Origin of the sequence: Alteromonas portus, assembly GCF_005117025.1 — a bacterium.
GTDB classification, from domain to species: Bacteria; Pseudomonadota; Gammaproteobacteria; order Enterobacterales; family Alteromonadaceae; genus Alteromonas; species Alteromonas portus.
In genome coordinates this window covers 1-57671 of record NZ_SWCO01000010.1, presented here as the reverse complement: position 1 = coordinate 57671, position 57671 = coordinate 1, and the positions used below count along the sequence as shown (strand labels likewise).

The 57671-nt window shown below is 41.2% G+C and carries 39 protein-coding genes and 1 pseudogene (1 of these 40 running past the window's edge); 34 read left to right on the top strand and 6 right to left on the bottom strand.

Annotated features, from left to right (window positions below; translation table 11 throughout):
• Nucleotides 1-2569, top strand: the 3' portion of a protein-coding gene (locus E5672_RS16980) for a VWA domain-containing protein (protein WP_136783328.1). The gene continues 1820 nt to the left of window position 1, outside the view; the window shows 2569 of its 4389 coding nt (coding positions 1821-4389); its start codon lies off the left edge, out of view; the stop codon is at nt 2567-2569.
• A gap of 201 nt (nt 2570-2770) precedes the next feature.
• Here E5672_RS16980 and E5672_RS16975 read toward each other — a convergent pair whose 3' ends face one another.
• Nucleotides 2771-4867 carry a tetratricopeptide repeat protein gene (locus E5672_RS16975; protein WP_136783326.1) on the bottom strand — a complete coding sequence of 699 codons (2097 nt, stop codon included), beginning with the start codon at nt 4865-4867 and terminating at the stop codon, nt 2771-2773.
• Nucleotides 4868-5125: 258 nt separating this feature from the next.
• On the opposite strand from E5672_RS16975, the gene E5672_RS16970 reads away from it, so the two are divergent.
• Together E5672_RS16970 and E5672_RS20155 are read left to right on the top strand one after the other, a co-directional pair.
• Nucleotides 5126-9727, top strand: coding sequence for an FG-GAP repeat domain-containing protein (locus E5672_RS16970; protein WP_136783325.1), 4602 nt, complete (start codon nt 5126-5128; stop codon nt 9725-9727).
• A 601-nt stretch (nt 9728-10328) separates the two neighbouring features.
• Nucleotides 10329-10491: pseudogene (locus E5672_RS20155) on the top strand (LbetaH domain-containing protein); the annotation flags it as partial.
• 202 nt (nt 10492-10693) lie between these two features.
• Here the strand turns inward: E5672_RS20155 and E5672_RS16960 are convergent.
• Nucleotides 10694-11875, bottom strand: coding sequence for a hypothetical protein (locus E5672_RS16960; RefSeq protein ID WP_136783321.1), 1182 nt, complete (start codon nt 11873-11875; stop codon nt 10694-10696).
• A gap of 103 nt (nt 11876-11978) precedes the next feature.
• Here E5672_RS16960 and E5672_RS16955 point away from each other — a divergent pair, with 103 nt between their 5' ends.
• From E5672_RS16955 to E5672_RS16890, 14 genes are all read left to right on the top strand, one after another.
• Nucleotides 11979-12458, top strand: coding sequence for a hypothetical protein (locus E5672_RS16955; RefSeq protein ID WP_136783320.1), 480 nt, complete (start codon nt 11979-11981; stop codon nt 12456-12458).
• Between the two features lie 114 nt (nt 12459-12572).
• A complete protein-coding gene (locus E5672_RS16950) occupies nt 12573-13442 on the top strand; it encodes a WcbI family polysaccharide biosynthesis putative acetyltransferase (protein ID WP_136783318.1) in 870 nt (289 codons plus the stop codon).
• The gene (locus E5672_RS16945; protein WP_136783316.1) at nt 13432-14976 is read left to right on the top strand and encodes a glycosyltransferase family 32 protein; all 1545 of its coding nucleotides are present in this window, start codon (nt 13432-13434) and stop codon (nt 14974-14976) included. The genes E5672_RS16950 and E5672_RS16945 overlap by 11 nt, the downstream gene beginning before the upstream one ends.
• 49 nt (nt 14977-15025) lie before the next feature.
• On the top strand, nt 15026-17530 hold the full coding sequence (locus E5672_RS16940; protein WP_136783315.1) for a coiled-coil domain-containing protein: 2505 nt from the start codon (nt 15026-15028) through the stop codon (nt 17528-17530).
• Between the two features lie 19 nt (nt 17531-17549).
• Nucleotides 17550-18947 (top strand): hypothetical protein, encoded by a 1398-nt coding sequence (locus tag E5672_RS16935; RefSeq protein ID WP_136783313.1) that lies wholly within the window; start codon nt 17550-17552, stop codon nt 18945-18947.
• The gene (locus E5672_RS16930) at nt 18940-19887 is read left to right on the top strand and encodes a sulfotransferase (protein ID WP_161569410.1); all 948 of its coding nucleotides are present in this window, start codon (nt 18940-18942) and stop codon (nt 19885-19887) included. Before E5672_RS16935 ends, E5672_RS16930 begins: the two co-directional genes overlap by 8 nt.
• Before the next feature lie 26 nt (nt 19888-19913).
• Nucleotides 19914-22211: a glycosyltransferase gene (locus E5672_RS16925; RefSeq protein ID WP_136783311.1), complete on the top strand. Its 2298-nt coding sequence runs from the start codon at nt 19914-19916 to the stop codon at nt 22209-22211.
• Nucleotides 22212-23342: a polysaccharide pyruvyl transferase family protein gene (locus E5672_RS16920; RefSeq protein WP_136783309.1), complete on the top strand. Its 1131-nt coding sequence runs from the start codon at nt 22212-22214 to the stop codon at nt 23340-23342.
• 48 nt (nt 23343-23390) lie between these two features.
• On the top strand, nt 23391-24083 hold the full coding sequence (locus E5672_RS16915; protein WP_136783308.1) for a sulfotransferase domain-containing protein: 693 nt from the start codon (nt 23391-23393) through the stop codon (nt 24081-24083).
• Between the two features lie 12 nt (nt 24084-24095).
• Entirely contained in the window at nt 24096-25211 is a 1116-nt protein-coding gene (gene gmd, locus E5672_RS16910) for a GDP-mannose 4,6-dehydratase (protein ID WP_136783306.1), read from the top strand.
• A gap of 158 nt (nt 25212-25369) precedes the next feature.
• Nucleotides 25370-26839, top strand: coding sequence for a glycosyltransferase family 25 protein (locus tag E5672_RS16905; RefSeq protein ID WP_136783304.1), 1470 nt, complete (start codon nt 25370-25372; stop codon nt 26837-26839).
• Between the two features lie 220 nt (nt 26840-27059).
• The gene (locus E5672_RS16900; protein WP_136783303.1) at nt 27060-27818 is read left to right on the top strand and encodes a DUF1796 family putative cysteine peptidase; all 759 of its coding nucleotides are present in this window, start codon (nt 27060-27062) and stop codon (nt 27816-27818) included.
• A 16-nt stretch (nt 27819-27834) separates the two neighbouring features.
• Entirely contained in the window at nt 27835-28563 is a 729-nt protein-coding gene (locus E5672_RS16895; protein ID WP_161569409.1) for a sulfotransferase family 2 domain-containing protein, read from the top strand.
• Nucleotides 28564-29188: 625 nt separating this feature from the next.
• On the top strand, nt 29189-30118 hold the full coding sequence (locus E5672_RS16890) for a hypothetical protein (protein WP_136783299.1): 930 nt from the start codon (nt 29189-29191) through the stop codon (nt 30116-30118).
• 278 nt (nt 30119-30396) lie between these two features.
• On the opposite strand, the gene E5672_RS16885 is transcribed toward E5672_RS16890, so the two are convergent.
• Together E5672_RS16885 and E5672_RS16880 are read right to left on the bottom strand one after the other, a co-directional pair.
• Complete coding sequence (locus E5672_RS16885; RefSeq protein ID WP_136783298.1) at nt 30397-30864, bottom strand: hypothetical protein; 468 nt, start codon at nt 30862-30864, stop codon at nt 30397-30399.
• A 74-nt stretch (nt 30865-30938) separates the two neighbouring features.
• Complete coding sequence (locus E5672_RS16880) at nt 30939-32678, bottom strand: patatin-like phospholipase family protein (protein WP_136783296.1); 1740 nt, start codon at nt 32676-32678, stop codon at nt 30939-30941.
• Between the two features lie 286 nt (nt 32679-32964).
• On the opposite strand from E5672_RS16880, the gene E5672_RS16875 reads away from it, so the two are divergent.
• The 14 genes from E5672_RS16875 (at nt 32965) to E5672_RS16810 (ending at nt 50835) form a co-directional block, all read left to right on the top strand.
• Nucleotides 32965-37362, top strand: coding sequence for a S8 family serine peptidase (locus E5672_RS16875; protein WP_161569408.1), 4398 nt, complete (start codon nt 32965-32967; stop codon nt 37360-37362).
• A gap of 235 nt (nt 37363-37597) precedes the next feature.
• Complete coding sequence (locus E5672_RS16870) at nt 37598-38137, top strand: hypothetical protein (RefSeq protein WP_136783293.1); 540 nt, start codon at nt 37598-37600, stop codon at nt 38135-38137.
• Between the two features lie 35 nt (nt 38138-38172).
• Entirely contained in the window at nt 38173-39132 is a 960-nt protein-coding gene (gene fcl / locus E5672_RS16865; RefSeq protein ID WP_136783292.1) for a GDP-L-fucose synthase, read from the top strand.
• 3 nt (nt 39133-39135) lie between these two features.
• Nucleotides 39136-39624: a GDP-mannose mannosyl hydrolase gene (locus E5672_RS16860; protein ID WP_136783291.1), complete on the top strand. Its 489-nt coding sequence runs from the start codon at nt 39136-39138 to the stop codon at nt 39622-39624.
• The gene (locus E5672_RS16855) at nt 39625-40071 is read left to right on the top strand and encodes a hypothetical protein (RefSeq protein ID WP_136783289.1); all 447 of its coding nucleotides are present in this window, start codon (nt 39625-39627) and stop codon (nt 40069-40071) included.
• A gap of 2 nt (nt 40072-40073) precedes the next feature.
• Nucleotides 40074-41279, top strand: coding sequence for a glycosyltransferase family 4 protein (locus tag E5672_RS16850; protein ID WP_136783288.1), 1206 nt, complete (start codon nt 40074-40076; stop codon nt 41277-41279).
• A 167-nt stretch (nt 41280-41446) separates the two neighbouring features.
• Nucleotides 41447-42187, top strand: coding sequence for a sulfotransferase family 2 domain-containing protein (locus tag E5672_RS16845; protein WP_136783287.1), 741 nt, complete (start codon nt 41447-41449; stop codon nt 42185-42187).
• A gap of 9 nt (nt 42188-42196) precedes the next feature.
• Nucleotides 42197-43084 carry a glucose-1-phosphate thymidylyltransferase RfbA gene (gene rfbA / locus E5672_RS16840; protein ID WP_136783286.1) on the top strand — a complete coding sequence of 296 codons (888 nt, stop codon included), beginning with the start codon at nt 42197-42199 and terminating at the stop codon, nt 43082-43084.
• Between the two features lie 75 nt (nt 43085-43159).
• Nucleotides 43160-43705, top strand: coding sequence for a dTDP-4-dehydrorhamnose 3,5-epimerase (gene rfbC / locus E5672_RS16835; RefSeq protein WP_136783284.1), 546 nt, complete (start codon nt 43160-43162; stop codon nt 43703-43705).
• 57 nt (nt 43706-43762) lie between these two features.
• Nucleotides 43763-44632: a dTDP-4-dehydrorhamnose reductase gene (gene rfbD / locus E5672_RS16830; RefSeq protein WP_136783282.1), complete on the top strand. Its 870-nt coding sequence runs from the start codon at nt 43763-43765 to the stop codon at nt 44630-44632.
• 37 nt (nt 44633-44669) lie between these two features.
• Nucleotides 44670-45752 carry a dTDP-glucose 4,6-dehydratase gene (gene rfbB, locus E5672_RS16825; RefSeq protein WP_136783281.1) on the top strand — a complete coding sequence of 361 codons (1083 nt, stop codon included), beginning with the start codon at nt 44670-44672 and terminating at the stop codon, nt 45750-45752.
• A 298-nt stretch (nt 45753-46050) separates the two neighbouring features.
• On the top strand, nt 46051-47238 hold the full coding sequence (locus tag E5672_RS16820; protein WP_136783279.1) for a nucleotide sugar dehydrogenase: 1188 nt from the start codon (nt 46051-46053) through the stop codon (nt 47236-47238).
• 212 nt (nt 47239-47450) lie between these two features.
• Nucleotides 47451-49802, top strand: a complete 2352-nt coding sequence (locus E5672_RS16815) for an Ig-like domain-containing protein (RefSeq protein WP_136783278.1) — start codon at nt 47451-47453, stop codon at nt 49800-49802.
• Nucleotides 49803-50160: 358 nt separating this feature from the next.
• Entirely contained in the window at nt 50161-50835 is a 675-nt protein-coding gene (locus E5672_RS16810) for a YkgJ family cysteine cluster protein (protein ID WP_136783277.1), read from the top strand.
• A 46-nt stretch (nt 50836-50881) separates the two neighbouring features.
• On the opposite strand, the gene E5672_RS16805 is transcribed toward E5672_RS16810, so the two are convergent.
• Nucleotides 50882-51772, bottom strand: a complete 891-nt coding sequence (locus E5672_RS16805) for a LysR family transcriptional regulator (RefSeq protein ID WP_136783275.1) — start codon at nt 51770-51772, stop codon at nt 50882-50884.
• Between the two features lie 199 nt (nt 51773-51971).
• On the opposite strand from E5672_RS16805, the gene E5672_RS16800 reads away from it, so the two are divergent.
• From E5672_RS16800 to E5672_RS16790, 3 genes are read left to right on the top strand one after another with little or no spacing between them, the layout of a single operon-like run.
• Complete coding sequence (locus E5672_RS16800) at nt 51972-53744, top strand: ABC transporter transmembrane domain-containing protein (protein WP_240692273.1); 1773 nt, start codon at nt 51972-51974, stop codon at nt 53742-53744.
• The gene (locus tag E5672_RS16795) at nt 53745-54797 is read left to right on the top strand and encodes an HlyD family secretion protein (RefSeq protein WP_136783274.1); all 1053 of its coding nucleotides are present in this window, start codon (nt 53745-53747) and stop codon (nt 54795-54797) included. It abuts the gene before it with no gap.
• Nucleotides 54797-56245, top strand: coding sequence for a TolC family protein (locus tag E5672_RS16790; RefSeq protein WP_240692272.1), 1449 nt, complete (start codon nt 54797-54799; stop codon nt 56243-56245). Before E5672_RS16795 ends, E5672_RS16790 begins: the two co-directional genes overlap by 1 nt.
• Before the next feature lie 216 nt (nt 56246-56461).
• On the opposite strand, the gene E5672_RS16785 is transcribed toward E5672_RS16790, so the two are convergent.
• Nucleotides 56462-57271 carry a hypothetical protein gene (locus E5672_RS16785; protein ID WP_136783273.1) on the bottom strand — a complete coding sequence of 270 codons (810 nt, stop codon included), beginning with the start codon at nt 57269-57271 and terminating at the stop codon, nt 56462-56464.
• Between the last annotated feature and the right edge of the window lie 400 nt (nt 57272-57671).

Sequence of the window (57671 nt, the reverse complement as noted above, 5' to 3'; positions counted from 1 at the left end):
TCAATCAATAGTTACAAGCATTCAAAGTCAGTATGTAGTCACATTTACGGATCCTACAAATGGAGGTTCAGATCACGACATTGAAGTTCAAGTTACTGATGACAATCAATTCGGTTCAGTGTCTTCTACTTATAACAGTTGCCGCGATTACAATACGGGCATTAACCAGATAGTGGAATATCAATGCCCGCTACTTGAAGCGGTGGTGAGTGTTTACGATCAAAATGGTGTGCCGTTAGATGGATTGGGTATAAATAGTTTCGACTTGTACCTCGATGGTACCGCCTCTCCAATTAGTAGTGTCACTCAAGTACAGTCAGCCAATTCAAAAACAACGTTTGCTATATTAATGGACTACAGTGGTTCAATGTCTTCCGATGACATTACTAGTATGCAAACTGCAGCAAAACTTATTGTCGATAACAAAGCGGCTATTGATGAAGGCATGATTGTTAAGTTTTCTGATAACCCAGACGTAATTCAAGCGTTAACATCTGATGCTTCGCTACTTTCTGCGGCTATTGATTCTACATATAGTAATAGTGGTTATACCGCGATGTATGACGCAATTGATGTAGCTCTTAACGAGATAGCGAGTACGTCGGGTAGAAAAGCAATTATTGTGCTTACCGATGGAGACGATACCGTGAGTAGCGCCACCCTCGATTCCGTAATAGCAAACTCGAATCAAAACGACATACCTGTATTTACAATAGGTTTAGGTCAAGCAGATGCTACCGTACTACAAGAATTGGCAAACAGAACTTATGGTATTTACTACTACGCGCCAGATAATTCAGAGTTGGCAAACATTTACGCAACCTTATCTGACGTTTTACAAAGTCAGTACCTAATAACGTTCGCGGATATCTTTGCTGACCAAATGCAACATACTGCGGTTATAAATACTGTTGTTCAAGGTAGACCTATCGCAAGTTCGCAACGCAGCTTTTTAAGCTGCGCTCCACCAACATCTAGCGCACTAGATTTTGAGTCTGGTGACACATCACTAAGCCCCTTTGTTCTTACAGGTAACGAAAATTGGGAAGTAAGCGACATAGCGCCTATAGACGGCTTATATAGTATGAGAGTGCCAGATGCACTAATAGACGGGCAATCCGCAACAGCAGAGTTAACGCTTGAAACTGCTGCTGGTGATTTAAGCTTTGATATGAAAGTTGATTCAGAATCTGGTTATGACTTCTTAAAATTCTACATAGACGATGTATTACAAGGTCAGTGGTCTGGTGTAAGCGCAATTGAAACCGTTGTGTTTCCAATTTCTGACGGCACTCACACCTTTAAGTGGGATTTTTCAAAGGATAGTTCGGTTTCTCATGGTCTAGATTCAGCCTGGGTGGATAACATAGTTATTCCAGGTGTAGACAATGGTAGTGGGGCTGACAGCGATGGTGATGGTGTTATAGATAGCGTTGATGCGTTTCCAAACGACAGATTCGAATGGGTTGATACTGACGGCGACGGCATTGGTAATAATAGCGACCCAGATGATGACAACGATGGCTGGCTAGACACGGTTGATGCGTTCCCTCAAAACCCTGCAGAGTGGCTTGATACTGATGGTGATGGTATTGGCAATAATGCCGATGACGACGATGATGGTGATGGTATTGTCGACCTTGCCGACCCTACGCCACTTGGCTATGCAGCAATAAACGATGTAAACGGTGATGGAAAGTCTGATCTACTATGGCGAAGCTTTGCGAAAGGTTGGAACTTCCTATGGGCGATGGATGGTACCCAGTTGTCTTCAGCTACTCCTATTAACGTCGTGCAAGAATATACGTGGGCAATGGCTGGCCAGGGGGACTACGATGGCGATGGTAAATCAGATATATTTTGGCGAAATAGTGACACAGGTAAAAACTTTATTTACCTGATGGACGGCGCAAGTATAAAAGAGCGCTACGCTTTAAATTATGTGACTGCCGGAATCTGGGAGTTAGCTGGTAGTGGTGACTTCAATGGCGATGGTACAGGTGATGTATTGTGGCGCAATACAAGCCGAGGCGATACATGGTTTTACATGATGAATAACGGTTATATTGGTATTAGTCAACCGTCTCTCTGGGTAACTGATCTTAATTATAAGATTGCTGCAACTGGTGACCTAGACGGCGACGGAGATGATGATGTTATATGGCGTCACAGCACAACAGGCGTAAACTACATCTGGTTAATGGAAAATGGTATCATTGCTAATCAATATACGCTTAATACAGTGAATACTAATTGGGATATTGCTGGCACTGGTGACTTAAATGGAGACGGTATCGACGACATCGTTATGAGAAACCAAGTAGATGGTCGAAACTGGGTTTACTTCATGCATGCTGGTTTAGTAAGTACAAGTACTCTCATCAATGAAGTGGCAGACCTGAATTGGCAAATTGCTAACATCGGCGACTATGACGGCGATGGAAAAGTGGACTTTCTCTGGAGAAATGAAGTGACTTCAAGAAATATCATCCATCTGATGGACGGTATTACTATAAAAGATCGCGGAGTCTTGAGGCCAACCGACAACAACTGGCAAGTGGCCAAGTAAATTAAAAAGAGAGCGTTTGCTCTCTTTTTTCTTTTAGTAGGCTTGTTTTTGTGGTGAAAACAAAGCCTACTTATCTGAATAACTATTAATTTCACTATTTAACTGTAAATCATAAAGTGCTCACGTTTTGAGTATAAAGTTAGCGAAGAGCAATTTAGATAGGTTTGTATAAAGTGTTCTTCAATCACATAGCTTATTAGTTCAACCTAAAATATCTTCCACACCGGGATACTTAGCTAGACCTTTACACTGCGATGTAAGCACTTTTTGAATGCTGCGCGCTTTCTTTTTTTCTCCTAAATATGCCCAAATGACCATTGAACGAAACTTCGCTCCAGGGTCGGAAACTTGGCTTTCAATGCTGCTTAACTCGTCACGAATTCCCATCTTTACCGATTCTGTTTCAAACGTATGGTTGATTCTGGAAATGTGAAGGTAAGCGTATAACTGATCAACCATCACCGTGGTGTTTTGGTCAGATCTTTGTGAAATCTTAACCGCTTGCTCATAGGCTCTCATTGCTTCTTGTTTCATACCCTTAGCTAAATATGAATCTCCCAAATTAATCCAAATTGGATAAAGGCCATTACTATTTGAGTCTGCCATAGCTTCAAGGCTTTTTAGATTGTATTCTATAGCGTCGTCGTATTTCTGCATGTAAAAGCTGGCGGTTGCTAATAGGTGGTCTGAAATGTTGGAGGCTCCAAATTCGTGTTCCATTGCTTTATAGTTTTGAAAGGCAGCCTCAATGTTTCCGTTGCAAAAATAAATACTGCCTAAGTTACCTAAAACGTTTTGAGTGACCTCAATATCTTTACTCTCTTCGAATTTTTTTAAGGCAAGTGAAGCGTTACCTTCGTAATAATGTAAGCGGGCTTCAATGAATGGAATCATCCAATCGTTGGGGGCCAATCTACTTGCTTTAAGAATATTTTCTTTAGCTAACGACATGGCTTCAGAGCTTTTAGTCACCAAAAATTTCTTTAAGTAACTCTCTGTAAGGCCTACATATGCGGAAGAATAATTAGGACTTACTTTTAAAACTTCTAAGTAATAAGCAATTGCAGACTCGATGTCGTTCTCTCGGCGACTTTTTTGTGCCAATGAAAATAACACTTCCGGTTTATCTTTGGCTTGCTCGCTAGCCCGGTTGCAAGCATCGGTGGCGTGTACTAAATAGTTGTCATCCGCTGTTAAATACATCTTTTGAGCATACAAATTACAAAGTTGAGCTAAGACCAATGGATTTTTTGGCGCAGCAGTTAATATAAGATGAGTCTTCTCAAGAGCAGCGTTAACATTACCTTCGTTTAGGCCTTTGTGAAGCAATGCTTGACTAGAAACATAATTCTTCGCATTAGTTTCGTCTAATCCCTTATAAGAGTATTCAGGTGCAGCTAAATACTGTTTTAGGGCGCTTTCTAGTTTGGCAGAGGATTTATCAATAGTTTTTTCTGTAACGATAGTTTCGCTGTCTATCAAAGATGCGAGCAAAGTTTTGTTTGCAGTGGTGTAAGCGAAGCCCAAAAGCGCCTTAAATATACCCTTTTCAACCAATTCTAATGAGATGACTAAATCAACATTATAGTTCTCGGCTAACGAATATGGCGACTCATTCGCTGCAATATCAGAAATAGACACTGAAGATATTGTGAAATCTTTCTTCAGTCTTTTGGTCAGGTTCCTAGCTACTTCTTTTTCTAACTCACTGTTACCTTTTATGATCATTAATGACTGTACATTAGGTATGGACTGAGAAATTGAATCGACGGTATTTTCGTTAGTGTTCCAGAGTAAAGTTAACGAAATAAGAGCGGCAGAAATAATAAAAAAAGCCACAATATGTGTGGGTCGTAGCGTTCCTGCGTGTCTTTGAGATTTAACTTTAGCTGTTCGGGAAGTCGGTGAAGAGGGAGGTATAATAGAGTTGTTTTTCTCAGAAGCCTCTAAATCTTCTTCTGCATTGTTATCCGCAGGCTCTGATGTGTCGTTATGAATAGTCGAGTCGATTACCGAGGCTGGGTTTAACTCCTCTTCCGACTCTAGCTCATCTTGGGTAAGAAATAGCGAATGAGGGGGGACATCCAGGACAGTGGCGATGCGAGTGATAGTTTGGTGAGAAACCCTTGTTTGACGAAAAGTTCTATTAACTAGGTCTCTAGGAGGGGAGTTGATGTTTTCTTTTTCTGCAATAAGCTTAGCAAGTTCAGACTGAGAACGAATGCCTGCATTAAGCATTGCTACTTCAAGCTTATTTCGTGACGCGATAACACCTCTAACCCGCTTTCTTGTAGCCATTTCTCAAATCCTTTTCAACTGGCATTACAGAAATTCTTAAATGTCTTTATTTACGGCTAAGTACTGCTAACTACGTATTCCTTAAAGTATCAAAAACTGTATTGTTTGAAAAGTGAGCAGGTGTGTTTTTGGTAGTTACCCGCTCATTTTACAGAGAGGGAAATCTTCTAGGTGAAAGGGCTAGCTCGGCTCAATTCTAAGTTTCCCTTAAATTCCGATTAATAATCAAATTCAATGCAATATTAAGGCGGGTGACACATGGACTGCGGTAACTACAAACCTAAAATAAACATAGCTATATTGTTTTATAGCGCTTTCTTGATCATGATATCGTCAATGGCAAATGCCATGACATTAAGCGTTACAAAAACAACTGACAAAGCTTCAACAGGTGGTTACGTCTACCACAAGATAATTATTTCAAATGATTCAAGCTCTACAAAAAGTGACGTTACTCTTTACGTAAATGTTGGCGAAAACACATTTTTTGCTGACGCGTTACCCTATCAATCTGGAGGGTGTAGCGGCGCTTGTGGCGACAGTGAAACTGCAAGATGGGAGTTCGGTGACCTTGCGCCAGGCGCTTTTAAAGTAATTACGCTCCCTGTTTATTCTTCTACCCTATCAACTGGCGATGAACGCACGTTGAAAGCCAGTGTAACGTATTCAGGGCAGTCCAATACGCTTGAAGTGCTGAAACCTTCAACAACCAATAACTCTCCATCTGTCGCACTGCACGTTGCTGCCAATTCACAAGTTGTGTCTGCCAACGAGAATGTGGATTTTGAGATCTCCTATGGAAATGTGGGTAACACGGGCATCGCCTCACCTTCAATGGAAGTGAATATTCCTGCTGGAATGAGTTTTGTGTCAGCCTCTCATAACGGCACGGTTTCCAATAATAAAATCGTATGGACCTTGCCTGCATTGAACCCAGATGTTGGTAATAAGTATCTATTTACTTTGAAAAAGTCCGGTTCGTCTTCAAATGGCAAAGTGGATGAAGTAAGTGCACAGTTTTTCAATGGCTCTAATGTTATCGTCACTTCGGAAGATGCGGTTGTGACAAGTAACTTGCCGCAATTAAGCTTAACGGTAAGTGCTAATAACGATTATTGGCAAGAGGGATCTTATAGTGTGATGCGCTATACTGTTAGCAATAACAGCGGTGTGGCTGTGCCCGAGGTAAGCCTTTATTCCATGGTTGCTCAGGGAACTGCACATAGTGTGGCTAGGCCTTCTATAAATGGCGGGTGTAGTGGTGCATGTAACTTTGGTGAGTGGGGCCGGTGGGACTTAGGAACCATTGATGCTGGTGAATCGAAAGTGATAACGGTACCGGTATATAATTCTAATGCAGATTCAGGAGAGCCGATTGAAAGCTTAGTCCAAGTGTTTACAGGCAGTGGCGACTATTCGTTAGGAACACGGCCAACGGTGATTCGTGCAAATGAATCAACAGTCGATTTAATTATCTCCCCGAATAAAGGTATTGTTGCTAACAACGAATCTATTAAGTATCAAATTACTTATGGAAACCAAGCCACTAGCGCTTACACGCCTATGAAGCTGCTTTTTTCTATTCCCGAAGGGTTTGATTACATTTCAAGTAGCGACGGTGGAGCGGTAGTTGGCTCAAACGTAGAGTGGAATTTAGGCACTATCAACCCTGCTGTCGGTGGAACACGATTCGTAGAAATTAAGCCTTCTTCAGCTTTGACCAACGCTCACATCGTTAAAACAGAGGCAATACTTCAGACGGATAACTGGATTCAGCGTTCCACAGATTCTGTTGTAATCAATGGAACGTTAAACCTAGACGTTATTGCTACTATACAAAATGACATGAGCCAAGAAAGTGAGTTGACCTTTGTAAAAGTGCTAGTAACTAATAAAGGAGCGCTAGATGTAAGTGCGCTCAATCTATCTATGATGGTGCCTTCTAGAACTGCTTTCTCATTACCTATGCCAGGTATTACAGGCGGTTGTTCAGGGGCTTGCGATTCTGGTGAATGGGCGAGATGGACGTTCCCTGTAATTGGCGCAGGTGAATCACGCTTTGTTACTGTTCCTATTTACTACAACCAAGTCACAAAGGGTGAGCCTTTAGAAATTCAGCTACATGTGAATGATGCTACGCAATCATACAACTTAACGCTGCAACCAACCTTTGTTGCTAAGGGTGATAATGACATGCAGTTATCGCTAGTTGCAGATAAACAGCAAGTCGCTGCGGGTGAGCGAGTTCGTTACGAGATGACTTACGGCCAATTAGGTAGCGATGCGTACACCGATGTTATGTTGAAGTTACCTATTCCGGAAAACCTTACTTTTGTTTCAGGTAGCGACGGTGCGTTTATCGAAAATGGTCAACTACAGTGGAACTTGGGAACAGTAAACCCTGGTGATGGAGGTATGCACTATGCGTACTTCGACGTGGATACAGAGCTTACTGAAGGTACGCCAATTACACTAGAAGCTGCTGTTTATGAAAGTGCTGAGCGCGTTCAACGCTCTACTGATAGTATTGTGATAAAAGAAAACGTGAAGTTAACTGTTACAGCTTCACGAGCGACCACATTACACCAGCAAGATTTTTATAGTTACCAAAAGTTTGTAGTTGCAAACGAGGGCACTCTAGATATCTCAGACGTACAACTACACATTCAAACTGGCACGCGTTTACACCATTCACGCCCTTCTCCTGGAATTTCAGCGGGCTGCAGTGGGGCGTGTGACTCTCACGAAAGGGGGCGCTGGATTTTAGACACCTTAAAAGCAGGCGAGTCTAGAACCATATCTATTCCTTTTTACACAACTAATGCAGAACCGGGCGAGCCATTAGACATAATTGCATATGCAACCGAAGCTTCTGGTGACTTACAAGTAGCAGCTAGACAGTCTTTGCTAACCTCAGCTGTACTGCCGTTAGAAATGGTGCTTTCCTCGCAACGAAGTGTAATAAAAGCGAATGAAATTCAAAGCTTTCGAGTCAGTTTTGGTAATTCAAGCACAACCGCATATCCCAACGCCCTGTTGAAGGTAACCATTCCTGAAGGATACAGTTATCAAAGCGCTACTGGGGTAAATGAAAAGATAGGCAATGTAATCTACTGGCCCTTAGGAACGATAGAAGCCAGTCATTCAGGTGCTGTGACGTTTAGTTTAAAAGCGAACTCAGCGTTAACTAATGGCCAAACAATGAAGGTAGAGGCGGAAATAGTTAGCGAGGACGATGCCAATAGTGTAAGCAGAAGCAATCTTATTACTGCTATACACAACCTAGTACCTTTCGTTCTAGACGTTGAAAACGTGTACACAACACCGGTTACCGATGAATCGACCGCCACGGTAAACCTTGATCTAGAAGTCACTAGCCCTACGCAAATTGCAGAAGTTAGAGTTACCTCTAATGCTCCGCAATATAGTACTTATCCAAACAGTACTACTGATGGTGGGTGTTCAGGTGTCTGTGACGGTAGTGAATGGGGCAGATGGGAACTAGGAAGCTTAAATAGTGGTGCTACATCACCTTTAAGCTACGTACTTTCCATGGGTTACAGTCTTCCTCCAGGTAAGCTACTTATAGGTAACTATGTGGCAAGTTCTACATCATCACCTGTCTTAATGCAGGCCATCTCGACAGTAATTCCAACAGGCACTACCGTTGTGACCTCTCCTAACCACGATAGCGACGGCGACAACATTCCTGATTGGTGGGAGCTTAGATATTTAGGCGCGATGAACTGGTTGTTAGCCGATAGCGATGGTGATGCTGACGGTGACGGTTACACAAATTGGGATGAGTTTAGAAATAACACGGACCCATCAGATAGTAGCAGTACACCACCGGACAACGACGGGGACTTTATCTCTGACTTACTCGACCCAGATGACGATAATGATGGGGTAAATGATGAAGATGATGCGTTCCCATTTGATCCATCACGTTACAAGCCAACTAAATTCGATGTAGATGGTGATGGCAATGCAGACTTACTATGGCGCAGTTTCAATAAAGGTTGGAACTTCTTGTGGGCAATGGACGGTACGCAAATATCAGAAGCAACGCCAATTAATGTTGTTCAGGAATATACATGGACGATGGATGGCCTTGGCGACTACAATGGCGATGGAAAGTCAGATATTTTCTGGCGCAACAGCGACACAGGTAAAAACTTCATTTATCTAATGGATGGCGCCAACATCAAAGACCGCTACGTGCTTAACTACGTTACCGCTGAAACCTGGCAGTTGGTAGGCAACGGTGACTTTGACGCCGACGGTGTGGGCGATGTTATGTGGCGCAACGTTGAACGAGGAGATACGTGGTTCTATTTAATGGAGAAGGGTCGTATTGGTGAAAGTAAACCTTCGCTTTGGGTTACAGATCTTAACTTCCAAGTCGTCGCAACGGGCGATATAGATGGCGATGGTGACGAAGACATTATATGGCGCAGATCTACCACGGGCTTAGTTTACATCTGGCTAATGGAAGACGGCGAAATCTCAAGCCAGTACAGCTTAATTACGGCTAACACGAATTGGCAAATTGTTGGAACCGGGGATATAGATGGTGACGGAACTGCGGATATTATCCTAAGAAACCAAGCAGATGGAAGAAACTGGGTTTACTTAATGAAAGACGGCCAGATAGACACCAGCACGCTTATCAATGAAGTTGCAGATCTTAACTGGCAAATCGGAAATATAGGTGATTATGACGGTGACGGAAAAGCAGACTTAATGTGGAGAAATGAAGTAACTACTCGAAATATCGTTCATTTGATGGATGGTACTACAGTAAAAAGTCGCGGAGTATTAAGGCCAACGGATAATACTTGGCAGGTGGCTAAGTAATATGTAGAAAATTTACTCCAAAACTTTACAGGTAAACACAAAAGCCACTTCTTTATAAAGAAGTGGCTTTTGCATTTTTGTGTACTTAAATCCTATCTTATATGCATATTTTTAATTAGTATTCAGTTAGACACTCAGCTTTAAATCCCACAAGAAAAAAGCAAAAAAGGAAATAGAAGTGATCCATAGAATTACAGTAAGCGACGAATTACTGGCCTATTTGAATGAGCATCGCGTTTACTTCACACCATTTGGCAACTGCAAAGTACAAGGACGATTTCGACCAACTGACCAGCTCGTATTTCCTTCTAACGGCCGTATTGAACCTTATAGTAACTACATCAATGGTAGTTTTTTATTTTCTATGGGCTCGTTTTCGTTTACGCGAAGTGTGTTCCCGATAAACACTATAATAGGTAGGTATTGCTCTATAGGAGCTAGAGTATCTGTGATGGGAGTAGATCATCCCATCAGTCGGTTTACAACGGCCAATATTACTTACGACCGCCATGCTATTACCAATGCACAGTTTTTTAAAGATCATCCCGAAATAGAAAACTTCCAAGTAAATAATCAAGAGCCTAAAAATGCCCTTAGTGCGACCATTGGCAACGACGTTTGGATTGGAGAAGATGTAACAATTGCCCGCGGAGTTACCATTGGCGACGGTGCAATATTGGCGTCAAAAGCTTTAGTAACGAAAGATGTCCCTCCTTACGCTATCGTAGGGGGCGTTCCCGCCAAGATAATTCGTTTTCGTTTCCCTCAAAATGCAATTGATAGACTTGTTCAGCTGAAGTGGTGGAACTATGAAGTTCAGAGTATTCTGTCTGCATCTGCCGATATTCCCATCGAAGAATTTGTCGAAATGGTCGAAAATGCAGTAGAAAGAGGTAATGCAAAACCGTACGAACCTAAAGTAGTAGACGAATCTGTATTAGCCCCATTCTTTAAATAAAATACTTTCTATCTAATCTTAATCAATTGCTCGCAGTACGATGAGGTAGTGTTGAATAACGCTACTTCATCCCATGCCAGTGTGGTGATTGGTTTGTTATTTTCATAGCCGCTAAACAGACCGAAAGGCGTCCTATCAGTATCTTTGTCAGGGAATGAAACGTGACGATCATTGCCAGCTGTCCATATAAAATATGCAGCAGTTATAGAGTTCTCGCACGACAATGCATGATAAAAGCCTTTCAAATAAGCAACTCTGTCAGCTTCCGTATACTGAACACTTTCCGATTCGTTGCTTAACCTAAAACCATACTCATCTATCCATAAAGGAAGGTTTGCTTGCTTATATATAGCTATAAACTCCTTGAGCGCAGTCGAGTAATCACGCCAACTGCTGGAAGGCGGAAGAGTACGGTTGTATAGATTAACTGGTAAATAACTAAGTTGTGGGAAGTGTTTTTTAACCCATTTAACATAGGCCAATGCTTGGTCTTTGTTGCGATAAGTTACTGTATCAAATAAATAGTTCTGAGAAGCTAAATTACTGTGTTTGTGATTTAAGAAATGGGGTAAAACCTGAAGAAGCCAGTCAGCTTGGTACTGGGCGTTAGACGGTTGAACATCTCCGCCTAATATAATCATATCCACATGTTCAAGTGGTATACCAAACAAAATTGATTCGAAAAACCTTACATCATTTCTAGGGTCTGCGAACCACTTCGTTCCTGAGAGTACGAGTTCAATTTTAAGACCATGCGCTGTCACTTTTTCAATGAGCTTTGAAAGCACAGATAGGTGTTTGTCGGCTAATACAGGATAAATTTCGTCCATACTAAAACCACACCGGGGGGCGTAAATGCTGTAAAAATCTTTGCTTACGAGTAATCGAACCCAGTCAAATCCTGCGCTTTTAATTTCCTTCAAAGAATTCTCAAAACGTTCTGAAATATCAGCTCTTATGCCTTTACAAGCGTTGTCCCCGAAAAAGAGTTTCTCAGCCACTTGCACGAAGTCTTCTTGATCTCTGCCGTTCAAATAGAAAAAGTTAACTCCTTTCGCGGGGTGGCTTACGGAAGGAAGTACATTGTTTTCTTGTGATTGAACAGTAAATGCGCACATTAAGAGGGCGCTGTAGGCAAGCAAGCGGCGGTAAATAAATGTTTTATAAAGAAGAATGAATGTTTTTTTCATATCGCCTCTGCTTAAGTAAACTCAAGGTGTTATACCTGTTATTTAGTGGTAGAATACATAGCATCAATTGATTGATTTTAGCTTGGCCAAAAAGGAATTAGCGATGAAAACAATAAGCGTTATAACAGGTTTTGTTGTGATTGTAGTTTTTTTCGTCTTGTTTTTCGATTTATTTCCGAATGACAGTGCGGACCAGTCGCTAGAAAACAGTAATACTTCCCCAGTTTCCTTTAGTGAAAATACCCAGAGCGAAAGCATACCTCTACCGCAACAATCAAATACCGATGATATGTATCTTGAAAGAGATAATTCTGATGCCGCTAAATTAGGCCTAAATACCGATCCTGAACTCATCGCCGAAATAGAACGAGAGATGCAATTTTCTGAAGCACCGGAAGGTGACTTGTCTTATATGTCTCCTGAATCTGAAACTTTACAATTAGACGAAGAGTTTCCTGCGGTTGCGCCAGACCCACAGATGACCATGCCTGGAAATATCGACGCACAAGATGATATTTCATCAAAAGATATTGGAAAGCCGTTAGAAAAAAATACGAAAATGGATGATTTACCGCTTAACTAATTGGTATGGTACAAGGTTACAAAGTTAGAACGGTTTATATAGTGTTATCAATCAAATTTTTTCAACGTATAAAGTCGTATGTGTGTAGTAAGGCGGTAGTAAGGTGACAGTGGCATGAAATTAGTTGTTATTGGCAATTGCCAGGCTAGGCCCCTTGCTAACTATATCGAAAAGCTTGTACCAACCATAAGCGTAACGGCTACGCCAATCGTTCATTTATTGAAAGATAGCGATGAGGCGGAATATCGCGACGCGCTAAACGATGCCAATGTTATTGTTACGCAAATGATTTCAGACGCTTACCCATGCAAGTTTATTCGAACCAGTGAAATAAAGCGTTTATACGGCGATAAAACTCATACCATAGTAAATCTTTACTTTAGCGGTTTTACCCCCGACTTAATTTACATTCGCCACCCTGAAGTAACCACCCTAAGAGGGCCTCTTGGAGAATATCACAATAAAACTATTCTTGACGGCTGGCTGCTTGGTATAAGTCAGCAGCAAGTTGTGGGCTGGCTATCAGACCCTTTTTACAACAAACAAGAGTATGGTAAAGAAGATCAAAAGTCGCTTGACGAACTGAAAGCAAGAGATGCAGCAGTAGATATAAAAATTTCAGATTTCATAGAGTCGACCCGCAAGCAATCGAGAACTTTCTTCACTTTCAATCACCCTGCTTCGGTATTGTTAATCGAGTACGCAAAACGAATCTGCGAGCGGATAGTAGGTGAAAGAGGAAGTGATACCGCTATAAACTCACAGTTAGAGCCGTTAAACCAGCTTATTCCCCTTGTTCCCCCTGGCATTCAATGTGTTGAAGTTAGTAGAAAGGAATCCAAAGGTACGAACGTGCTATCAATAGACGGGCCCAATGTAGAGCTAGGTGGAACTGCAACGTTCACCAACGAAGAGTTAGTATCTCAGTTCTACGCTATCTACGAACAAAATGCAGCATTTTTAAGATCGAAGTATGACACCTAATACTATTGTTCAGTACTGGAATACGCCAGAATTACCAAACGATATTGCAGAATTAGTAGAAACATGGAAGAACCACAACCCTTCAATGGAACACAAGCTGTTTGGGTATGAAGAAGCCTGTGCGTTTATAGGCCAGCATTACAATAGTGAAGTAGAAAGCCTATTCAAGTTAGCGGCACTTCCTGCCATGCAGTCTGACATATTTCGTGTAGCCTATTGTTTAGAAATGGGTGGGTTTTATGTTGATTGCGGTATTAAATGTAAGGCGCCTATACAGCCTTTGTTGTCTAGTGATTTACTACTTTTAGTTAGAAAGTGGCATGGCGGTATTATGAACGGTGCAATAGGGTGTCGGGCTGGTCATCCCGCACTAGAGTGGATTTGGAATCGTATTTTAAAAAACTTGAAAGAGCGCAATAGTAATGATGTCTGGCGTTTAACAGGGCCATTGTCGTTTAATCAAATGGTAGAAAGTGGCGAGTTTGAAAATAGCTTAAACATTGTGGAACAGGCGGCTACCAAACCCTTCTTTGACATTGTTAATGAGCTAGAACACAAAAAAAAGCACTGGTCTAAAGAGCAAGAAAAGCGAAGCGTGTTTTCAGATGAAGCAGTAAGCGAAGAAACCAATGTTTTGCAAAAACCTGCTCCAGTTCAGAAAACTGATACATCGCTTCCAAGCTCCGAAGTTAAACCATTTACCGCTAGAGACAGTGTTGACACTTCAAATTGCCAAGTGACTATAAGCGGGGGATTTGTTAAAGAAAACGTAAGCCGCTTAGTTATGAACGTAAGCGGAATTGTACTTACATCAGGCGAGAGCAAACCGTTTCCTATCATTGTTAATAAGCGTGGAGATAGAGCGGAAGTAGAATTCTATGCGCCATTGCCTCATCGCTACTTCCCTCTGCGTCAGTTTGTCACAAGTGGTAATAACGGCGTTACCGACTACATGCTAGTAATGCCCGAAAATACTGAAAATAGTGCGTTCTACAAGCTTTCAACCACCGATCAATCCGATTTGATAACTATACTAATGCAGCTGCACATAGCGTTATCGAAACAACAGGCTGTGTTCGAAAATAACGTAATAGAAACCACTATTGGTGGCTTAGAAATGTGGTGCCAAACAATTGAATCGCTTATTGCCAGGTTATCAGAAGTAAAAACAAAAGAAGTAGGCACTAGCGACACTAGTAGTGCCGATGTAAAAATAGCGGTTAAGAAACTAGCTTTAATAACTAAAACTGACGCCAACAACGCACCCAATAACAAGTTAGCCCTCAGTGGCGAGGCTAACATTGACGGGGCTGCAGAACCTACATTTTTTAATGTGCTTTTGTCAGCAGACAGTAAAGTAAATAACGTATTATCAGTTAATGTTGACAACCCAGCATTAAAGTTACGTACAGTAGAGTTAACTCAAGCAATCGCAGAAAAAATACACAAAACTGATTGTAAGGGTAAAACCCCTCAATATTCGCTAGAACGCTGGTACTTTGCAATAAAGAGCTTTGTTAATGAAAATGGCTAGTAGCAAAACAGTAAGTTCATCTTTGAGCAGCATAATTAAGGAATTTTAAGTGGGTCAAACGTTAGTTATTGCACCTAATGAAAACTTGTTCACTTATGCAGGTATTCAGGGTGAAGAAAAAGAACACCAAAGTCAGCAAGGGGCACTCGCTCTAAGCCTAGATTGGTCGGAAGAACAGGAATCGCAAAGCAATGCTGCTGGTTTTATAAAAAGCGTTGTTAATGCAGCCGCGCCAAACCTAAATATAGCGATAAAGCAGGCAGGTGAAGATATAAGCAAGGCACAATCGATTACAGCATTGCTTGTTTCGCCAGAAGCTTATGTGGTTGCGCTGTTTGCGAGTAAACCTGTAAAAGAAGCTGAATTATCTACGGCCTTAGAAAACTGGAACAATTACTTCAAAGCTTTACAGCAGCATCAGTACTTATTTGGCGAGCAATTTTGTATCAAATTGTTAAGTAATTCTGTGTTGTCAAACGAGCAGCAAGCACTAGCTCAAACAGTGCGTTGTGCGCTTAAAGATAATATTAAAACAAATGAAATACTGCAGCAGTTCGAAGGTTTTAGCGTAGATGATAATACTGAGTCGTGGGCTAAAGTTGTGCACTTTAGTTTGCAGCAGTATCAAAGCCTTATAAGTGCAAAGAATGAAAATGCAAAGAATGAGTCTTTATTAAATGCCGCTAAAAACGAAAAAGAAGGCATTGAAAAAGCGCTTAAAGAACAGCACGAGGAAGTGAAGTTAAATAAGCAAAAAATTCAAGTTCTTCAAGGCGAGTTAGAAACAAAGTTAACCGAAGCTAAAAAGAACCAAGCTGCTATTGCCGAACTAACACAGCAAAACCGCGATATTAATTCTGAATTAGCGCAGGCTAGTGGGGAAAACAAAGCACTTGTAGCTGAAAGCAATAAACAAAAAAGCGAGAATGAACTGCTAGTGCTTCAAATTCAGCAGTTGCAAGAAGAGCTAGAGGTTGTTTTTACTGATGCCGAAAATAGCAAAGTTACAATTGCCGACTTAGAAGTTAAGTATGCCGACATCAATCGCCAGTTGGCCGAGGCTAATGCTGAAAAGCAAAACCTAGTTCAAGAAAGCAAAGCTAACGCAGATGAAAACGCGCTGTTACAACTTCAAATTCAACAGCTTCAAGAAGAATTAGAAGTAACCTTTTCAAAACTAACGCAGGTGCAACAGCAGTTAGAAAACGTAGAGAAAACGAATACGCAATTAAAAGCTGCAACGAAAGAAAAACAGCCAGACCCTGAGGTTGTTAATACGTTAAAAGAAAAATTGTTGGCTGCAGAAGATGAGAACGCGCTCTTAGTATTGCAAATAAGCCAATTGCAAGAAGAGCTAGAAAGTATTTATGTACAATTCGAAGAACATAAAAATACAAGCGCAGGCCTAATAAATAAGCTAGAGGCTAAGTTGTCAAATTCAGAAGATAATGGGCCAGCATTAAGGAAAGAGTTAGAAAACGCTATGAGTGAACAGGAACTATTACACTTACAAATAAAGCAGCTTCAAGAAGAGCTAGAGTTTTATTTTACTGAATACCAAAAACTAAAGGGCGAGTCACCCGATAATAAAGCCCTTAGTGAATTTAAGAGCAAAATAGAGGAGCGCTTCCCACATCTGGTACTAAGTGAAGGGGTAACCTTAACCGGTAGTGCAAATCAAAAAGATTTGCAACGCATAACTGCTCGTTTCACTCAAGTAGAGCACGCCGACAAACACTGGAATGCATTTTCTGTAATTGTTAACGACAGAAAAGGTGTACTAGACGTTGAGTTTCATGCACCAGACAACAAACGTGTTTATCCTTTATCAAAATTCGTTAAAACGGGCAGCAATAAAGTGTGCGACTTTTCGCTACTTAGTCCATTTACTGATGCGGGCAAAAAAGCGTTGGCAGAGCTATCAGCAGAAGATCACCTATTGCTTATAGGAATAGTTGAGGAACTACAAACTAAACTTCAGCAAAGCGACGTGCAACGTACAGATGCCACCGCAAATCTAGATATTGCCCCATGGCCAGAAAAGCTATTAAAACTTTCAACTGCACTAAAAAAGCTTACGCCCAGCCCAGCACCAAAACCGCTTAACTTTAAAAAGCTAAGCCTTAAACAAAACATGGTAGGCGCTACAAACGAGCATTTACTTATTTGTATTGAAAACTTACAAGCAGCCGACATTAGCTACCCCGCTTTCGATATTAAAGTTGGCGCAAAGCAAATAAAAGATAAAGTATTCACCGAATACGGAAGCCTAGAGTTTAGAGAACTTGCTAACAACCAAGCACCACTGGCTAGCTGGCCGCCCGCAACAGAAGACAAGTGGGGGCTAAAACTAGTACTTGATTTACCCGTACAGCTAAACGAGCAGCAGCAAAACGCAATCGACAGCTTAAAAGAAGAAGACAAGTTGTTCATAAAGGAGCTGCTAACCAAGCTAGCTGACAGGCTTCATACGCTCGACCGTAAAAAGCTTAAAGTGAACCAGCCGCTTGAAAACTGGCAGAAGCTGATATCAGGTATGGTTGCAAAGTTCTAAAAGAACGTAAGGAGGGGCTATGAGTGATTTATTACAAATAGTGAAAGGGCTGTCGATGCAACCCAAGTGCGTGTTAGTTCTTGGTGCACGTACTGAAGCTATGCTTAATTGGTTGTTTTCTTTAACAGCAACACAAGTTGTTTTGGTAGAGCCAGAACCAGCAATTTTTGAAAAAGCCACAGCTCTATATAGTGCTAAAGGCAAGCCCGAGAGCATGCTAATAAAGCACGGCGTACCAGAGTTTGAAGCTAAGCAGAAAAGCATGCGCTATTTTGTTTCAAATGTGCCAGGCTATTCTTCTGTACTCCCCCCTAATGTGATTAAAAGTATTCGACCTGCACTGGAATATACTGAACAAGATGCCGCAGTTATTGAGCTGCAGCCTTTGCTACAGCAGTTTGATATTTCAGAAAGCCGCCCTTGCTTGATGATCTCGCAGCTTAACGGTGCAGAGCAGCAATGTTTGAACAGTCAAATATTAAATGCCTTCACCCATGTTGTAATTCAAAGTTCATTTAAACCAATTTTTGGTGAAAGTAAGCCAGTAGAAAATTTTAAAAAAGAGCTTGCAGAAAGCGGACGAGATTACCTTGCATTAGCTGAATCTATGCCACCGTACTCCAATTTCGTGGCGACTAAAAAAGTAAATGCTAAGCAAGCACTGGACTACTTTAGCCAAAGGCAACAGCATAGAGAAATTAAAATAGCGCTAGAGAATCAGTTAAATGCCTCTCAGACCGATGCTAAAAAAGTTGATGAAGAGCTACAGCAGACCAAGCAACAGTTGCAAGCGGCTAAACAACAAAGTGAAGAAAAACAAAAGCAGTTAGGCGATGAATTGCGACAGGCTAAAGAGCAACTGCAAACTGTGAAACAGCAGAGTGAAGAGAAGCAAAAGCAGTTAGGCGGCGAATTGCAGCAGGCTAAAGAGCAGCTGCAAATAGTGCAAAAGCAAGCTGAGGATAGCCTGAAACAGTTGCAAGAAGAAATGCAGCATACAAATCAAAAGCTTTTGGAAGAAAGAAATCAAGAGCACCATTGGCATAATGAGCATAAAAAGTGGGCAGAAAGTTTAAATAGAGAAAAAGAAGAGCTTGTAAAAAGCAATGAAAAACTTACTAATCGGTTGTCGGAAAGCCAGTCTGAAAAAGAAATGCTGGCTGCTGAAATTGAGAAGATAAAACAGCGAGAAAGCAAGCTTACAACATCAGTAGAAGTAAACGCTAAACTAATTTTGAAAATGCAGCTCGACTCTGATGATTTACGAACTAAGTATGCGCAGAAAACACAGTCTGAAAAAGAGTTAAGGCAACTTATAGGGGAGTTGCATAGCAAGTTGCAGCAAGCGGCTAATTTTTACCATCAATTAGAAAATAAACATCCGGAAATTCTATTGGGAAGCGACAACATTGACTAATAGAAAGCAACATAGCTTAAAGGTTTTGGCCGAGCTAAATAACGCGCTCAGCCTTTTAGAGGAAAAGTTCGATGTGTCTGCTGCACCTAGCAGTTCTGTACAAGGTTCTACAGAACTAGAAATTAAAGAGGCCGAGGGACTGTTAGGCCGGTGCGCTAATGAATTAAATGAAAATGCAAAGCCAAAACTCCGTATTATTCACCATTTAGCTTGTAGTGGTGGAACTTTAATTTCTAAGTGCTTATCAGCCTTGCCAAATGTATATTTATTAAGTGAGGTTCACCCGCACACAAGCCTAGCACTTGATGTAAACAAGCCGAGGTACTCGCCTACCGATATTTCGTCTTTGGCTAAGTATGCAAACATTCCTTTTGCGAATGAGTTGGCAGACAAAATCTTTAAGCAGTCTATTATCGCCGCTTATGAACACGTCGAAAGTTTAGGTGGTACCTTGGTGCTTCGCGATCATACACATGCCGACTTTCATACGTCTGATGAAATTCCACAGCGCAGTACAGTAGTTACTTTACTAGAAGAGCATTTCAACATTCAGTCAATTTTAACAGTGCGTGACCCAATAGATTCTTACTCATCACTAGTTAAGAACGGTTGGGTACATTTTGAGCCTAAAAGCTTCGACGAATATTGCCGTCGATTACTGATCCTTCTAGAGCAATTTTCAGCAGATCAGATCTTTAGCTATGAACTATTTTCCTCAGAACCTCAAGCTCAAGTTTCTGCAATTTGCCAGAAACTTGAGTTGCCCTTTGATGAAGCTTTCGAAAGCATTTTCTCACTGTTCAACGTAACGGGTGACAGTGGAAGAAAGTCAGATGCTATTAGCGCGCGCGAAAGAATAGCGCCTCAAACCATAATTGAAGAAAGTGAAAAATCTTCGTTTTACCAAAAATTTAAAGAAAAATATCACATAACCATTTAATGCTTATATGTTTATAAGGGAACACCATGTTGCACAAAAAGTTTTTGCTTGCTAAAGCTGAGATAGAAGCAGAAAACTATAAACTAGCCGAAAAAACGTTAGCTGATATCGCTAAAACTCAGTTATCTGATTCCAGTCAAAATCTTCTTGATGCGCTTTGGCGCAAACTGCCTAATGGTTATAATACTAGTAAAGAGGCGAATGTAGAGTTCTCTGCTGCCAAATTATCGGAGTTAGATAACCAAACGATATACCCAGGTACAAGTATTGTCTCATGTTGTATGAACAGGAACGATAATCTTGCCAAGGCTTTGCGTACATGGGTTAAATTGCCAGTAGACGAAATAATTATTGTAGATTGGTCATCTAATACGCCGGTGGCGGAAACTATCAAAGATATAGCTGATGATCGGATTAAGGTATTGCGCGTTAATGGCGAGAAGAAATGGGTATTAACCTATGGCTTTAATGTGGGTCTTCGGTTTGCAAAATACTCAAAAGTACTTAAGTTTGATGCTGATATTGAAGTGAGTGAAGATTTCTTAGAACTAAATAATTTCAACCAGACTCAGTTTGTTAGAGGCTATTGGAAATCAGCGTTAGATGAGGGCCGCGATTCGCAAATATATGTAAATGGTTCCTTTGGTGCTTACAAAAAGCATTTAAAAGAAATAGGCTATTACAATGAGCTTATAACTACGTACGGCTGGGACGACTCTGATATTTACGAACGCTTAGCTTCCCAATGTGGTTTGGGAACGAAATATTTAAATTTCAGGTCTGTCTTACACTTGGAGCAGGAGGAAAGCACAAGAACTGCCCACCAAGATGTTTCTAACTCTGATTTTCTTGGTATGGTCCCCGCTACCGAATTTAATAATCACAGAAATAAGTACATTGGAAGAACTACTGATTACTGGAATTTGAGTAGACTGCAAAATTACCGAATTGAGCAAGTCAATGCGAATTTATGGCAATTAGAAAGAATTACAAGCTCAATTCAATTACCTGAATATATCGTTGAACAGGCGAACATGTTTGCTGCCATTCATTATTTGTGGCACAGGCGCCCCGATACTATTCAGAAAAGTATCTCGCATACAGACCTTGCACAATTTCTGCTTTTTGAATATAGCGAAAATATAAATTTTGAGGTTACTCAGGTATTTTTGGGTGAGTTGGATAAAAAGCATGAGTTGATGTGTTTTGATGGTTCTGCCCCATTGCGTAACTTTTTGAAAAGTGGCATTGATACTGCTCGCTCACAAAAAATACCGGTTTATGTTCTAATCGAGTCAGATACACTTATTCATAAGCGAATTGGCGATATTAACGGCTTTGTTGAAGTTATTGCACTTCCCCCTCAGTTGCTTAAAGCGGTGTTGTTTCAGCGCGATGCCAATAGCTTGAAAGATATCATTGTAGAAAGAAGCACGGCTGTACCTTCAGCTGATGTTATCGCTACAGTAGATGAGCTCTTTAAAGCTAAAGTATATGTAGATGCACAACACGGCCTTGGGAATAGGCTTCGTGCAATTGGCTCGGCTGCAGCGATTGCTGAAAGAACTGGTAGAGAACTTGTTATCGTTTGGGAGGCAGATCATCACTGTGAATGTGAATTCGCTGATTTGTTTGATTACAAAGGCACAGTGATAAATAAGTCTTTTGTAAGTGAAGCTGCAAAGTACATGGACTTATTTAATTACATGGAAATAGAAGCCGGTGCACAAAAAGATAAGTTAATAGAAGTAAACGAAGAAAGGCATTTGTATTTAAGAGCAGCGTACACATTTAATTCTCCCTTTTCAGACTGGGAAGCTGAGAATAAATTTATAAAAGCGCTAGCACCTTCTAAGCAAGTCATGGAGCTTATAAAGCCGTACAATGTAGACGGCTACGTTGCGGCGCATATCCGGATGGAAGCGGGAGCAGGTTTAGATCATAATACTTACGATTCTGTTGAAAACTGGACGCAAGAAGGCCACGATCAGTTGCATTTTTGGCGCGAAAAAAGCCACTATTCAGCTTTTATTAAGCGCATAGACAAATTAATTGAAGAAGACAGCGGATTGAAGCTGTTTGTAGCGACCGACCTACAGGAAACCTACGATATTTTCGAAAAATATTATGGTGACCGATTGGTTTATTTAAAGAGAAACGTATTTGATCGCTCAAAAGAGCAAATAATTTACGCACTTGCAGACGTGCTGTTACTAAGCAAATGTAAAAAGTTGCTAGGTAGTACTTGGAGCTCTTTTAGTGAAGCGGCAATGCGGTTGTCAAATACATATTCAGAAATAGAAATGAGTGGAAAGGATTTTTAAATGAAAAAAATCGGTGTAGTAGGAACGCACGGGCGAATAGACGGGTGTTCTTTCCTTGATACAGAAGAGTTATTAAGAAAAGTTGGAGCTAACACGGGTAATCTGTTGTTTCAATATGCGGTATGCAACTTATTGGACGAAGATTATGTTGTAGTTGGAGAGGATTTGCCTTGGGACGTTAAAACAGTGCAGGACCAGTGTAGAGTGCTGGTTATACCTTCAGCAAACTTTGTAAGAGAGAACTTTGATTTTTCTGGATTTGTCGATTTCTTAGATAAGACTGAATTGCCTGTGGTGTTTTTGGGGCTCGGTGCCCAAGCAAAAAATTATGAGCAAACTGAATTCAATTTTCATGAAAGCATAGATCGACTTTTAGACTTGATAAAGCGCAAGAGTAAAAAGGTTGCGCTTCGAGGCGCGTTTACTGACAAAGTTCTCCGCGAAAGAGGCGTAGACACGGGGGTAATAACTGGATGCCCGACTAATTTTATAAACAAAGATCCCGATTTCATCAATAAACTCAAAATGAAATGGTCTCAAGATGCTTTTTCTTTCGTGGCTACAGGTGATGAGCCATGGCCGAAAGACCTCACTAAGCGTGATGCAGAAAGAAAGATGATTGAATGGGTGGCCAAGGGTAATGGTCTATACCTGCAGCAATCAGTAGAACCATTTATAAAGTACGCTAGACAGCGCAATTTGTATCAAACAGCTGCAGTTCCAGAGCACCATGAAAAAAGCCTAAGAGAGGCTTTGGCACCTCACATGTCCGACGAAGAGTTTAGGGGTTTTGTAGCAACCAAGATGAGACTTTACTACAGCGTCGACCAATGGATGGAGGATTCCGCTCGCGTTGATTTTTCTATAGGTTTAAGGCTACATGGCAATATGGCGGCGTGGCAAAGCGGAACGCCCGCAATATGGGTGTATCATGATTCTAGAACGAGAGAACTTGCTGAAACTATGAATCTCCCTCATCTAAGTCACCTAGAATTTCTAAAAATCAACTCGCTAGCGGAGCTTAGAGAAAAAGTTAATTTCGAATTTGAAAGCTACGATAACACTAGACAAGTACTACGTGAAAATTTGAGTAATGTACTTGAAGCTCATGGCGTTTCTCATAAACTTTGATGTTTTTCTTAAGGGTTGAGTTATGATATCTAATCGTGAGGAATAGGAATGATACTACTCCAGTACGGGATGCAGGGAAGTGCGTCTTCATGGGTTTTTAATGTGCTTAAGCTTCTAGCTGAATCGGAAGGTAGCGACCAAGAAACGCTATTGCAAGTCAGCGGAGCAGGAAAAGTTGCGTGGCGAAAGCTCGAAGGGGCCCGGCTTGATGGTAATAAAAAGCGAGCCAATTATAAGCCTTTCAATTTACAGTCAATCGGTGAGCAGCTTAAAGGTGATGACTATTTAGTTCTTAAGACTCATTCTGATTTTCCAATTAACTGTTTAGATTTGTTAATAGAAGGCAAGCTTAAAGCTTTTTGTACTTCAAGGGACCTAATTGATGCTGCGTATTCAATTTACAAGAAAGGAGAAAAGGCAAGAAGACTTGGAAAAAAGGAATTTTCGCATGTTTCTACAATTGAGCATGCCTTGCAAATAGTTAGGGGAGATTACCTTAAAGCGAAAACTTACTTTGGCTTACCAAATGTAATTAATATAGATTTTGATGAAATTAAAAACCATCCTGAACTATTGACTTGTAAAATTATGGAGTTTGTTGGGGTTGAGTTCAATGAGTCATTAGTTGAGCGTTGTGTTGCTTTGACGCCGAGTAATTATAACAAAGGCCTTTCTGGGGAAGGTCGCCAAAATATCCCTGATGAGCTTGTTAAAGAGTTTTATAAAAATCTACCAATTTAGAATGTGATATCAATGAAAAAAGCACTAATTACCGGTGTAACCGGCCAGGACGGCTCTTACTTAGCCGAGTTTTTATTAGAAAAAGGATATGAAGTTCACGGTATTAAGCGTCGTGCTTCATTGTTTAATACAGAACGTGTTGATCATATTTATGAAGATCCACATGTAGAAAACGCCAACTTCATTTTGCACTATGGTGATTTGACGGATTCTTCAAACCTAATCCGTATTATGCAAGAAGTGCAGCCAGACGAAGTGTATAACCTTGGTGCCCAGTCACACGTTGCGGTATCTTTTGAAGCACCTGAGTACACAGCAGATGTAGATGCTATGGGTACTCTACGCTTGCTAGAAGCTATTCGCTTTTTAGGCCTTGAAAAGAAAACTAAGTTCTACCAAGCGTCTACTTCAGAGCTTTACGGTGAAGTTCAAGAAATTCCGCAGAAAGAAACTACACCGTTTCACCCGCGCTCTCCTTACGCAGTAGCAAAAATGTACGCGTACTGGATTGCGGTTAACTACCGCGAGTCTTACGGTATTTATGCTTGTAACGGTATCTTGTTTAACCATGAATCTCCACGCCGCGGTGAAACGTTTGTTACCCGCAAAATTACTCGTGGTATTGCTAATATTGCTCAAGGTTTAGAGTCTAAGCTTTACTTAGGCAACATGGATGCACTTCGCGACTGGGGCCATGCTAAAGATTACGTACGTATGCAATGGATGATGTTACAACAAGATAAACCTGAAGATTTTGTTATTGCTACAGGTAAACAGATTTCGGTTCGTGAATTTGTACGTATGTCAGCAGCGAATGCAGGTATTACTGTTGAATTCACTGGCGAAGGCGTAAAAGAAGTGGCAACTGTAACAGAGGTCGATAGCGAAATTGCACCGGGTGTGAAAGTGGGTGACGTTATTGTAGAAGTAGACCCACGTTACTTCCGCCCTGCAGAAGTAGAAACACTACTAGGCGACCCTACAAAGGCAAAAGAAAAGCTAGGATGGGTACCTGAAATTACCGTTGAGGAAATGTGCGCAGAAATGGTTGCACACGACCTTGGTAAAGCAAAACAACATGCACTATTGAAGAAGCATGGTTATTCGGTTGCTGTAGCTAAAGAATAGACATTTCTTGCCGCTAAGCTTTAGATAAAGGCGACTTATGTCGCCTTTATCTATTTCATTACCCAACAATTTATGTTTTTATCAATTTTTGAATATGGTTATAAGCTTCTAGCTGGATATATAAGCCAAAGTCGCTTGCTGTTAAGGAATAATAAGTAATGCAAGATAACGTTTCTTTGTTTCTTGGGGCGTTTCCCAGAGTCTATTGTTTATCATTGCCCTCTAGCGCAGAGCGACGTGGTTATATGGAACGCTTCATCGAGCAATATGAACTAAGTAATCTAGAATTCATCGATGCTGCCACGCCAGAAAGTGATGACGTAAAAACGCTATACAAAGAATCCAAAGTACACACGTTCCCAACTTGCTTCAGATGCGGAAATTTAGAATGTGGTGATAGTAGTTGTAATAACACATTGATTCCCGTTCAGGTAGCTACATTTGCAAGTTATATTCGGGTGTTGAAAGCCTTTTTAGCTAGCAGCGAAGAATATGCCTTATTTATTGAAGATGACATTAAGCTTACCGAACGTGCAAATGTGTTATGCCAACAGGCGATTTCAAATGACTGGGTTAGCGAGTCAAAACTTCAACAGAGTGAACCCGCTTTAGTACAGTTTGGCTGGGCGTTATGTGATGATCATAAAAGTGATAAAGAACCGAACTTGTCGGATTTTCTTGGGAAAATGTCAAACCCCGCTTTTGCACTGAATAAAGCCATGGCAGAAGAGATATTGGCGCGTTTCGAGAAGGTAGACACCACAGTCGACATATTCATTCACAGAATATGCGCAAATACTTCAAATGCTAAAACCTTTTACCCTCCTTTATTTTACGAGATGAGCTGGAGCACGGGTGAAGTAGAGTCAACAATTCATCCAAAGCCAATAAGACTATCCTATCTTGAGGCAAATGGTGGAAAGCCTGAAGAGATAGAGCAGGCTACCAATGCGTTAATTCAACATAAAAAGCATACTGATGTATACCCGCTTCTTATAATCGGCCACCCTAGGTGTGGTTCAGGTTACAGTGCGTCACTTTGCCAAGCTATTGGACTAAAAATTGGCCACGAGAAACTAGAAGATGATGGTATTTGCTCGTGGATGTTTGCTACAGAAGATGATTGCCCATGGGCGCTGAATGATGGTGCGCGCTCAAGACGCTTTAAATATTTTAGGCATGTCGCTATGCATGTGAGAGACCCTCGCACTGCTGTCGCAAGTATTATGAGAGAAAATAAACATGCTCCCGTGTCATATGAATTCCGGAAAAAGCATATAAAGCTGCGTTGTGGGGTTGATTTAGATAGTTTCGAAAGTGAGTTTTCAAGGGCTGTTGCGAGCTATATTTACTGGAATAAGCTAGTTTTGGAGCAGAAACCGAATGTTGTATTTCGTGTTGAAGATGAAGCAGACAAGTTAGTTGGTTATATAGAAACAAACTGCGAGGTGAAACTGCCAGCGAACATTGAATACCCTCACAAAGCTATCAACTCTAATAAAAGATATCAGGGCAAGACAGTGGAAAAGCCAACTGTTGATTTTGAAAAATTTTCATCGCTGCCAGAAAAACTAAAAAATGAGCTTAATTTGCAATGCGTTTATTTTGGCTACCGCGATTTTGTATAGTTGTTAAGTGATATTCAACTCTAAAGTGTAGGATTAATTTTACCGTTTTGAACTGCTTAAAATTACTCGTAGTAGATATAGTTTGAATTCACTATCGTATCGTTGAGTAGCAGTTAAAAAAAGAACCTCTACATTGAGAGTATTAGTCTGAGCAGTAGGTACTTCAAGGCTACGACACATAACTGTATTAATAGTTAGCAAAACTATAAAGAGAAATACTTTGAAAAATATTGGTTTATCTCAAAGCATAAATGAAATAGAGCGCCTTACAAGTCAGGCAGTAAGAGCTAGAGACAAAATTAGCAGTTTAACCATGTTTGACCAAGACGCAGAGTTTATTTCGCTAGGTTTTAATTGCAGTACTGCTCACTATTTAAGAGAGATCGGACTAAGAAAGGCAGCATTTCCATTTGACTGGGTATTCGCTAGCCCAGAGATAATTATTGATGCATGTAATGACTCATTTAATGCATTTATGGATAAGGCTCAATGGAGCCAACATCCCAATGTAAACGCTGTGACGCACAAGCGCTACCATGAGTATTTCTTTACACATAAGGACCCCCTTAATATTCCAGCCGACTTCGACTACTATCGAAGAGCTTCTGATAGATTCATAGAAAGTTTGAATTCAGATAAGCAACTTTGTTTTGTTATTACGCCCATTACAGAGCCTGAGAAACGTCAAAGGTGGGCTCAGGGCTTTACGCAAATTGTAAAGCGTCCCTCACTCACTGGAGTTGCATCAGTTTGGGAGTTAATTCGCCATTTAAAATCATTGCATAACAACTCAAAATTTATTGTTGTCGAGCATTATACACAGAGAGCCTTGGAAGCATCGGTCCTTGATATACAAAAAGATCTAGTACACTTACGCTTTTGTGCCGGCGGGGAAAGTAGCGGAAAAAAATTTATCGAAGAATATGACGATCACAGTTTCAAAATCATGCTTTCCGGTCTAAATGGAAATTTAAATTAACCTAAGGCGAAATAAATTGATAGTTTTGCACGAACCAAAAATAATAGTGCTTAAGGCTAGAAAAGTCGCGAGTACCTCATTTGAAATAGCGTTGTCTAAGTTTGCTACAGAGAATTCCATAATTACACCAATTACGGAAAACGATGAAAATATAAGAAAGGAATTGGGATTTCGAGGGCCACAAAACTATAAGTATACTGATGGTGAATCTTTAGTTATTGATAACCCTAAAGACTCTAAAAAATTTCATGACGAAAGAGACTCGTTTAAATTCTATAATCATATTTCAGCTGAAAATGCTAAGTGCCGATTAGGCAATGTAATTTGGAATAGCTATACTAAAATTTCCATCATAAGAAACCCTTTTGAATACACAGTCAGCATTTATTTTTTTCTATTGAGTATGCAGGGAAAGCAACCGCAAGATGTCAATTTTGAGCAGTGGTGTTTAGCTAACCAAGATAAGTTATCGCTCAATGATGATATTTACAATATAGCTGGGAAAAATGTAATTGATATTATGCTTAATTATGAGCGACTGCGAGAGGATGTTTGTCTTCTTGAAAGCCGTTTCGGGCCACTAAAAGGTCTCGCGGATACATTTAGAGGAATAACTGCTAAGGCCAAAATAAGGCCGGAATATGCCACAGTAAAATATATGTTTGGGCAGGCGCCTAAAGCTCGTGATTTTATTGCTGACTTGCATTCAGAAAGTATTAACAAATACAAATTCAAAATTCCCTAAATCTGTAGATCGGATATAATAATCTAGTGTAATATTCATAATTTTTCATAGGGAAACGCTTAATTTAAAGTTTTTTGTCTATTGAAAGTAATTAGCTACAAGCTTAACAAATATTTTTCAGAGCTAAGAGGAACGGTTTCCCCCTGCTAGTAGATACCACGAGAATCTTTGTTCTAAATTTCTGTCTAGAAGCGAGTTAGTCAATTCGCCTTTACTTCCTTAGGATAAGCTAAAGTAGCTGCGTGCTTATCTGTCAATCGAGATCTAAGTTTAGTGGTAAAGCTGTATTAGTTCACAACTAGCTAGGAAAAGAGTTAGGTGCAGATCTATTTCGGCATTTTATCTTAAACTGTCTTCGGTGATTAGCTGCACGCCCTTGATTGTGGAGCTAATTTCAAATTGGTCAATGGGTTAAGTTAGTCACTCAATTTAATAATAGTGTTTCTTAATCTCGTGCTTACCCTCGTTATTAATTGCCAATAACTAACTTGTAATTTTTGAGACTGGAGTTACCGGACTTACACATTATTTCTATTCCCGATTAGTGATTTTTTATTATATCAGTAGTACAATAATTGAACAGCTGGTGACAGAGGTACGCTTATTCACATTCATGGAGCGAAGGATGGAACAAGAAGAAAATCTACGTGAATTAGAACCGCAAATATTACGTCTAGAGAAAAAATTAGCCAGTATTTCACGGCAGATAGAATTCGAAAAAGAAAGGCTTAAAATTCCCGCATATAAGGATCCAAGGTTTTGGGGAGGTGTAATTGGGCTGCCTCTACTTATATGCACTGGGTGGTTGGCAGATTCCTTATCTGACAATATAGAGGCCCTAAGGTTGCTACATAAAGGATTAGGAACAGAAATTGCCCTTGAATCGGCTTTAAATGATGAAAATGAGAGTACTATAAAAGCCGCTGTATCTAAGCTTTCAAAAAAGAATGCTCAAAAACTATTTCTTGAAACATTTCAGCTAGGTACAGAGCACTTCAATATTTTATCGGATCTTGAAGAATGCGATGACGGCAGAAGCTTTCAACGCTTAAAAGAAAATGATGAAAGCATTGTCTGCTTCAGTGACAACAAATCTACGACAGTAAATATTCCCAGAACAGAAACTACATATCTAAACTTCAGGCTAGCGGTAATATTTCAGAAAACGACTTTTAAGTTGCCTGAAGACTCTATATCGTCTCAGTATATAGAAACGAGCGGTGAAGCGATTGAAGACAAATTTAATCAGCATATGACTGTTCGGTTGAATGAAGAGCAACTAAATTTTGAATATAAGAGGATACAAGCGGATCATAAATTTGAAGGAAAAACGTTTAAGATGGAAATTTTTGATTCATGTAGTAATCGATTAAGTGGCCCTAAGCCCCACTACAGAGAGAATGTTGCGGACCAATTTCCTGTTGACGTTGTTGAATTTGCTTTAAACACATCAGTTAGCGGTGAATACGAAAAAATAGCTGTATGGCAAGCTTTAGTATTCCTTTTCATTGAATCTTCAGAAACTGAAGGTGATTGCTTCAAGTCTCTTGTGTAATAGAGAAGTCACAGTCAGCAATTCTATACGTTACCAAAGGCCGGGTCAGCGTTTTCGGTTAATATGATTTCCCAGCACCTTTTATTGGTATCGCCCCATTGCTACCAATGAGTTAAAAGACCGCACTTGCCATAAATGAAATAAAAGCAAAACCGAATTCTGAGGTTGTATTGGTCTAAACCTGTAGATGCACATCACAGAAGTGGAAAGTTAATTTGTAATATTTATCTATGTGCGATCATAGGTTCCATATCATTGCCCACTTTGATGTTCCTTTGCTAGATGAAATTTTGGCAGTTCTCCCAGTGATGATTTTTTCCTTCTTCGTTTTTAGCATCTCTGGCAAGGTTATATTTATCACCGCTGATATTTACGCTCCTTACATTGAGCATGCAGGTGTGAGTATCCAGAACCCCGATTGCTTCTAAATCAACCGTATACTTTATGGCTACTCCTCCTCCAATTGGTTGTCCAAACACTCTGGGCGGACTTTTGTATTCGTGGTATTTAGCATATGCTTTAACAATAACTTCATGGTAGCGTTCATCAATAGCATTTATGCTCACTGATGTAATTCTCGAATGACCTCTATTCCCGCACTTCCCAGAACAAGCTTGTGCAATTTTTTCATCGAAAGTAGTTTGCTCAATTACCTGCCTAGTAATATTTTTCGAAAAACTTGAAAACGAAATCGTTAAAAGGGTGAGGGCTAGAAGGCTATGTTGGCAGTATTTTGTGAGCTTCATAGTTAACTCCCTTAAAAACAAAGGTGATTGACTTAGATTATGCTTTAGTCATTTACTTGTCGTCTTAATTTTTATTAGCGAAACCAAGCGGGCATTGTTAAACCCAGCAGCTTTCGTTTTTCTATTTTGAATAGATCTTTTAGGCATGATTTACTTGCAAGCATTGCACCTTGCGTTTTAATCCAACTCACCTTCTCGTCTTTAAGCCATTGCTTCATGCGCTCTCTAACTCTGTTATAAAGGGCTTGGCGGTTTTCATAATTCACGTCTTTCATTTTGACGTCAGAAAGGTCCATCGCTAATAATTGCGCTGTAGCTTCATTTATGCGCGCAGCACGACTAGTTACATTAAGTGGTAAATGCTTTCCCAAAGCACTGGCTTTATCTTTATGATTTAATATGTGCTCTACAACCTGCATGCCTCTTATACGGCCTAACAGGTAGTCGTGTTCGCGCAGGCGCTTGTCTAAAAAGCCCAAAAATCCCGCTAGATGCTCACTTGCTAAATCTTCGTTAGTGGTTGTGATTGTATACACCTTCATGCTCTCGCGGTTTTCTAAGCCGCCTGACTTTTCCATTATCACAATACCTTTAATCCAGGTGTCTTTTAGTAATGGTGAAAGCTGTTGATGTTGAGGTGTTGTGCAGTATGCTTTTTCTAAACGCCGAAAATCACGGGTATATGATGATGAAGTGCCGTAAAGCGCATCTAAAAGCGAGTCATATGCTGCGTTATGTATTTGCAGCTGAGCGATATTATTGCTTAATACCTGTAATAATTCTTCGGCGCGTCTATCTAGCTGTTTTACTTTTTCGTTTACCGTTTCAACTTGCATCCATTCTTGAAAGCGCCCCTGCCAAAAAATGCTTTTAGCCATTTGCATAGCGGTATCTTTCATACCAGAGGTGGCATCCACTTTAAAATTTGCGTCGCGCACAGAGTTTTTGGGGTTTGGTGAAATGTAAAAGTAATATCTATTTTCAAAGTCTTCTGGAGTACTATCAATTTTCCTAGTCAGCGTTCTAGCCAGTCCTAAGGGATAGTTGTTGAATGCACCTCCGTCCATGTAGTAAAAGTTTTCGTCCTTACTGCCGTTGCTAAACGGAGAGGCACCTCTGCTTGCATAATCATGCTTATGGCGAATCCAATTTCTTGCTAACTTCATTGGTGAAAAAGCAAAGGGAAATGCGCCGCAGCCTCTGCACGCTGTGATGATATCTTTCCATTGTTTTTCTTTGTACTCGTTGGTTAGCTCTTCGGTTACTCGGTCTTGAAAGCGGGTTTGTACAAATTCACCTTGGTCCAACCCTTCCTCAGAGCTTGAAAACACGTCAAGCTTATAATCAACGCCATTTAAGTTCGACATCGCTAAACCAAGGTGTATCTTCTTCGCTGCAGTATTATGTGGGCCAGGTTCTGGTATTTCGTTGTTTTTATGTCTGTTTGTAATTAAGTCTTCTGCAATTTTGCCCACAAAATTAGAGGAAAGAAGTGAAGTCCTAGTGAAGTCACCGTCGTGATGGGAAAGTAAGCCCCGTATATCTACTTTTTCTACCCAAGCTTTATAGGCGGCATTATCGGTTTCACCGTTTAACATAGCTGGGTCGTGCAGCAGTTTATGGGCAATGAGCGCTGCGGTCATCCCACCAGCCGAAGCACCGCTAAGTACATCAATCTCTATACGGTCGTTTGAATTTTTTGGAAGGTTTTTATTGTGCTCTGAAAGCGCACTTATAATTTCATAAATTGTGCCTGCTTCATAAGAACCTAAGCTGACGGCACCTGAAATAGCAAACGCTACGCGGTAAGTCATGGTTTAGCTCCGAATTCGAATCCCTTTGAATCACTTAGCAAGCTAGACGACAGACCCTTTTTGAAGAGTTGTATATTATTTCCGCAAAAATATAAAATTAAATTGATCAAAAATCAAACAGTTTGTCCCAAGGATAAGAAAGGTGATGATAAGGAGTTTGATATACGTAAGTATTGATCTGCATACTTAAATGCTGCTGTTTTCCTTCCTAGTTTATAGCCTGTATATATTTACTCACTTATACTTTCCGATGAAAGTGAACTCAGTAACGGACTATGGAGTGTTCATGTTGTTAAAATACACCACCTACCTAGCAATTTCATTTACCCTATTTTCAACTTTGCTTCAGGCGCAATCGCAAGATGAGCAAAGGACATCTAGACACATCGACGGTGTAAATCTTCACTCAATAGCTGCACGTGAACGTTCAGTTGCTTTCACTAACAACCAAACATATATGGTTGAGTTTTACGACCAGCCGCTTTTGAAAACTAGCGAGTTTAGGGCTTATCAGTCGCTTAAACGTCAGCCAAGTGTAGTTAGCCAAAGTGGTACTGTTAGCAGCCAAAGCCTAAAACAAGCCGCCAAAATTTCAGTAGCCCAAAAGGCCACCGCATTAGATACGTTCCAGCAGACTTTTGTGAAAACACACGTGCCTTCGAGCATAAGCGTCAAGAAAAGGCTAACGCGCGTAGCTAACGCAATAGTTGTACAAGGCAATGAAAGTAAAGTGTTGGCATTATCTAAGCTGCCATCGGTAAAGCGTATTGTTAAAAGTTCGCCGGTAAAAAAATTCCTTACTGATAGTGTAGCTATGGTTAATGCCGACAAGGTTTGGCAGGATAAAGATGCTTTCGGAAATAGCATAACAGGGGAAGGTGTTGTTGTTGCCGTTATTGATAGTGGCGTCGACTATACTCATTCAGACTTGGGTGGCTGTATTGGCGCCGCATGCAAAGTAATAGGTGGATACGATTTTGTAGATAACGATAACGATCCCATGGATATAGACGGGCATGGAACCCACGTGGCCGGTATCGTCGCCGCTAACGGCAGCGTTGTTGGTGTTGCGCCAGATGCTTCAATTCTTGCTGTTCGAGTACTTGATGAAAATGGGGATGGGGTAAATATTCACATTGTTGAAGGCATAGAATACGCCGTCGACCCAGATGGGAACCCAAACACCGATGATGGCGCAGACGTTATAAATTTAAGCTTAGGTGGACCCGGAGATGCAGATGATCTGGTTGCATCTGCTGTTGATGCAGCTACTGCTTCGGGCGTGACTGTTATAGTAGCGGCAGGTAACGGAGGGGAGTATTTAGAGATTGGGGGGCTATCTCCATCTTCAGCAAGAAGTGCTATAACAGTAGGGTCTGTAGAGCCCAACGGAACTATCTCTAGCTTCAGTTCTAAAGGCCCACTACTAAACAGCAGTTTTGGCAAACCAGAGCTTGCCGCGCCAGGCGGAAATATTTACTCGCTTGCTATTGGCGAAAGCTACACTACCGAGTCGGGAACAAGTATGGCGGCACCTCATGTAGCAGGCGCAGCAGCACTATTAAAACAAGCAAGGCCTACACTTACTCCTCAACAAATAAAATCTATATTAATGTCTTCAGCGCAGTCAGACGCAAATGATAGTTTCCAGCGCGGCTACGGATTATTAGATGTTGAGTCTGCACTTTCTCAAGGTATCGCTGTAGAACAAGGTCCACTCTATTTTGGTCGTGTCAATGCAAGTAATTACCAATTTGAAACGATAGGCTTTACAGTAACTAATACGTCGAATAGTCAACAAACGGTGCGTGTCGATTTACCTAATACCTTCCCAGCGGGTATAGCGTTGTCGTTAGATAAACGTGAAGTAACGTTACCGGCTAACCAAGAGACTTCCATAAATGTAACCCTAAGTGTTAACGATGCATCGGCATTGGGCACTTCAGCACATGCGATTGGCGGCTATTTTGGTGACGTGATGTTAACATCTAACACAGGTGAGCAAGTTGTATTACCTGTATCCTTTATCAATGCTAACGAGTTTAAGTTTGTAAACGAAAGTGCTACTAGAGTTACTGCCACTTTAGATGGTGAATTTGGAGAAACCTATTTTTGGAATGAAATGGAGCCGGGTGATTCCAAAACTCTTTTTCTCCCAACAGGAAAATATTATTCAAAGGCTTCTTATTGGAATTTGTCGAAAAGTGACCTTCCTCATCTTCCTGCGTTCCCTAGTACAACTGCTTCACAGCGTATTGAAGGGTTAGAAACATTCACGCTTAATTTAAACGGTGACCAAACGTTACGACTATCACCCTCGAACTTACAACATGTTATTGGTAACAATGGCCTACCTTCTAATACCGCGGTTTCATTAGACCAGCTTTATACTGTTAAGACTAACATAAATATAACGATTGCTGATACGGGAATTACCTATGGTTCAGGAGTTGTTTCGAACAGCCGTTATGAATCTCTACGTTCAAACAGTTGGTTTGCGTTGGGCAATTTATCACCGGATATTCCTGTACAACTCGAGCTAATTGAACGACTAAACAACGAAGTAGGGCCTGATACGGTATTTTATTTCAGCCATCCTGAAGCAAATGGGATTTCGCAAAACGTTCTATATTCCTTGGACGACATAGCTACAAGCATAGACATTAATATATCTAACGATGTTTCCCCACCTGTGTCAGATATTGCCGTTTACAGTGGTGAAAAGCTGTTTGGGGTGGAACGCGATTTTACCGGTGTACGCGACCAAAACTTTAAGTTATCCATCATTAATGGCAGTGACTTGAGTCAGGCATTTTATGTCGCTTTAGTTGAAGGTGATGATGATAAGAATTCGGGTAATTTGTTGCAGGAATCGCCGCCTCTAAATTTTGGTTCTGCAAGCGGAATTGATGTTTTAGAAACTGGCGAATACTCATTTGAACCTACATCGGCGGTATTCTCACAGTCATACTCTTTTGAACCCAACGGTATAATTACAATATTTGGTAGTCATTTTACGAGTCCTTCCGGTGCAGAGATTGTATTTAACGATCAAAATTTTGCTTTTTATTGCGATGGCACAGAAACGCACAGTGGTATATTCGACCATGATGCGTTAAATGATGTAAGTATGTGTGACAATGCAAGACTTAATATTACCTATGCATCTGGTAATGATGATTTGCCTAGTGGAGAGATTAACTATTACCCTTCAAGTATGCTGGCTGAAGTTGCAGGCCTAGTAGTAAGCGCTGTAGATGCTAACGATGACATTTATTCTACAAGTAGTGTCGGCTTCCAACAATTTACATTGAAGGCAGGTGGCTCTGACCTAAAAAGTGTTACGAATATCATATCTATTCAATGGAAGTTTGCGGGCGAAAGCACATGGCATAGCCTCACTCTTGAAGATGAAAATGATAGTGACTTTTCGTCAAAAGTTACATTCCCCGAATTTTTGGTACCACTTACTTCAATAGATGTGAAAATTGCATACTCCACTTACAATTCTAACGTCGATCAAACCCTGTTTAATATGTTCAATGTTGGCGTGGATTTGTCTTCTAACATCGAAGACTTCGACGGGGATGGTATCGCTAATGCTGTAGATACAGACAACGATAACGATGGCTTAACCGATGAAGAGGAAGAAAACTTAGGTACCTCGCCGGTAAATGCAGACACTGATTATGACGGTGTCAACGACCTCAACGATGCTTTTCCAACAGATAGCTCTGAATGGGCCGATACAGACGGTGATGGTATAGGTGATAACTCTGAATTACCTGTAAGGGCCGACGTAGATGGTGACGGCCGCGCTGATATTGTGTGGCGCAATGCTAGCGATGTTCGAGGCTGGAATTTTCTTTGGACAATGAATGGAGAAGATGTTCTTCAGTCTCGCCCTATTAATGTTGTACAAGGAGAAGATTGGCAGCTAAACCTTGGTGATTTCGACGGAGACGGAAAAACGGATTTATTTTGGAGAAACCCTAGTTCACACGGTGGTTATAACAGACTTTATCTAATGAATGGTTTCGATATCTTGTCCAGCCCCGTAATAGCACGTTTAGATAGTGACTTCAAAGTAGAAGCTATTGGAGACTTAAATGGTGACGGCAAAGACGACATAGTATGGCGTAGGCTAAGCACCAACCAATTAGCAATTTGGTTCATGGACGGAGCTAGTAGACGTAATTTCTGGTCTAACAGTATTGGGAATGTGGTCATTGAAGGTATAGGAGATTTTGATGGTGATAGAGTTAAAGAACTTATCCTTCGAGATGGGCAAACCCTAAAAATATGGAGCTTAGAAAGCGGGGGAAATAACTTTAACGAAGCCGTCTTATCTTCTGGTGCCCCTAGCCAATGGATACTCGCTGGAACAGGAGACATGGACGGTGACGGTACCGAAGATCTTATCTGGCGCAACGTTCAAGATGGCAGAAATAGTGTATATTACATGGCAAACGGAGCCATTAGAGAACAGAAATTGTTGCCGCAAGTAGGCACTGCGTGGTCGTTAGCCAAAGTAGAAGACTTTAATGGAGATGGTAAAGTTGACTTCTTGTGGCGAAACGAGTCGTTTGGCGGTCGCAATATTGTCCATATCATGGATAACACTAATCGTATCGCTGCAGGTGTCGTAAAACCAGTCGGTGGTACATGGTTTATGGCAGACTAGCTATTCCTCTAGGGCACTATATTCAAAGTGCCCTGACTAGTTCTTAGAAGTGAGTTCCGCCCCTTACGGTTGCTTACATTTAGCCTTAATATTCTATTTACTCCGAAAATAGTAACTAGTAGGGCTGGTTTATATTTTATAGCCGTAATATGGAGTAACTTTTGGTATAGTAGTAAGTCAGTTGGGCGACACCCGCTTTTCCATCAAGAATTCAAGTTTAAATTAGGGATAATTTATGAAGACGTTTTTAGCCATAGCGGTTGTTCTTTCTATTGCATTTTCTCTTTTTGCGTTGAATAACGACATTTCTGAACAGAGTAATGTTGATAGCGTTCGCCTCGGTAAGGAAGAACAGGCAGAGTACACTAGCGCAAACAATCATTCCCACTCTGGCGACATTGACAAGATGTCGAAAGCAAAACCAAATTCTAATAATATCATCAGTCTGTCGTCGGCATATAAAGCTGATAAACAAGAGCGAAAAATAGAGACTGAAACAGTAGATAGGCCAGAACAAGTGTTAACATGGATCGATGATGATCAGACATTAGAAGATATGGATGTAGAAATGGGGTTTGAAATGCCCACAGAGTACGACCAGCTGATGTTTGATAGCGAGTTGAGCGCTGTTCAGCAAAATACTAAGGCGAGCAATGAACTCATTCGATCCATTGCATTATCGAAAGAGGAGATTCTTTCGATTAGTTCACCAGAATTAGACAGTTTGATGATAGAAGAAGACTTGCCAGCTTCTTCCATTATGGACCAACATTGAAATTTATAACATTAATATCTGTTTGAGAGAAAATCATGAAAAAAGTGTTTGTTGCTGGCCACAGAGGGATGGTTGGTGCTGCTATTGTTAGAAACCTAGAGCAGAGAGAAAATATTGAAATTATCACCAGAACACGTGCTGATTTAGATCTTACTGACCAAAAAGAAGTAAGCCGCTTCTTTGCTGACAACAGTATTGATGAAGTTTACTTGGCAGCTGCAAAAGTTGGCGGTATACATGCAAACAATACCTATCCTGCAGAGTTTATCTATGAAAACTTAATGATAGAGGCAAATATCATTCATGCAGCACATGCAAACAATGTTCAGAAACTTCTATTTTTAGGTTCTAGCTGTATCTATCCTAAATTAGCCGAACAGCCAATGACTGAAAGTGCGCTGTTAACAGGAACGTTAGAAGAAACAAACGAACCTTACGCAATAGCAAAGATTGCAGGAATTAAGCTATGCGAAAGCTATAACCGCCAATATGGACGTGATTATCGTTCAGTAATGCCGACAAATTTGTATGGCCCTCACGATAACTTCCACCCAGAGAACTCTCATGTGATCCCGGCTTTACTTCGTCGTTTTTATGAAGCAGCACAGCGTGGAGACAGCGAAGTAGTCGCGTGGGGAAGCGGCAAGCCAATGCGAGAATTTTTACATGTAGATGACATGGCAGCTGCGAGCATTCACGTGATGGAACTTGACGACGAAACTTATCAAGCCAATACCCAACCTATGCTCAGCCATATTAATGTAGGAACTGGCGAAGATTGTACCATTCGAGAGCTTGTAGAGACCGTGGCGAAAGTAACTGGTTTTGAAGGAGACATTGTATGGGACACTACTAAACCTGATGGTGCGCCCAGAAAACTGATGAACGTTTCTAGACTTCACGATTTAGGTTGGAAACACACATACGATTTAGAACGTGGTCTGCAGCACGCTTTTGATTGGTTCTTAGAAAATCAGGATAATTTCAGAGGGTAAGTTTTGGCCTTTTTGAACAAACAAGCGTTTACCGAGGTTATTGATAGAACGCCTTTGGTGTCTATCGATTTAGTAGTAGAAAACGAAAAAGGTGAAATACTTTTTGGTTTAAGAAAAAACCGTCCTGCGAAAGATTATTGGTTTGTTCCTGGGGGGCGAATATTAAAAAATGAAACCTTAGACGCTGCATTTTTGCGGTTAACGCTGAATGAGCTAGGCTTCGAATTTAGCCGTTCCCAAGCACGTTTATTGGATATGTATGAACATTTCTATGATGATAGTGTGATGGGAGAAAAGCCTTCCACACACTACGTTGTAGCGGGCTATCATTTAAAGGTTCATCAGAACAGATTAGCATTACCTATTGGCGATCAGCACAATGAATATAAATGGTGTGAAAAATCGAAAGTAAAAAGCGATAAAAGCATTCATAAACATTCATCCGACTATATGGATGCTGTGCTAAGCATTGAATTGAGCGAGGAATTGTAGTTGCTTTCAAAACTATATAAAAAATATAAGAACCGTAAGCGTAGAGTTAAATGTGAAAAAGGTTATGCGACATTTCATATTGATGAGTTATCAATTTTTAAATTTTCAGGTTGGGCATATGTAAATCATCTTGAAAACGCTAAACCTTGCCATGTTTTGTTCAAACTAAACAGCACAATAATTTGTCAAACCCAAGCTTCTGTTTTTAGAGAGGATCTTAAAAAAGCCGGAATAGGGAATGGGGATTGTGGTTTTAGCGTTGAGCCTAATTGGCAGGCATTCGAGGCAGGTAGTAATGTTATTGTGATGTATGTTAATGATAAGCCGGTACATGTTTTTGAGGTTACAATTACGACTAAACAATTGATGGTAGCAATGACTGGCCAAATCCATCGACAGATTGATTTAGCTAAGGCAGAAATTATTAAGTCCATTAGCGGTCGATAAAAATGGCTAGTATTCGCTATTTTTTGATAGATCCTGGGTTTGAGGATTTTGATTCTCACCATGGCTCGGTTGCTGAGACCCTTATTGGCGATGCGTCATCAACCCGTAAGACGGTTACAGTACTTGCGTCTAAAAAGTTAAGCGATTCTGTGAAAAATGAAAAAGGGAAGATTATTCCCTTTTTCACCACGCCTTGTTACACAAATAACCTCGAACCTTTACCCGCTATGAAGGAAAACGAACTCGCTGAAAAGTTTCAGGCTGAACTTAGCGATTTGTTTCGGCGTTATAATATTAATCAAAATGATGTTATTGTTCTTCACACTGCTTTCAGTCATTTGTTCCTAGGGTTAGCAAAATTTTTAAGCTGTATTCCAATGTTGCATATCCCAAAACTAATCGTCTGTGGAATGTTTGATCCTGGAATAGCTTCTCCCAAGTGTATGGATGAAGCTATGCGCTATTGCTGGTATCTTAAAAATAAGCTTTCACTTTCTTTTCTAGCACGTAGTTTACCTTCGGAAAAACTAGTTTTCGCTACAAGCTGTAATGAGTACAAAATTGGTTACGAAGCGTTGACTAGTGCTTCCTTCCTTATTCATCCAGCAATAAACTATCAGCCCTCACAACCATTCAGCCGTGAAATAAAAGGCAGAAAGCGTTTGTTGTTGTTTGTTGGCAGCGTGAAAGAAGACAAAGGAACCAGTTTCATACTGAATAATTCGGAACACCTATGTAAAAGTTTTCCCAATGTGGATTTTGTACTGCATTGGAATACAAATTCACCGGGAAGCATAGAATATAAACACGCTGAATCTCAACTTCGTGGATTAGGTAGTCGGGTTAACAACTTCGACTTATTATTTGGTACCCTAACAACTGAGCAATATGAATTACTATTTGATAGTGTTCAAGGGGCTATCGCTTCGTATATGCCGAACAAGTACAAGTATAAAACTTCGGGGGTTTTCTGGGACGTTTTACGCCGAAGTCATTGTAATCTTTTATGTTCGAAAGGAACTTGGTTGGAAAGAGAGTCTAATTTTATGGAGGAGCGTGCATACTTCTTTGATTACGGTGATATAGACAGTATGATACGGGCTATAAAGGAATGGGAAATTGATGAAAGCTCAGTAGATTTGAAGTCTACACAGTATAAAAATGCCATTTGTAGGTCTTTCTCTGAATGGCTCCTTTCTCGCTTTTGAAGTTCAAAATAACGCTGAATTTGCTGTGAAATAGTTAATACTTATGTAGACAGCAATCAAAATTTATCAAGAAGGTCATTAAATTAATGACCTCAAATATTTAGTCGCAAGTCTCTTGTTTTGTTTTTTTACTGACTAACTATTTTGGCAAAATATCGGAAAAGTTTATGACAAAAGCTATTTTTCACTTCCATCTTTTTAAAAATGCAGGCACTTCGTTAGACGCCTCGTTCAAAGAAAATTTTGAGGCAGGTACTGAATGGTTAACCGAAGAGTTTCCAGCTAACCCAGCAAAAAATAGAGAGTTAGTGAAGCGGTGGGTAGAGAACAATAAATCTGCGAAATGTTTTTCATCACATACTGCCCAGTTACCTGTGCCGAGCGTAGATTACTTTAAACTGCTACCTGTTATATTTATCCGTCATCCTATTGATCGAATTGCCTCCGCATACTCATTCGAGCGGAAGCAAGGTGGTAACGGTTTCGGAGCAGTGCTTGCGCGAAATACTACTCTTAAAGGATATATTGAATCGAGAATCGCTCTCGGACATGACAGACAGTGCAAAAACTTTCACACAGAGCGTTTCGCTTATATGTTTGGGGCTGAGCACGGTTCAGAGCTTGACAGGGCAAAGATGGCTGTGGAGCAACTACCGTTTGTCGGCCTAGTCGAGAATTTTAATGAGTCACTTCAAAAGCTTGAGTCGTGGCTGATTGACGAAGGATTTGAGGGTATAAACATTGCGCCCAAGGTGCAAAACGTATCGCGTGATACTTCCAAGTCAATCGATGAGAAAGTGGCGGAAATACGTGATGAAATTGGCGAAGAAGCCTTTGAGTTTTTAGTTCAAAATAACCAAGATGATTTTGAGCTTTATGAGTTGGCAAAGCAAAAATTTAGCGAATAGGTGTAAAACATGAGTACAAGAAAAGGAATAATACTAGCTGGCGGATCTGGCACACGTTTGCACCCGTTAACTAAGGTGGTAAGTAAGCAGCTTATGCCTGTTTACGACAAGCCGATGATTTTTTATCCGTTAACCACGTTAATGATGTCGGGTATCCGTGATGTACTCATTATCACTACGCCTGAAGAGCAGCAGCGATTTATCGACCTAATCGGTGATGGCTCAGCGTTAGGAATGAACATTCAGTACGCGGTTCAGCCTTCGCCAGATGGCTTGGCACAGGCATTTCTTATAGGCGAGCAGTTTATTGGTAACGATAGTTGTTCACTGGTTCTTGGCGATAATATTTATTACGGCCACGACTTAAAACTGTCTTTGCAGAATGCGTATAAGCAAGAGCATGGTGCAACGGTGTTTGGTTATCACGTTAACGACCCTGAACGCTACGGCGTGGTAGAATTTGATGATGACTGGAATGCACTTTCAATAGAAGAAAAGCCAGCTGTTCCTAAATCAAACTATGCCGTAACCGGTCTTTACTACTACGACAACCGCGTAGTCGATTTTGCTAAAGAAGTTAAGCCATCACCCCGTGGTGAACTTGAAATCACAGATCTCAACAACTTGTATCTTAAAGATGGCTCACTCAAAGTAGAGCTAATGGGCCGAGGCTCTGCTTGGCTTGATACGGGCACACTAGACTCACTTCTTGATGCAGCAAACTTTGTTGCGGCTATCGAAAAACGCCAAGGGTTGAAAGTATGTTGCCCAGAAGAAGTAGCCTACAGAATGGGCTATATCAACGCTGAGCAGCTTGAAAAGCTTGCGGCACCACTAAAGAAGAGTGGTTATGGCGATTACCTGCTTAAAGTGATTAACGATAGAGTTAAGATCTAGCTTCATGTCAAATTCTAAAAGGTGGCATTGCCACCTTTCTTCTTATTTTAAATTGCCAGTTTGTACGGAAAGTAAATGCAAGTAATTAAAACAGACATCCCTGATGTAAAAATCATCGAGCCTAAAGTATTTGGTGACGAGCGAGGTTTTTTTCTAGAAACCTTTCGCACCGACTGGTTCAAGAAAGAGTGCGCAGATGTAGATTTTGTTCAGGATAATCATTCTAAATCTAGTCAAGGTATCCTTCGCGGCCTTCATTATCAAATGGAGCAAACCCAAGGCAAATTAGTACGTGTAGTTAGCGGTGAAGTATACGATGTAGCCGTAGACATGCGTAAAGACTCACCTACATACGGTAAGTGGGTTGGGGTAACGTTATCAGCAGAGAACAAACGTCAGTTATGGGTACCTGCGGGCTTTGCTCACGGCTTTTACGTAACCAGTGATTCTGCTGAGTTCGTGTATAAGTGCACAGACTATTATCACCCGGAATCTGAAATATCAGTTAAGTACGACGACCCTACATTGAATATCGACTGGCCATTAGTAAATGGTGAGAAGCCTGCTTTATCAGGCAAAGATGAGGCGGGTTTGGCATTTGTTAACGCACCTACGTTTTAATTGTTATTAATTTTTTCACTGGCTTTTTATTGGTGTTTTACTAGGTATTAGCGATTAATGAATATTGTAATTATAGGTAAGTCTGGGCAGTTAGCATTTGAGCTTTCTCGTGAACTAGAAAATAGCGAGCATCAAGTTTCGTATTTGGGGCGTGATGATATTGATATTACGAGTGCCTGTAATATTGAAGAAACGCTATCGTCTTTATCGGCTGAAGTTGTAATAAACGCATCGGCCTATACAGCTGTTGATAAAGCCGAAGAAGATACCGAGGCGTGCAATGCTATTAATACGCTTGCCGTTAAAAACTTAGCAAACTTTTGTAAAGCTAGCGGCGCCTTCATGGTGCATGTGTCTACTGATTATGTATTTAACGGCCACAAGGGTTCACCTTATTTAACTGACGACACCATTGAACCGCAAGGTGCTTATGGCAAATCAAAAGCAGAAGGCGAAAAAGCGCTGCTTGAAATACTGCCAGATGCTAGCTGTTTAATTCGCACAGCTTGGGTTTACTCGTCTCATGGTAATAACTTCGTGAAAACCATGCTGCGTTTGATGGCTGATAAACCTCAGTTGGGCGTAATAGATGATCAAATTGGAACGCCTACATGGGCTAAAGGTTTAGCTGAAGTTTGTGTTACTGCCGCTTTGAATAAAACCAGTGGCGTTTATCACTGGACTGATGAAGGCGTAGCAAGTTGGTACGACTTTGCGCTAGCTATTCAAGAATTAGGTGTTGAGAAAGGCTTGCTAGATAAATCAGTTCCAGTGTTACCTATTCCGTCTAGCCAATATCCAACACCTGCAAAACGCCCTCATTACAGTGTGTTAGACAAGCAGTCCGCACGCGAGGCGTTTGCGGCGTGTAAGCCCACGCACTGGCGTAAGCAATTAGCCAGCATGCTAGATGAATTGAAAGCGTAAGTGACAAGAACAAGATTATACTTTTGGTAAAAAGAAAATGAGTAAAACAATTTTAGTTACAGGTGGCGCGGGCTTTATTGGTTCTGCAGTAGTTCGCCATCTTATAAACGACACTGACCACACAGTGGTTAATTTAGATAAGCTAACCTATGCGGGTAACTTAGAGTCACTAACACCTGTTTCAGACAGCGACCGCTATAGCTTTGAACAAGTTGATATTTGTGATGCTGAAGAAGTAAAGCGAGTGTTTAATACGCACCAGCCAGATATCATTATGCACCTTGCGGCAGAGTCTCATGTAGACCGCTCTATTGATGGGCCAGGTGAGTTTATTCAAACTAACGTTGTGGGCACATACACGTTGCTTGAACAAGCAAGAGCATATTGGTCAGCACTTGAAGGCGATAAAAAAGCAGGGTTTAAGTTCCACCATATTTCAACCGATGAAGTATATGGCGACCTTCCTCACCCAGATGAAGTTGAGCCGGGAACGGAGCTTCCACTCTTTACGGAAACAACCCCATATGCACCAAGCTCACCTTACTCAGCAAGTAAAGCAAGTTCAGATCAGCTAGTGCGTTCGTGGCTTCGCACCTATAAGTTGCCAACCCTTGTAACTAACTGCTCAAATAATTACGGACCGTACCACTTCCCGGAAAAGCTTATTCCACTAGTTATTCTAAATGCCCTAGCTGGAAAGCCGCTGCCTGTGTATGGCAAAGGTAACCAAATTCGTGACTGGTTGTATGTTGAAGACCATGCACGTGCATTGGTAGTGGTTGCGCTTAATGGCGAAATCGGTGAAACCTACAATATTGGTGGACACAACGAAAAGCAGAATATTGAAGTGGTGCAAACTATTTGCGCTATTTTGGATGAAGTTAAGCCAAAAGATAGCAAATATGCTGAGCAAATCACTTACGTTCAAGACCGCCCAGGACACGACATGCGCTACGCGATTGATGCAAGCAAAATTGAGCGCGAGTTAGGGTGGAAGCCACAAGAAACTTTCGAAAGCGGTATTCGTAAAACCGTAGAGTGGTATTTAGCGAATGAAGGCTGGTGGAAAGCGGTTCTTGATGGAAGTTATCAAGGTGAGCGTTTAGGTACAGGAAGCTAGTTAGATAACAATAATTTTTTAAGCCTCAGTCTTCTATGTAAGCTGGGGCTTTTTTGTTTTCGGATGCAATATTCTCGTAGTGGTGCGATTTTTGCCTTATTAGCAATATTGCACTTACGCTTTATGTTGAAATGATGGTTTTAGACTGAAACGCACCGACTCATCAGGGGTTCTGTGAATCAAGCACCTTTATGATGCATTGTTCATGAGATTTTCAAAAAACTCTGGCAATATATAGCAAGAACATTTTAATAATTATTTCTATCGCTGATAGTTAGTAGGATTGGAGAAACAGTAAATGGAAAGTACGTTAGCTAAGTACAAAATAGCTGTAGCAGGCACAGGCTATGTAGGGCTTTCAAATGCAGTGCTACTTGCACAACACAATGAAGTGAGAGCGGTCGACCTAGTACCAGAAAAAGTCGAGATGCTTAACAATAAAAAGTCTCCAATTGAAGACAAAGAAATTTCAGAATATCTAACAACTAAAGAGCTTAACCTTGAAGCCACGTTAGATGCACAAGTTGCCTATAAAGATGCGGATTATGTTGTTATTGCAACACCAACGGATTACGACCCTCAAACTAACTACTTCAATACTGGTAGTGTAGAGGCGGTTATCAAAACAGTGATGGAAATTAATCCTAATGCTGTGATGATTGTAAAATCGACCGTGCCGGTAGGGTTTACTAAAGACGCAAAAGCCCGCTTCGGTTCCGACAATATTATCTTTTCGCCAGAGTTCTTGCGCGAAGGCAAAGCGCTTTACGATAACCTTTACCCTAGCCGTATTATTGTGGGCGAGCAAAGCGAGCGAGCAGAAATTTTTGCTAAGCTACTTCAACAAGGCGCGATTAAAGAAGAAATCGACGTGCTATTTACCGACAGCACCGAAGCTGAAGCCATCAAGCTCTTTGCGAACACATACTTAGCAATGCGCGTTGCGTACTTTAACGAACTAGATAGCTATGCAGAGCGTAACGGCCTAGACACCAAGCAGATCATTGAGGGTGTTGGCTTAGATCCGCGCATTGGTAATCACTACAACAACCCTAGTTTTGGTTACGGTGGCTACTGCTTACCTAAAGATACCAAGCAGCTACTAGCTAACTACAGTGAAGTGCCGAACAACATGATACAGGCCATTGTAGATGCTAACCGTACGCGTAAAGATTTTATTGCCGATTCAATAGTAAGCCGTAAGCCGAAAATTGTAGGTATTTATCGTCTTATCATGAAGTCTGGTTCTGATAACTTCCGTGCAAGTGCGATTCAAGGCATCATGAAGCGTATTAAGGCGAAAGGTATTGAAGTTGTAGTTTACGAGCCAGTGCTTAAAGAAGAAGATTTCTTTAATTCGCGCGTAGTAAACGACTTAGAAGAGTTTAAGAAAATTTCTGACGTAATCGTTGCCAACCGTGTAACGGGCGATATCGAAGACGTACTAGATAAAGTATACAGCCGCGACCTGTTCAACGCTGACTAAACCAAGTTTTGGGGTCAGAGTACATTATTTTTTCTGAAGTAAAAGAGCCAGGTTTATAACCTGGCTCTCTTTTAGGTTCGCCAAACTGTCTATGTAGAACTCCGAACAAAGAGTCTTATCCAAAAGTCTAACTTTAAATGATCAGAACATTGCTTTATCTTTATTAAGGAATACTGAATAAACTAATAAAAATTAATTTGATAGGGACATCGATGATGAAAAAAAGCCTCATTGCGCTTGTAGTAAGTGCCACCTTTCTTGCTGCCTGTGGCGGCTCTGACGACAAAAATGAATTGCCTGTACTTTCCGCCGACGTTGCTTCGACCCTAAACGGCGAAAGCATTACCATTGATGTTTTGGCAAACGACACTGATCCAGATGGCGATACGTTATCGATCTCAGCAGTTGGAGAGCCAAGCAGTGGTGAAGTCTCAATTGTAAGTAATGCCCTAGTCTATACGCCTCCACTACAGGCCATGGGAGACGTTACTTTTTCCTATGACGTAACGGACGGAGAGGAAACGGTAAGCTCAACCGTTACAATTACGAATGAACAACAAATTACTATTGCCGGAATTGCGACAGACGCACCGTTGTCAAATGGAACAGTTACTGCAACAAGCAGCAACGGTGATGTGTTAGCAACTGTCACTACAGATGCGTCGGGTATGTATACACTTCCGATAAAAGTTAGTGCAGATCCCGGTAACCTTGTCCTGAGTGCTGTGGGTGTGGAGGAGCAAAGCCATGTTAGTTTGATGTCTCGTGTCGGCGCTTTCTCTAGCCTATTGTCTTTAGCAACTGAGAATCAAACATCGGAAATCACCGATGGACTTTTGCCTGATAGTAAAATAACCCATATCAGTACCGCCAAAGCAGTACTCTACAATCAATACCTCGCAGATGGGGGCGTCGAAAGCTTCAATGCGTTCACCACACAAGTAGATTTCGATGAAGTGATTGGTTTGGCAAGTTTCATAAAACTTTTGGCTGACAATGAAGATTTTCCGCTTGATGATGGCGTTAATACTCTAACCTTCTTTACACAAAGCGAAGACGATGTACTTGGAAGTATCAGGGAATATTTAGATAGTTTGGGCTTAATAGAAGAAGACGGATCCTTCTCTGAGTCTTATATAGAGGCAGTTAATACCGCTAGAGCAGAAACCCTAGAAGATGAGACATTAAAAATTTCCTACACCAATGCGGACGTTGCTGGCAGCGAGTTTGTTATTTATGACGGAGGAAATTTTCAGGCGGTCAAAGGGGAAAAAGTATTAACGTTCAACTCTGAAGGCAATGGAGTTTTAACATCATCAGATAGTTACGCAAACAATATTGTAGATGCTTTCAGTTGGGAAATTGAAAACGGCAAAATTAAACTGACTTTTCCTGATGCTGCTGGAACTGTGACATACTCTTTTCTTACAGATGAACTTCTGGCACATTTCGACGAGGACACACAAGCAGAGTTACTCGAACTCGAGAGTATAGGTTTTATAAATCAGTGGCAGCTTACCCGTCGAATAGTCAGCTCAGAAATTAGCCTTGTTTCAGTGAACGACAGCAACGCTTTTGCATCAGAGGTGAATACTTATAACCTATCTTTAACGGATGCTTCAGGAGGCTATACTCAGACTTTTGATGCGTCTGTAACTGAACCTGGCGAGATGTCTTATCACAACGGAAACTACATTCAACTGACCAACGAGGATGTGACAAATAGTCCTTGGGTGCTAAATATTCAAGATGTTTTGACCATAGACCATCCATTTGAAGAAAGCAGTACAATTACTGGCCATGGCATGATTGCTGATAGTTTTACCTTTAATGCAAACGGTACTTACGAATCTTTGGTAACAGGTGAGACCGGAATGTGGACAGTAGAAGAAGGTGCACTGCAATTTCAATATGGAGACACCACATTCAAACTTAGCCCTTTCAAACAGCACAATGATTATCTCCTAGCGCTACTGGAATTTGCTGATGAAGGTAATACTGTTAAGTACTCAGTAGATATGCATAAGGTTCGTGGCACTGTAGATACAACACAGCTAGTCAGTGAGCTTCCTGTTGCGTGGTTGTCTTACATTTTTGATCATGACGGTCCAAACGGGTTACCACTCTACAATGATGTTTTTGGCTATTACTTCTTACAAAATGGTACAGCAGGAAGAATCTACCCTAGCAGTGCTGAGGAAGAAGCATCGTTCACGACTGACTATGACACATACAATTGGCAATGGGCGGTTGTAGATAATGTTGTAAGTATTGAAGGACAGATTGGCGGTGGTGACTGGATGCTTAGAAGAAAGCGTCAGTGGCATGTACTGGGAGAAACTGAAGACGGGCGCATGATGGTTATAGAAAATTTCATTTTTTATTGGGATGAACAAAACCCATATGCTGACTTCATATTGCCACGCTTAAATTTCTACAAGAAGCTAGATTTAGAAATACTCTATCCTGAGCAGTGGGCTAGATTTTCAGCATCAGGAGGGATGGGAAATAACGAAAGTACACAAGTGTCGATTAGTTATTCTTCTCAATCACTTGTTCTTTAAAATGTAAGGGTAGCGAGCCAGGTTACAAGGGCTCGCTACGTTTTCACATTTTAGTACTCATATTAACTTTTATATTAAATAAGCTTGTGAATTTCCGTACAAAAAAACTTCCCAAACCCCAAAATTCAAAATAAAATCCGCGCCAATTCAATCCCTGCCATCAAGCCTCAAGCTTACTCACACCCGGCGGGGAAGAAGCATGCTTTAAATTATGGGGTCAGAGTACATTTCTGCCTCTAATGCTATCTGTTCACTGGTTACTAAAACCAGTGAACAAAGTGTTGAGTTCATGCTACCTACCATATTACCCAGTATGAACTTCGTTTCGTTTTAGTTTGCTTTTATTAGCGGAGTCGTTATGAATAGGCTGCGTGAGCTTTCCAGCCAAGTAATGGATGTTTACCAATCTCTTTCTGAAGAATTCAGCGCGTATCAATCAAGTCAGTCGTTAAACTGTGTTGAGAAATGCGGCGCATGTTGTAATAAACCCGATATTGAAGTGTCGCCACTAGAGATGTTGCCATTTGCATTGCATTTGTTTGATATAGGGCAAGCCGAACAAGTATTCGATGAACTTGAAAGTTATAGCGGTTTTGCATGCAAGCAATATCAACGCTTAAGTTTGGATGGTACAGAAGGTTATTGCGGAATTTACGAATACCGCCCGGGAATTTGCCGCATGTTTGGTGCGGCAGGCTACAAAACAAAATCAGGCGAAGCAACGCTTTCGGTATGCAAACCAATAAAGCAAGCCGTACCTGAAAAATATGCGGCTGCGCTTATTGCCATACAGCCACAGCGCTCTGATGTGCTTGAGTATCCGTTGGTTGTTGATATTGCTGCAAACAGTACAAGTCACGTTGTAAAGTCTAAGCCGCCAATGATCGCAGAAGGTAGGCAAAAACTGGCACAATTAGATTATGAATTGGGTGAAAAGCTTATGCCTATCAATGACGCATTACGTTTTGTGTTAGAAAAAATTCTGACATTAAGTTTTTATGCGCAAGATACAGATGACGGTGTTGCTGCTTAGATAAGTGGGAAGCATGAAATGTACTCTGACCCCATAACTAAGAGCGTTACGCTAAAATTCCGCGTGCCGATTCCACTATTGCCTCACTAATTGTGTAGTCGGCACGGCTTTTACCGGTAATGGCGTAGTACCTTTCGTTAAGCGTATTGGCGTTACCAATGCAGTGCACACCATACTGTTCCTCTACGTGTTTAGAAATAGCAGAAGGTGCGCAGAATACGCCGAAGTCCTCGCTGCCGAATAGCTTCAGCAACGCTGTATCATCGAATTCGGCCACAATTTTGGGGTAAAGCTGTTCTGTTTCAAGCCAGCTTGTGAGCGCGTGACGTATTCCTGACGTGTTACCTTGAATAAGCAGTGGCATTTGGTTTAAACAGTCTGGGAATTGTAACCCTTCACCCAGGGGGGATTTAGCGAAAAAGCTTAACGAGCTTTCTCCCAAGAAAAAACTGTTGGCGCTAATCTGTGTTCCAGGCGCAATGCCTCTGTCGGCAACAATAAAGTCGATAGCGTTAATGGCGAGTTCCTTTAATAAACCGTCAAAGCTATCTTCTTTAATGACGTACTTCACCTGCGAGTATTTGCGCATGGTATCGTGCACAAAATCGTAAAAAAGCACTTTTGGAATTCCATTTGTAATACCTATTACGAATTCTTTCGTATTCACTTCATCGCTATTGTTAAGTATTTCAGCCAGTTGGTTACCCTTATGGAATATTTCGCTGGCATACTGATAACTAACTTTACCTCGTGCGTTCAGGTACAGCCGTTTGTTTATTCTATCGAATAACGAATAACCAAGCTGACTTTCAAACGTACTCAGTTGCCCGCTTACGGTTTGAGGGGTAACGTGGAGTAACTTAGCCGCTTTGGCGATACTGCCCTCGCGCGCGACAAGATAAAAATAATATAGATGATGGTAGTTTAGGTGATGCATACTTTATCTAGACGCTAGATTATTAAAATAATAGAGGGAGAGAAAAAGTACTCTGACCCCATTTTTTTCGATGAACTATTAAGAATATAACAGATTTATTCTAACTAACCATTGCAATACACTATAAGTGTTGTTTCATAAGTACGGTAAACAACGCATAACCGATTTTTCAAGCTAGCGGTATATTGAAGACATAACTATGGCTAAACCAATAGATTTACGTAAAACGCGAAAAACACTTTTTTCGTTATTAAAACCTGAGGCTGGCTTTTTTTGGGTTGCTATTGCTTACGGCGTGGCAATCAGTTTGATGACACTGGCAGTACCTATTGCGGTACAAACGCTAATTAATAGTATCGCCAATATTGGCTCTACCCGAGCTGTAGTCATACTGGCCGTTATTCTGTTTCTCACTTTGTTTACATCAGGGGTCTTCAGCGCCCTTCGTATGCGCGTGATGGAATTTTATGAGCGCAAGGTTTACGCGCGTCTTACCGCTGACTTAGGGCTTAAAACTATTCTAGCGCCGCATAGCTTTTTCGAAGGCCGACAAAACGTAAGCATTACGCAGCGTTATTTCGATATTATGACCTTCCAAAAAAACATACCTTCATTAATGATTGATGGCTTTGCATTGGTACTGCAAATGCTGGTGGGTTTCACATTGGTTTCTTTTTACCATCCCGCGCTTTTTGCATTTAATGTAGTACTGCTCTTAACCATGTACGCCGTGTGGAAAATTTGGGGCCGCGGCGCTAAGCGCACCGCAATTGAACTCTCTCACGCTAAATATGATTCGGCGAAATGGCTGCACGACATTGCCATTGCCCATGAGTTTTTTAAGTCTGCCGATCATGTGGAATATGCTGGCCGCAGCACCGAAGGTTACATTAGTAACTATGTTAAAAAACACAAAAGCCACTTCCATTACACCTTTTCACAGGTGGTTATGTTCCTATTGATGTATGCGGTAGCAAGCGCGTCATTGTTAGGTATTGGTGGTGTACTTGTTGTGCAAGGCGAATTGTCTATTGGGCAGTTAGTTGCGGCTGAACTGGTTATGTCTGCCGTATTCTTCGGTTTGTCGCGTTTTACTCAGTACCTTAAATTATATTATGAACTGTATGGTGCAGCTGAAAAGCTGGGTGGTGCTTTGGCAATGCCTCAAGAAGAGCTAAATGCTTCAGAGAATATACCGGCATCGTCTAAACTCGTTTTTAACGACGTAGAATTAAAACATGGCAATGATTCTTGCAACCTCAACGTGGTGTTTGAACCAGGCACAAAATATTTTGTTACCACAGACAAAAGCTGGGTTCAAAAGCAGTTGCTTGGGCTCTTAAAACAATACGACCGCGTTAAATCAGGCGATATATTATTAGGTGAACTTAGCCTAAACGATTACGACACCCATGAACTTAGGCAAGCAGTTACTATTTTAGATCGCTCTTTAATTATTGAGGTATCTATAGAGCGCTATCTAAAACTAGCTCATCCACAGGCTACCATTGCTGATATTCGAGCAGCGCTTGAAGAAGTAGAAATGACGAAGGTTATCGATAGCTTGCCTGAAGGTTTGCAAACTAAAGTGTCGGTATTAGGTGCACCTTTGCAACCGCTAGAGTTTTTATTGCTGAAACTTGCCGCCGCAATTGTTGGTAAGCCTAGACTCCTTATTTTGAATCAGCACTTTGATGCGATACCTGTTGAGCTAAGAGCACGACTACTTAGGCGCCTAAGCAAATACGACTTTACTGTTATGTATTTTACCAATATGCCAATACCAGAATGCTTCGAGGGTGTTTTGCACTTACACGACAACGCAACGGCCATGTTAAATGAGTATACCAATGGTGAATCGCCGATTGTCAGCGTACAAGAAAGTGTCAATGCTACAGATACAGTAAGTACTAATAATCAAACGGCGACTACGCAAACAAACGATGTGAAGAATGATAAGGAGGGTGAGTAAGTGAATAACGCAGAACGTCGCTTTTTAGACAACATTACTTCATTACCTTCTTTGAAAGTACCTAAGCTACATCGCGTTATTACCGGCGTGATCATTTTCTTAGTGCTGGCTGCCGGATTAATACTGTACTTTACCCCTTGGATCCAAACTGCCTATGGAACGGGTATGGTCGACTCGCTCGACCCTAAAGACAGAACCCAGCCCATTAATGCCCTTGTCGATGGGCAAGTAAAGCAATGGCACGTAAGGGAAGGGCAGCAGGTAAAAGCAGGTGAGCCAATTGTTACGCTAATCGACATTGATGCCCAGCGTCTTGAGAAGCTGCAGTCTCAACTTTCGGCAGCAAACCTGAAAAATCAAGCTAATGAAACGGCGGTAAGAAATGCCGAAAACAACTTGGCGCGCCAAAAGTCGCTGCAGGAGCAGGGTTTGGTATCACGCAAAGAAGTAGAACAAGCTGAAATCAAAGTACAAGAACTTAGGGCGAAAGCCGCAGCATCTGTATCTGAAATCAACGAAGTAAGTATGACGTTGTCTCGCCAATCTACCCAAACTAAGTTTGCGCCGGTAGATGGCACAGTGGTGCGCTTGCTATCGGGCGGCGTGTCTACCTTCGTAAAATCAGGCGACATTTTAGGTCAGTTTATTCCTGCCGATGCCAAGCGTAGTGTCCGTGTAACGGTAAGAGGGTTGGATGCACCACTAGTAAAACCCGGCGCGAAAGCTCGCCTGCAGTTTGATGGGTGGCCCGTTTTCCAATTTAGCGGGTGGCCAGGAAGCGCAATAGGAACCTTTGGCGGTGAAGTGGTATACGTAGAGCCAGTGGCAAACGCAACGGGCGATTTTAACGTTTGGATAAAGCCCGACGAGTCAGACATCCCATGGCCAGCTGAAAGCTCTGCCCGTTTAGGAAGCCGAGTAAAAGCGTGGGTGCTACTAGAAGAAGTTCGATTAGGTTATGAAATGTGGCGACAGCTGAATAACTTCCCTCCATTGCCGACCCAGCAATCATCATCTGGTGGTGCGAAAGGCTCGGGAGCATCAATATGGTAATGCGCAGATTGTTTTTTACTGCACTTGCGCTAACCATGTATATAGGCAGCGGCACTCCGGGCCCGTCTGCGCAGACGCAAAATACCTATCAAGGGCAAAGTCAAAATGCTCGATTAGCGCCAACCATCGAAGTGCTGATTGATAGTATGGTGAACTATCACCCGTATGTGCTGGCAATTAATGAAGGTAACTATCAGGCCGCCGCTGAACTAGAAATAGCAAGAAGCAGTTTCGACCCCTTTATTGAGCAGAAAACAAAGAGTCGAGTGTCGGGTTATTACGATGGAACAAACCTCACTCAGCGCTTCACCAACCCAATTGAGGATTTTAATGCTTCTGTATTTGGCGAGTATCGCATTGCCGCTGGCGACTTTCCTAGCTATGAAGGGGATTACGATACGCTGTCCGCTGGCGAGGCAAGTGTTGGCGTTGCTATGTCGCTTTTGCAAAATAGAGAGATCGATAAACGTAGAACTGAGTTGCGAAACGCTGGTCTGGCTACATCCCAGTGGCAGGCATTAGCGACAAGCCTTATTAATGACTTTGTCTACAAAGGCGTAAGCGAATACATTGCATGGTATGAAAGTGCTTTACAAATTCAAGCCGTTACTGAGTTACTAAATACTGCGTCAGAGCGTGAAAAAGCGCTGGTCACTCGAGTAGAGAAGGGCGACTTAGCCAGTATTGTGCTTACCGAGTTTAAAGCTAACCTACTTCAGCAGCGTTTAACATTAGCCGAACTTAAACAAAAACGAGACATGCATGCACAAATGCTATCTTTTTACTGGCGTTCACCTAATGGTGATATGTTAGCAATTAACAGCGAGCAGCCGCCTAATGAATTAAGCTGGCCTTTCTGGGTTGGTAACGGACAACTGGTTTCACTTCGCAATGCACTACGTAACCACCCTGAATTAGACGTAATGAAGTTGGAACAGCAGGTGGTACAAAATAAAGTAGCGCTTGCTGACAATGCATTACTACCAAAGCTTGATCTTACCGCGTCTATTGCTAGAGATGTGGGGGCGGGCTCGGAAACACTTGAGGGCACTGAAACGAAAGTAGGCTTGTCGTTCTCTTATCCGCTAGGCAACAGAAAGGCGAAGGCAGAGCGCGCTCAACTTCAGTCAAAGCAACGAGAGCTTGCACACAAGCTAACATCAACGCAGCAAGCTATTGTTCAACGATTCGAACAAGCTTTTATTTATTGGTCGCAAGCCAAAGATATTGTGGCGCTGCAAAGCGAAAATGCGGTACTTGCGAAAACCCTATCGAGAGTGGAAAAAACACGCTTTGATGCAGGTGATAGCGATATGTTTGTATTAAACGCGCGAGCGCAAAACGAGATTAAAGCGAAGATCAAAGAAATTAAAGCTAGGGTGGACTTATTAAAAGCAGAATTAATGCTCTATAAAGAAGCGGCCATGCTGCACTCTTTCGACAGTTGATGGTTGTTGCTTTCATAGAGTGTTATTAAAGAGTACATGGAAAGTGCCGCTTGTCGTTAGCTACTTAAAAGCTAATAGGTATAAAAAAGATGTTAGCGTTTAAAAAGACAATAGCCTCGGTAGTGTCTAATAGCGAAGTGACTAATGAGCTGACATTAAAAAACGGCGTACTGAGCAATTCAATACGCCGTTTTTTATAAACCCAGTCCTAAGGGCTTAATTGCCCAATGCACTATTAACGTCGTCCTCGTCCAGTCCGGCAGACATCGCGTATTCCCTTAGCTTTTCTTGAGATACACCGGCGTGTTGTGCTGTACTCAAAATACGCATAACTTGCTCACGCTGCTGGGCCGACTCTCTCACAGCTGTTTCGACTACCGTTTCCGCTTCATTAGGAAATACGGCTAGAAGTGCGTCTACTACATACTCGCCAACAAAAGGAACAGCGTTTAATGCGCTAGTCATAATATCGACAATCTTGTTTGGATGCTCTTTAGATAATGTTTGTACAATACTGTCTGCCGCATCGGGTTGAGTTAATACGGCCACGCGTACAATTTCATCTAATTCTTCAGGTGTAGATACCGCCGCTGCTTGTACTACAAAATCAACATAGGTCGGTTCTGCCTTAATAGCTAGCTGTACGATGTTAGGGCAGCTACTCACTTCTTTCTCAATAGCCAGCTGAACAATCTCTTCGGTTGAGGCTGGTTGTGCAGAAATAGCAGCGAAAATGATTTCTCTGTATTTGTCGGGATAAGTGTCTAAAGCAATATCTACAATAGAAACGATCTCTTGCGGGTAATGACCAGCTATTGAACTAATAGCTCTACCCACAGACATGGTTTGTTCAACCTGACGCTTTAAAAAGGCAGTTTGAAAATGATTCGATTCATCAACGGCGACTACATTACTTGAAGTGCTTGGTTGAATGGAATCACTAGAAGACGCATCTTGTGCCATTGCTACAAAACTAACATGAGAGGCTAGTACTGCAGATGATAGCAATGAAAGAGTTCGTAACATAAACCCACCTTTATAATTATCGCGTAGTCAATTTATGACACTACCAGTATTAATATATTTATAAAAAACGCAAAGCGCTAAACATCGACGCTTATATACATTCTTATACGTATTCCTTTACGCTGGCTTTAATATCAGCAACTAATACCAAGCACTTTAATAATAACGGCAGGATCAAATACTACTTTAAGAACTACTACTTTATAGGATCTGAATTCCCATCCTATTAGTAATTAGTCCATATTGTCTACTAATTATCACATTTGAATGAAAAATAGCCGTTTAGTTCAGTTTTTTCATCTTTTTCAAAATAAGTGTTGACGTGAGCGCTCATTTCCCTAAAATGCGCATCCGCTTCGGGGGAAAAGCAAAACAGCAAGCCTCCTGAAGTAAGTCTCTA

Coding starts and splice junctions, on each gene's coding strand:
- E5672_RS16975 (WP_136783326.1), bottom strand. CDS start 4,867: ATGGCTACAAGAAAGCGGGTTAGAGGTGTTATCGCGTCACGAAATAAG.
- E5672_RS16970 (WP_136783325.1), top strand. CDS start 5,126: ATGGACTGCGGTAACTACAAACCTAAAATAAACATAGCTATATTGTTT.
- E5672_RS16960 (WP_136783321.1), bottom strand. CDS start 11,875: ATGAAAAAAACATTCATTCTTCTTTATAAAACATTTATTTACCGCCGC.
- E5672_RS16955 (WP_136783320.1), top strand. CDS start 11,979: ATGAAAACAATAAGCGTTATAACAGGTTTTGTTGTGATTGTAGTTTTT.
- E5672_RS16950 (WP_136783318.1), top strand. CDS start 12,573: ATGAAATTAGTTGTTATTGGCAATTGCCAGGCTAGGCCCCTTGCTAAC.
- E5672_RS16945 (WP_136783316.1), top strand. CDS start 13,432: ATGACACCTAATACTATTGTTCAGTACTGGAATACGCCAGAATTACCA.
- E5672_RS16935 (WP_136783313.1), top strand. CDS start 17,550: ATGAGTGATTTATTACAAATAGTGAAAGGGCTGTCGATGCAACCCAAG.
- E5672_RS16925 (WP_136783311.1), top strand. CDS start 19,914: ATGTTGCACAAAAAGTTTTTGCTTGCTAAAGCTGAGATAGAAGCAGAA.
- E5672_RS16920 (WP_136783309.1), top strand. CDS start 22,212: ATGAAAAAAATCGGTGTAGTAGGAACGCACGGGCGAATAGACGGGTGT.
- E5672_RS16915 (WP_136783308.1), top strand. CDS start 23,391: ATGATACTACTCCAGTACGGGATGCAGGGAAGTGCGTCTTCATGGGTT.
- gmd (WP_136783306.1), top strand. CDS start 24,096: ATGAAAAAAGCACTAATTACCGGTGTAACCGGCCAGGACGGCTCTTAC.
- E5672_RS16905 (WP_136783304.1), top strand. CDS start 25,370: ATGCAAGATAACGTTTCTTTGTTTCTTGGGGCGTTTCCCAGAGTCTAT.
- E5672_RS16890 (WP_136783299.1), top strand. CDS start 29,189: ATGGAACAAGAAGAAAATCTACGTGAATTAGAACCGCAAATATTACGT.
- E5672_RS16885 (WP_136783298.1), bottom strand. CDS start 30,864: ATGAAGCTCACAAAATACTGCCAACATAGCCTTCTAGCCCTCACCCTT.
- E5672_RS16880 (WP_136783296.1), bottom strand. CDS start 32,678: ATGACTTACCGCGTAGCGTTTGCTATTTCAGGTGCCGTCAGCTTAGGT.
- E5672_RS16875 (WP_161569408.1), top strand. CDS start 32,965: ATGTTGTTAAAATACACCACCTACCTAGCAATTTCATTTACCCTATTT.
- E5672_RS16870 (WP_136783293.1), top strand. CDS start 37,598: ATGAAGACGTTTTTAGCCATAGCGGTTGTTCTTTCTATTGCATTTTCT.
- fcl (WP_136783292.1), top strand. CDS start 38,173: ATGAAAAAAGTGTTTGTTGCTGGCCACAGAGGGATGGTTGGTGCTGCT.
- E5672_RS16850 (WP_136783288.1), top strand. CDS start 40,074: ATGGCTAGTATTCGCTATTTTTTGATAGATCCTGGGTTTGAGGATTTT.
- E5672_RS16845 (WP_136783287.1), top strand. CDS start 41,447: ATGACAAAAGCTATTTTTCACTTCCATCTTTTTAAAAATGCAGGCACT.
- rfbA (WP_136783286.1), top strand. CDS start 42,197: ATGAGTACAAGAAAAGGAATAATACTAGCTGGCGGATCTGGCACACGT.
- rfbC (WP_136783284.1), top strand. CDS start 43,160: ATGCAAGTAATTAAAACAGACATCCCTGATGTAAAAATCATCGAGCCT.
- rfbD (WP_136783282.1), top strand. CDS start 43,763: ATGAATATTGTAATTATAGGTAAGTCTGGGCAGTTAGCATTTGAGCTT.
- rfbB (WP_136783281.1), top strand. CDS start 44,670: ATGAGTAAAACAATTTTAGTTACAGGTGGCGCGGGCTTTATTGGTTCT.
- E5672_RS16820 (WP_136783279.1), top strand. CDS start 46,051: ATGGAAAGTACGTTAGCTAAGTACAAAATAGCTGTAGCAGGCACAGGC.
- E5672_RS16815 (WP_136783278.1), top strand. CDS start 47,451: ATGATGAAAAAAAGCCTCATTGCGCTTGTAGTAAGTGCCACCTTTCTT.
- E5672_RS16810 (WP_136783277.1), top strand. CDS start 50,161: ATGAATAGGCTGCGTGAGCTTTCCAGCCAAGTAATGGATGTTTACCAA.
- E5672_RS16805 (WP_136783275.1), bottom strand. CDS start 51,772: ATGCATCACCTAAACTACCATCATCTATATTATTTTTATCTTGTCGCG.
- E5672_RS16800 (WP_240692273.1), top strand. CDS start 51,972: ATGGCTAAACCAATAGATTTACGTAAAACGCGAAAAACACTTTTTTCG.
- E5672_RS16790 (WP_240692272.1), top strand. CDS start 54,797: ATGCGCAGATTGTTTTTTACTGCACTTGCGCTAACCATGTATATAGGC.
- E5672_RS16785 (WP_136783273.1), bottom strand. CDS start 57,271: ATGTTACGAACTCTTTCATTGCTATCATCTGCAGTACTAGCCTCTCAT.